This window comes from Pseudonocardia sp. ICBG601, assembly GCF_020496245.1.
Genome location: NZ_JAHLJA010000027.1, coordinates 1 through 57,332 on the forward strand (window position 1 = coordinate 1; position 57,332 = coordinate 57,332).

Genomic DNA, 57,332 nt, shown 5'->3' on the forward strand with positions numbered 1-57,332 from the left:
TGGCAGTGGGGGGATGTGTCGTTGTGTCTCTACGACGTCACCACCCTCTACTTCGAGGCGGAGAAGGAGGACGACCTGCGCAAGTCGGTTCTCCAAGGAACGCCGGGTCGACCCGCAGGTCGTCGTCGGGCTGCTGGTCGATCGCGCAGCGGTTCCCCCTCGAGATCGGCTGTTTCGAGGGCAACAAGACCGAGACCGCGCGACGATCCTGCCGATCATCGAGGCCTTCCGGGCCCGACACCAGCTGCCGGTCGAGCCGGGCGGGATGGTCGTGGTCGCCGACGCAGGGATGCTCTCGGCCGCGAACCTGCGCGACCTCGACGAGGCCGGCCTGCGGTTCATCGTCGGTCCCGACTCACCAAGGCCCCGGTTGACCTGGAGTCGCACTTCCACTGGCACGGCGACGCCTTCGTCGACGGGCAGATCATCGACACCCTCACACCACGCGACCGCCGCACCGGGCGCAGCGAGAACAGCCCGAAGGTCAAGGCCGAGCCCGTCTGGAACCCAACCAGCATCCGGGATCCTGGCGGGCGGTCTGGGCCTACTCCACGAAGCGGGCCGTCCGGGACCGGCGCACGTTGACCCTGCAGGAGAACCGGGCCCGCGAGGTCATCGCCGGCGAGAAGCCCGCGCGCACACCGCGGTTCGTCAAGGTCACCAACGGCTCCCGCGCCCTGGACGAGGCCTCCTTGGCTCGGGCATACCGGTTGGTCGGGTTGAAGGGCTACGTGACCAACATCCCGGCCGGCGGCGCAGCGGCCGGGGAGATCATCGGCGACTACCACGACCTCTGGCACGTCGAGCAGTCCTTCCGGATGAGCAAAACCGACCTACGCGCCCGCCCGATGTTCCACCACCAACGCCAGTCCATCGAAGCGCACCTGACCATCGTGTTCACACGCCCTCGCAGTCGCCCGCGAGATCCAGAACCGCACCGGGCTCACCATCCGCAACGTCGTCCGCCAGCTCCGACCACTGCGCTCGGCCACCATCGCCATCAACGGCACCCAGCAGACCTTCCCGCCCGCCGTCCCCGCCGACAAAACAGGCCCTCCTCGACGCGCTCCGTCAGCCGCGGCGAAGCACTAAGACAAGTGACCGAAGTCAGGCCGGACGCCAGTCGACCGCTCACGTGGTCAAAGAACCGCGAAGGCTGGGTGACGCTCGGGGGTTGGCTGCGGCGCGTCGGCACATCGGCGGAGCTGAAAAACGGCGTCTTCTACTCGTTCGACGGTCGCGGCCAACGTGCACGACCGGTGCTGCCGCCGGAAATCCGGCCGACCGGCATCCGCGACGTGTGTGGGCTCAGCAGCAACGGCGACTACCACGTCGCGATTTAGACATCCGGCGCCATCTGGTGGCGGTTCCTCTGGGACACGACACTCCGCGCGGACGAGTATCCGAGCTGGTTCAGCTTTGACGGCATCTGCTATCGCGCGAAAGCCTACTGATGTCGTCGGCAGCCCAGTGGACGTTTGCGGTGGGTCCGTGGAATCCGGCAGCGATCGTCTGCGACGTCAACGCGGCCCACTCGCGCACGGTGACGTTCAATCTGACGGACAACTCGGAGGCCTCGTTCACGATAGACGGCCGGGACCCGTCGTGTCGCGACATCGTGGAACTGAGCACCGATCTCTACGTGTACTGGCGCCAGCGAGCGGACCTGCGCGGCTCGCTGCTGTATCGGGGCCGCATCGGCAAGAGTTCCGATGTACTCGACGCCGACGGACACAGCGTCACGGTGCCTTCGGTGGACTACCGGTGTCTACTTCGTCGACGGCTGCTGATGCACGGCGCACGACAGCGCTGGGACAACACCGATCAGGCACACATCGCGTGGGACCTGATACAGCAGGCCCAACAGCGCACCGGCGGCGACATGGGCATCCGCGCCGGTCACGTGGCGACCGGTGTCCGACGTGACCGCAGCTACGAGCTCGGCTCGTCGATCGGCGAAAAGATTCAGGAACTCTCCGAGGTCATCAACGGGTTCGACTGGGATATCACCGCGACCGACACCGACAGCCTCGGGCTACAGCTCGACGTCTGGCATCCGTAGCGCGGCGCCACGAAGGTCGAGACCGTGTTGCTGTACACCGACACGGCCGCCACGGTGCAGAGCATATCGCGTCAAGTCGACTCGGCGGACTACGCGAACGCGGTACGGCTCACGGGTCGCGACCCAGAAGCCACCGGCGACAGCGCGAACGTCGTGGAACGTATGGCAACCGTCGCCGCAGAAGGACGCTGGGACAGATCATACTCCGAAGACATCGTGCAGCTCGACGCGCTGGAACAACGCGCGGACTGGACACTCGCACAGAGCACCGTGGTCCGGCCGTCGTACACCGTGGAGCTAGCGCCGGGCTTCTGGTCGGGTCCACAGCATTTCTGGCTCGGCGACACCGTGACCCTCGTGGTCAAGTCCGGTCGGCTCGACGTGCAGTCACAGTTACGCGTGCAACAGCTCAAGGTCGACATCGACGAGAACGACGACGAGAAGATCAGCGTCACGTTGGGTTATCCACGGAAGGACTTCCGGGAACGTCTTGCGTCGATCGACCGTCGGCTGGAGCGGCTGGAGCGCAGATGATCGCACCGGAGCTCGTAGGCGGCCTGATGCTGGCCGCGACCGGTGTACTGACAGGGCTCACGACGCTGTTGTCGCGACGTACGGCCCACATCGAGGCCGACCGTGACCGGTACGCCGAAGAACACGTGGCGTTGCGCCGTGAGTTGATCGCGGCCGACCGGAAGCTGTTTGAACTCTAGCGGCTCTGCGCACAACGCGGTGTCGACACGGAAGGACCCGAACGTGATCCGTGAGCCGTGGCCGACACGATCATAGCGCACCGGCGACAGCGACCGTCGGCGCGATCCGGTGCCCACGATCGTCACCGGCACCCTTGCGGCCATCGCGACACTGGGGCTCGTATTGACGAGCAGCGCGAGCGCCGACAGAGCTGACCTCGACGCGACGCTCGATGACGCGGTCGCCGTGGCACATCTCATCGAGACCGCGTGCAACCGGGTGATCTCGACGGAGATTCGACCATGTGCCTGCATGCGGACATGATCCGGGCCGAATTGGAGAAACTCGTCGCGGACCTCGGCTGACAAATGTACAAAATGTACAGACACAAGGGAACCCCGCTCACAGGGCATGTGAGCGGGGTTCCTTTTATGCTATATCAGTTTCAGATGAGCTGTGACCAGCAGGACTTTGACGCCGACCACGGCTTATAGCCCTGATCGGCAAACAGTCGATACGCGGCTGCGTGCTGCTCGCGCACCGACGCGTACGCAGCCCGAGACGCCGTGGAATCACCACGGTAGGCCCGCCACGTCGAGTCGATGAACTGATACAGGCCGCTGGCGGACGAGTACTTGTTCTGGGCCCGTGGATCGCCGCCGGACTCGCACGCAATGATCGCACGGGCGGCAAACGGCTTCGCGGTCGCAGCCGGTGTCACGACGAGCGACGGCGCCGCGACCAGGGCAAATAAGGCAGCAATTACGGCCGCTTTCTTGAGATAACTCACAATACACCTCGTATTAATCAGCATTAGCGGTGAAGCACTGCAGCGATTTCTGCCGCGTGCACTCCGAGGGCTTCCAGCGAGTCGTACACTTCGGCACTAAGTGTAGCAGCACTGGCATTATTCATAGTACGGGCGAAAATTAGCGAATACGCATCCAATATGTGTCTGATCGCGACATCACGCGACATCATCGCGTGCCATCGCATACGCGATGCAAGCATACACCGCGCGGTCCAGGTACGAATCGATCACCGACTCGTTCGCGGGCTCGCGGTCGTTGGACTTGAGCGCCCGCAGCCGCGAGGACTTCTGCTCCATGTTCATATTCACCACGTCGAGCGGTTCCACACCGATAGCGGTCGCGACCTCGGTGAAGTTACTCCACAGATTGGAATCGAGCGCGTAGTCCGCACGCTTACGGCGATTCATGGCCGCCATCGTCAACAGCGCGGACTCAAACGGATCATCCGGGTCCAACACGTACTGGTCGGACTCCACGGGCTCACAGTGGTCCTCGAACCGGTCCACGGCGAGCTCCAGGCGTGTCCCATCGTCGGCGTCCAGAGCCACGAAGCGGCTTGAGAGACCTGCCACCGTCACCGTGCGGAGAGACACGCGGTCCCACCAGCGCGTGTGCAGCTGCGGCAGCCACACGAGGTCCCGCGCGTGCCGGAGCACGAAGCGATCGAGGTCAAAGTTGACCGTGAACAGTTCGTCGTCGGTGTCGGATCGGTCGGTGATCTCACCGACGTGACCGGCGTCTTCGGACACCGTGGACGCCACCAGGTCGCCCACGTTGAAAACACTCATCGCGTACACAACTCCGTTTCGATACTCGTAGTAAGACCACACGCGGCGGCAACCGACAGCGCGTGTGTGTGCCGCACGTACAGCGTGTGCCGCAGTTGACCGTTGTGGTGCCGTCGGACGTCGTACTGAGGCTTGAGTTCGAACCAGGCCGCTGTGCGACCCGCGTAGGCTCGGTACTCGTACTCGGTGACCCGCTGAGCACGTGATGTCGACCACCGGGAACCCACCGGTAGCCGGTAGATCAACGAGCGGTCGAGCAACAGCTGCCGGGCCTTCGGAGCCGAGAGCCCGAAATGCGAGCCCCAGACGCCCACGGTGACCACATCATCGGTGTTGACGTATTCTCGGTGGAACTCGATCGCCGGTAGGGCCTCGCCGAGTTGCGCCGACAGCTCCGCATTACGGTCGAGCTGCCGGATGATCTCGGCCAGCGCGTCCCGGTACGTAGACGGCACCTGAGACGCCGACGGCGACCGGTCGCCGAGCTCTGCCTCACGGGTCTTGACCGCGAAGTACGTCTGTGCGGCCGCGATCTCGGGCTTACGCGGATCGCCGTTCATGGCCACGAGATAGCAGCCATGCCGTGAGAGCCGGTAATCCGAGCGCTGCTGAGCACCAAGGTTACCGGCGTCGACGGTCGCGGTGAACGCCGCGATGTGGGGGCTCTCGGAGGCCAGCTTCCCGGGTCCGGGGAGCTGGGCGACCTGCGGAAACTCCGAGTCCAAGGTCAACTTCGCACGCTCGATTGCGTCCTCAAACCTCTCCCACTTGTTGTAACCCAGCAGTGGCATCAGGTCCCGCGCGGACCACCACTCGGTCGCGTCGTCATCGACACGTCGTAGCGCATCGAACACCGTGACCGGTGTCGACAGTTCAGAAGACATGATCAACAGGCTCCTTGCTCAGGGTCGGATCGGTACACCGTGCACGTGCACACGGTGGTCCACGAGCTCTCGATGAGACGTTCACGCGGTCACCAGTCGAAGACCGCTGGACGGCGGCACGCACACGTCGAGCCGTCGCGATAGCCACGTGAGCCCTGACGGTGTCAGCTTCGTGACCTTGAACACGCGGTGGTTCTTCGTCTCCGGCACCAGCACGAAATGCTGCATGTACCGCTGGTACGGCTCCGTGGAGTCCGGCTGGATGATCTTGAGCTCCCGTAGCCGCCGATACAGCCGGTTACGTCCGAAGCCGAGAATCTTCGCCACTTCCGACATCGGATAGAAGCCGTCGGAGTCAATGAACCGGTCGTAGAAGTCGACCTTGGGCTCGTTGCGCTCGATCTGACCGCGCAACTGGTCGTTGTCGTCGAGCGAATCGGCGAGTGCTCTGAGCGCTTCAGCGTGCGTCCGGGGCAACTGGAACCGTGCGTGGAGCTCTGCTTCACGGGTCTTGACCGCGAAGTACGACTGTGCGGCCGCGATCTCGGCCTTACGCGGATCGCCGTTCATGGCCACGAGATAGCAGCCATGCCGTGAGAGCCGGTAATCCGAGCGCTGCTGAGCACCAAGGTTACCGGCGTCGACGGTCGCGGTGAACGCCGTGATGCAGGGGCTCTCGGCCTCAAGCTTACCGGGTCCAGTAAGCTTGGCGACCTGCGGAAACTCCGCGTTCAAGGTCAACTTCGCACGCTCGATTGCGTCCTCAAACTTCTGCCACTTGACATAGCCCAGCAGTGGCATCAGGTCCCGCGCGGACCACCACTCGGTCGCGTCGTCATCGACACGTCGTAGCGCATCGAACACCGTGACCGGTGTCGACAGTTCAGAAGACATGATCAACAGGCTCCTTGTTCAGGTGAGGACGGCTCAGGTCACACGCGGCGGCAACCGACAGCGCGTGGGCCTGCCGCACGTACAGCGTGTGCCGCAGCTGACCGTTGTGATACCGGGGCGCTGTGTGCTGCGGCTTGAGTTCGAACCAGCCGAACGATCGACTGTTCGCATACGGTCGGTACTCGTACTCGGTGACCGGTCGCGCTTGTGAACGCGACCACCGAGTACCGATCTGGAACTTGTAAATCAGTCCATGCGTCATTAACAGCTTGCGGGCCGCCGGACCCGTGAGACCAAAACCGGCGCCCCAGCTCTTCACCGTGACCACGTCGTCTGAGGCCAGGTACCGGTCGCAGTAGTCCACGGACGATTGAGCGTCGTCGAGCTGCGCGGAGAGCTGCTTGTTGTGCTCGGCCTGATGCAGCAGAGCCCGAAGCGCCTCGCAGTAATCACGGGGCAGCGACGGCGACCGGGCGCCGAGTTCTGCCTCACGGGTCTTGGACACGAAGTACGACTGTGCGGCCGCGATCTCGGGCTTACGCGGGTCGCCGTTCATCGCGACGAAGTAGCACGCACGTCGCGTGAGCCGGTAGTCGACGCCAGGTCGACCGCCCTCGGACTTTTTGCCGGTGCCGTCAAAAAGCCTGGTCACAGGCTCACCAGCGTTCTCAGCGGACAGCTTCGCGCGCTCGATGGCCTGCTCGAAGCGTCGCCAGCTGTCGTAGCCCAGCAGTGGCATCAGGTCCCGCGCGGACCACCACTCGGTCGCGTCGTCATCGACACGTCGTAGCGCATCGAACACCGTGACCGGTGTCGACAGTTCAGAAGACATGATCAACAGGCTCCTTGTTCAGGGTGAGGTCAGGTCAGCCGTGCACGTGTGCGGCGGCCCACGAGCTCTCGACAGGTCGTTCACGCGGTCACCAGTCGAAGACCGCTGGACGGCGGCACGCACACGTCGAGCCGTCGCGACAGCCACGTGAGCCCTGACGGTGTCAGCTTCGTGACCTTGAACACGCGGTGGTTCTTCGTCTCCGGCACCAGCACGAAATACTGCATGTACCGCTGGTACGGCTCCGTGGAGTCCGGCTGGATGATCTTGAGCTCCCGTAGCCGCCGATACAGCCGGTTACGTCCGAAGCCGAGCATCTTCGCCACTTCCGACATCGGATAGAAGCCGTCGGAGTCGATGAACCGGTCGTAGAAGTCGACCTTGGGCTCGTTGACGACGGCGGCGGCTTCCAGCTGCTCGCAACGCTCGGAGGTCGCGGCAAGCTCTAGCATGCGCCCTGCGAACTCGGTGTACGCCGTTGCCAGCGAGGACACGGCCTCGGTGTACGTACGCGGCGCTGGGATCGAGAACTGCGTGCCGAGCTCCGCCTCACGGGTCTTGGACACGAAGTACGACTGTGCGGCCGCGATCTCGGGCTTACGCGGGTCACCGTTCATCGCGACGAAGTAGCACGCACGTCGCGTGAGCCGGTAGTCGACGCTAGGTCGACCACCCTCGGACTTTTTCGGGGCGCCCCGAAAAAGCCTGGTCACAGGCTCGCCAGCGTTCTCAGCGGACAGCTTTGCGCGGTCGATCGCGTGGGAGAAGTCCTCCCACCTGTTGTAACCCAGCAGTGGCATCAGGTCCCGCGCGGACCACCACTCGGTCGCGTCGTCATCGACACGTCGTAGCGCATCGAACACCGTGACCGGTGTCGACAGTTCAGAAGACATGATCAACAGGCTCCTTGTTCAGGGTGAGGTCAGGTCAGCCGTGCACGTGTGCGGCGGCCCACGAGCTCTCGACAGGTCGTTCACGCGGTCACCAGTCGAAGACCGCTGGACGGCGGCACGCACACGTCGAGCCGTCGCGACAGCCACGTGAGCCCTGACGGTGTCAGCTTCGTGACCTTGAACACGCGGTGGTTCTTCGTCTCCGGCACCAGCACGAAATGCTGCATGTACCGCTGGTACGGCTCCGTGGAGTCCGGCTGGATGATCTTGAGCTCCCGTAGCCGCCGATACAGCCGGTTACGTCCGAAGCCGAGCATCTTCGCCACTTCCGACATCGGATAGAAGCCGTCGGAGTCGATGAACCGGTCGTAGAAGTCGACCTTGGGTCGTGCGACTTCAAGCCGCTCCTCAGCGCCCACGAGTGCCCGGAGTGCATCCAGGTACGTGCGTGGTAGCTGGAACTGCTCGTCGGACTCGTAGCGTCCCGTGCGACGTAGCTCAGCGAGGACCTGCTTGACTCGTTTCTTGAGCTGGAGAGCTTCGGGCTTCGTCGACCGGAAGATCAACTCCCAGATGCCGTCCTCATAGATCACGGTCATATGGCGTCTGACCTGGGAAGTACCCACGAGCTGGGCACCTAGCTCGGCACGATCGAGCAGTCGGGTCGCGTGCTCTGCGTCCCGATAACCCATGAGCTTCGCGAAGTCTGACGCGACCACGAACGGAGTGCCATCCGACGTGGTCCCGAAGCGAAGCTCCGAGCTGAGCACGTTGAACAGGCTCACCGCTGAGGGCGCATCGGACAGTTCAGAAGACACGATCAATAAGCTCCTTGTCCAGGGTCGGATGGCGTAACCGGGCACGTGCACACGGCGTCTAGCTTCGGGGCGCCCGTAAGCTTGGCGACCTGCGGAAACTCCGCGTTCAAGATCACTTCGCGCGGGCCCGTGGCATCAACACGCCGTGGACCTGATACCGGCGGGTATCATCGGTTCATGGCGATGACACTACGACTGAGCGAGGCCGACGCGCGCCGACTCCGGGTCCGAGCCGAACGTGACGGGTGCTCGCAGCACGAACTTGTCGTGGCGGCGGTCCACGAAATGCTCGACAACGATGTGGACTTCGCCGAGATTCTCGCGGATATGACGGCGCGCTACTCGGAAGCCTTTGCGGAGCTCGCCGAGCTGTGACCCGGTACTTGACACGCGATGAGTTACTGAGGCTCGCGGAGTGCGCGACCGGTCGAGCCCCAGAGTTCTGCGTTCGGCGCCGACGCGTACCCGGACCTCTGGCAGAAGACCGCAGCGTTGCTGCAGTCGCTCGCCACCAACCATGCGCTCATGGACGGGAACAAGCGGACCGCGCTCGGGGCGGCCTTCGGGATGCTCGCGCTCAACGGCTACAGACTCGACATGCCGGTCGCCACTGCGGTCGAGCTCACGGTCGCAGTGGCAACCCGACACATCGTTGACGTTTCCGAGCTCGCCGAGCTATTGAAACAGGCAAGCCGCCCGTGTAGTTAAGCCGCGTGGACCGCAGTGTCGTCGTAGCACGACATCACGTCGGCCTCAAACCAGATCGCGAACTGGTGCGACAGCGGCATCCGCTTGCCGACGAGCTCCCGGACTCCGTCGGCGTGCACGAGCGAACGGGCCCCCGTGAAGCCCGAATGGTGCCACAACCTCGTGTGCGGCGACCGGTGCAGCGCCGTGCGCGAGAAGCCGAGCACCCGTGTGACATCGGCGGTCAGGAACCACGGTGCGCCGTCGAGCTGCACCGAGCGCAGCGGAAAATGCTGGTACCGATGCGTGGTGACGTCGACGCTCGCACGCTGACGGCCGCGCGATGTCTGCGAGCGCATCAGTGTCACGAGCCGCTGGTGCAGCAGACTGTTCGGTGCGAACAGCTGATCAAGGCCGGATTCGAGCAGCACCGAGACCACGCGGCCTCCGACGACACAGTAGCGCTTGTGCTGCGGCTCGATGCGCGCGAACGAAGCACTCGTGAGCGGCGCCAGATCACGGGTCACCGCGAACGGTGTGCCCACGGACCGGACGCCGAACCTCACCGGTGTGCCCGCGACGAGCTCCGTGCGAATCTTCACGGGCTCCACGGGCGCGGAAACAACAGTAGCCATGCGAAAAATACTCCCTCAGGTAAGAAGTTTAAGACTTATCGAGCGTAGAGCGCTTGCAAATCTTGGAGCGTCCGTACACACTGCTGATCAACGCGGAACCTGTCGCGGCCATGGCTTGTGCTGATCTCGATACCAGAGCCATCCAGGAAATCGATAACAGTGTCAGGCTCCAGGCCTAACCACTTGCACAATTGGGGTCCGTGGCACCACAATGTTGTGCCGTCCCAAAGCATTGTAACCGGCGGTAAATCGTCGACACTGATGGTTCGCGCCATTGTCACCTCTTTCGTCGGTTGAAAAATGATCTCAGCAACGATTCACGTTGCGCGTCGACCGTTGGATTTATCGGCGTATAGGTGCGGTCCATGACCGGCACATACGTGTCGGGCACCCACAATTCGACGCCGTCGTCGGTCTCGACGTGTGTGTGTCCCCGCGTGGCGTCCTCGATTGTTGCCGGTCGCGCGGTCTCACCGGCGTCCGGATCAAACGGGATCGTGTCGGGCGACTCGATGTCGGTGTTGAAATCCGGTTCCGGTTCCGGTTCCACGATCGGGATCAGCAGTTCGACGCCGTCGACCATGACGCTGTCGGCGTCCACGTAGTCCGACGCGGTCATGATCACCGTGTCAGTGCCAGTGTCGCGGCGCGCGTGCACGACGGTGTCGCCGTCGAACATGTCACCGCAGCCGTCGATCGTGTCGTCGACCGCCCGTGCACCGGCACCCGGTACATGGGTCACACAGTCGTCGACGTGCTGAGGCACCGTGTGCGCGGGCGGCTCCGTGCGCATGCGATCAGGCACCAGTCGCGCGAGACCCAGAAGCCACGCACGCAGGGACTTCGGTCGACGCGTCACACGACGCAAGTACACCGCATCCGACTCAAGACAACCTTGCAGCACCCACGAGATGTACACGTCGCGGGTCCACACGGTCGACGTGCGCGGACACTCCACGGCGCCGTCGGCCACGTGCTCCAGCAGATGACCCGTGTCGAGGCACCGGGGGCACAACGCGTTGCGGCGCGGCATCACATCGGCGGTGCCGCAGAGCACCTGCGCACGGTGGATCAGCTGTCGCAGCCGCAGGAGCCAGTGCTCCGACTGCCGAGACGCCGCGATAGACAGCGGCACACGTGAACCACCGGTAGCGGACTGCACATGGTCCTTGAGCTGCTCGTGGAGCTCAAGGGCCCTCAGGTTCAGCGGAGTCTCGAAACCTCGGTTGCCACGGCGACCGTTGCGGTAGTTCGGCGCACGACCCATAGCGGACAGGTCAGCGAAGACTTGACGCGTCAGTTCGTCAAGGGCCCGCCAGTCAATATCGGTGTTGCGATCGTTTTCAGCATAAGTCGTGGACATCAGGACGTCAGCTCCGGATACGCGCCGTGATGAAATCGGTCAAGATACGCGGCAATCACCGCAGGTGTCAGTTCAGAATCGGTGCCGTTAATAGTCGTGGCGTCAATGGACCAAAAGTCGGCGTGCACGCGGATCGCACCGGTTTCATACGTGAGCCAGTCATCCAGTGGCGTGGCACCCTTAAAACCTGTTGAACACAGTAACTCGCAGATAGCGCCGTCCCGGTAAGAGCTCAGAGAAACAAGCTTGCTAATCGCGCTACACAGCGAGGTCTTCACTGCTCTGATCCCTTCAATGCTCGCTTGTGAACAGTATCACTGTAACCGGACCCAGGGGGGGGGTTTGCAACCTTAAGGGCATCGCACGTTTGGGTTACTGCAGGTCACTCAGTGTGCACTGTGGACACTCTCTGTCCATGTCGGACTGTGGAGAGCCACGCGAGTGCCAACGCGTCGGCTCGATCGTCGTCGCGTGATGGCTACACATCGTCACCGAATTGCTTACGCACCGCGTTGATGACGTCGCTTTTCGACGCGGTACCTCGACCCGTGGCAAAACGTTTCAGCTCGGACGGTGTCGCGGTCTCCACGCGGAGACCGCGAACAGTGAGCCTGTCGATGAGCGCGTAGAACAAGTGGGCCCGTTCCACGTATTTACCTGTCTTGCGAGCAAAAGGCAGTGACTCGATACAGGCCCTCTCGCAGCCGTCGACGAGAGCATCGACGCGGTCCACGATGTCGCGGATTCGCGCGAGGTCCCGCAACGGTGGTTCCACCGAGAGCCACGCTGACGGGCTTGACTACACCGTTGTTGACACCGGTGTAGTCAAGCCCGAGATCACCGCGACACCGGTGCTCGTCAGCGATGGATCGATGCCCGCGACGCTCACGCGCTCACACGCTGTCGTGCGATGGCCGCAGCGTTCACTGGTGCGCCGACGGCGTCGCGTTCGGTGCGCAGCCACCGGTCGACGTCGACGAGTGCTGTGAAGCTGCGGCGTGTGTGCGCGTCGTAGCGCATCGGTCGCAGCGACCACGAACGCGGTCGCAGGTGCCACACATAGCACGCGTCGACGCGGGGCATCTCGCGTTCGGCGCCGTCGACGGTCAACACGTGCTCTGCGTCGGCGTACGCGGTGAGCTGGAGCGCCATGGATCCGTACACCGATTTGCCGGTCTTGAGATCGATGACCGCCGTGGACCACTCGCGTGCGCGTGTCGCACGGGGTCTTATACGTGCGACGAGGTCCGCTGAGCCCGCGTAACCGACCGTGCGGTTGACCAAGGTCGACTCGATCAACAGCGGCTCGACGTCGAACTCGTCGGTGAGTTCCTGGTACGCGCGGTCGACGTACGACAGCGACGGATCGTCGGGCACCGGGTCACCGCGCAGCAGCGATTCCACGCGCGTGTGGACCATGGTGCCGGTCGCAGCAGCGCCGCCGGTCGTCGTGTACTGGCTCGATCGTATGAGTTCGAACGCGTCGACTGCGGACTTCGTGGCCAGCATAGACCTGTTGTCGGCTGCGTACTGGGCGATCGTGCGGGTCTTCCACCGTTCGAGTGCCGGTTTCGCGGCGGCAGCGAGCACCGACGTCACCGATCGGAACCGCTCGCCGGTCGTGGGATGCACATAGATGCGGAGGCCATCACTGTCTGTGACCGTCATGGCACGTTGCGTGTCCATATCGATGGATACCTCAGTATGAATAAACAAAAGCCGGGACCATACGCGTGTATGGTCCCGGCTCGTATCGGAAGGATTCAGCTAGCGGTCGACGACCGGTGCCGCACCGTGTACATGCAGAACTTGTGCGCACCGTCGCGGGTCTTCTTGCGACCGTCGAACCGCACTGCGAGCCGGTCGCCGGTCAGCAGCGACAGCCGCGATAGCTCCGCGTTCAGATGCGAGTGATAGCCGCGAATCTGACGGAGTTCACCGTCGTCGGTCCGCACGGTCACCACGGGCACCGGCGTCGACGTGTAGTCGCTCGTCGTCGACGACACGGTGACGACGGTGCCTTCCACCGATTCGCCGGGCTGTTCGGGTCGAAACGACGTGAACTCCGGCTCATCCGGTCCGTCGTCCATGGCAGCAAGCAACGACATATCAGCGGCTCCATATAAGCGTTACACACACGGGAAAGCCCGTCGGCAAAGACACTGTCAGGGCTAGGCGCGCCCCGTAGCACGCGCCATGACGACGACTGTAACCAGGTGCCTGCGTCGTGTCTAGCCCCCTGTGGTAGCCGCGAATCTGTGGCACACTGGCCCGTAGACGAGAGCTGTATCTACGCAGCTCACGTGCAGCGGCGATGAATGCTGCCCACACGTGCGTCGAGACCCCGTGGACCACTTGAGGTCCCCGGGGTCTTCTGTTATCGAACACTATTATCATTAACGGAGTCGATACCGTGGACACCGACATGGGCTCGTACGCGTACGAGTACCTGAAGCGCGGCTGGTACCCGATGCCGCTGCCACCGCACAAGAAGTTCCCGCCACCGAAAGGCTTCACCGGATACCAGCGCAAGGCCGTCACTGAGGCCGACGTCGACGCGTGGTCCCGCGATGAGGCTTGGCACAACATCGCACTGGGACTCCCGTCGAACGTGGTCGGCATCGACGTCGACGACTACGGCGACAAGCGCGGCGCCGACGAACTGGAGAAGCTTCAAGCAGAGCTCGGCGAGCTGCCGCCCACGTGGATCAGTAGTTCTCGATCGGAGCCCACACGCAGTGGCATTCGCGTGTACCGCGTGCCCGACCAGTTCGACTGGTCCCACGTGTCCGGTGCGCTCTGCACGTCCATCGACGTGATCAGGCCCCAGCACCGGTACCTGGTCGCGGAGCCCAGCACCCATCCGAGCGGGTCCCAGTACCGCTGGTACGACGCGCACTCGAACGCGTGCGACATGGCGCCTGCGACGTGTGAGCTGCCGATGCTGCCGCCACGGTGGCTCCTGCGACTGGCCGGGGACCACACGTCGAAGGCTGACAAGGCCCTCGCGGACGCGATCAGCGAACAGCACAACACGAACGGACGTTCGCACTACGACGCCATGGTCTCGTCGGTGATGCGACTGTGCGCGCTCAACGCGTCGACGGACTCGTTGCGGAAGCTCAAGCGCACGTACGCGACGGTGATCGACCGCGACACTGGTTGCGACGAGTTCGACAGAGCACTCGCGGGCGCACGGGCGAAAATCAGCACCGAACGCGACAGCGACCACGTTCAGTTGCGCGCAACTGATCTGGAGCTTTGCGACGAAGTCATCCGTAGACACGGCGACCGGCTCCGGTACGCGATTGATCAGCAGCGCTGGTTCAGCTACGCCGACGGCCGATGGGACTCCGTGGGCGGACACGATATTGCCCAGAAGCTCACGCAACAGACGATCCGTGACGTGACCGCGTATCAACAGCGTGCCGACGGCACGAAGACCGATGCCACGTCATGGCTCCACGCGGCCTCGCGTGTGTCCAGCGCGCTGGATCACGTGCGGCGCACCGACGCAACGCAGGTCCACGGCGGCGAGTTCAACAGCGACAGCAACTTGTTCAACGTCGCCAACGGCACGATCGAGCTGACCACGGGTCAGCTACGCGCACACGATCCGGCGGACCTGATCACGCAACAGAGTCCCGTGGAGTATCGACCGGACGCCACGTGTCCGCAGTTCGACCGGTTCCTGCGTGAGGTACAACCCGATGCCGACATCAGGTCGTACTTGGCGCGGCTGTTCGGTTGCGCGCTGCTCGGCGACGTGCGCGAGCACAAGTTCGCGGTGCTCACCGGCACCGGACGCAACGGCAAATCGGTGCTCGTGAAGATCATCAGTGCGGTGTTCGGCGAGTACGCCACCGGCGTCAACAAGGAACTGCTGACCTTGAGCCGCCACGAGGGCCATCTCACGGCGGTCGCATCGCTGTACGGTCGTCGGCTCGCGGTGGCCCAGGAACTCGACCGAGACGCTCGATGGGACGTGTCGCGCGTCAAGGAGCTCACCGGCGGCGACCGGCTCACCGCGCGACGCATGCGAGAAGACGAGTGGAACTTCGAGCCGTCGCACACATTGGTGATGACGAGTAACCACGCGCCCAACGTGGGCTCCGGGGAGCACGCGTTCTGGTCTCGATGCGATCAGGTGCCGTTCGAACAGTCGTTTGAAGGTCGCGAGGACCCGCTGCTGGCTCAGCGGATCATCGACACGGAATCATCCGGAGTGCTCGCCTGGCTCGTGCGCGGGCTCCACGAGTACCTGCGAACGGGCCTTGGTACGCCGGACGCCGTGCGCGAGGCGACACGTGAGTCCCGCGAGGACTCGGAGCCGCTGCTGCGGTTCGCCGACGAGTCGCTGGAGATCACCGGCGACCCGAACGACGAGCTTCCGACGAAGCTCGTCTGGGACCGGTGGCAGCTCTGGTTGGCTACACAGAGTGACATTATCCGGTCCCCGAAGTACGCCAGATTCAGCCGGGAGCTCCGTGCGGCGACTGCAGCACGCGGAGGTTCAACCTCCGCACTTGAGCTTGCTCTGGGACGCCACGGCGCGCAGAGCAAGGTCTCGCTGCTCCGAGGCTGCCGATTCAAGCCGAGTGCGGAGGTTGGTGCGGAGGTTGGCGGGTCTCCCACGGAGTCAACCTCCGCAGACAAAACTGCTGGTCACCTAGCTATTGCGGAGGTTGCGGAAGTTGAGGAGGTTGAAAACGGCATCAGCAAGAACGTGGAGAGAGAGGAGTTGTATAGTACCGACGCTATACAGAACAGCTATAGCGCTGATAATGGCAGCGAACCTCCGCAACCACCGCAACCGCCCACGCAGCCAGCCGTGGAACCGATACGGTCGGTCGTCACACACAGCGACGTGAAGCCGAAACCTGGCACCATCGCGCACGCGATCACCGAGTTCGCCGCCGACACGCTGACGCGCGTCGACGACGACGACGTGTACGTGCACGCACGCGACGTGTGGTCCGCGTGGCTGACGTGGTGCCACGCGGACGGTCGACGGCAGCGCACGGGCGCCTACAAGTCGTTCGCACGCGCGATCGGCGCACGTGAGCACAAGCGGACCGGCACCCGGTACGTGTATGGGCGCCGGTGGCGCGCTCAGGTGCTCGCGGCCCATGCGCACGACGTCGACACCGACGACAGGACCGTGTCGATCGGTTTGCTCGCCGACGGTCGCGTGAACCCGGACTACCGCGTGACGCCACAGCACGACGAGCGCGGTACCGAACGCGTCACGTACAACGAGTACGAGCGACGCATGAGGCTCGCAGGTGCCTGGCGTGACCACTCGTTCACGCACACGGAGACCATCGAACTGTGAACACATGTGGCGGACCCGCGCGATGTCACGTGGGTCCGCCACACGTACGGTTCAGCGGCAGTTCGGTCTGCGTCGACACCCGTCATGACCTCCGCGAGGTCCCGGCTCATGGCCGCCACCATCCTGTGCCGAGTTGGTCCTGACATTGCTTCAGACTTCGTGTCGGCCGCCACGTGTGCTAAGGTTCACACGTGAGCGGAACCTGTTCGCCCGTGTTCGTGGACATCGAGAGTCACGACGCTCGCAGCCGGTTCACGATGTCGCCGGACGTGTTCTTTCGACTCGGCGGCCTCTCACGTGATCATCAGTACACGGTGTCGAACTCGTACGAGTCGTTCCGGCGTCTCGTGTCGACGTCGTCGCTGCTCGTTGGCCATAATGTGGTGTCGTTCGATGTGCCAGCGCTCGGCTTCGACGTGCTGTCATGGACCCGTGACCGGCGTGTTTTTGACACGATGATCGCGGCGTCCCTGGTGGACCCGTCCGATGCCGCTCACGCGTCACGTAGTCGCTATTCGCTGGCTGCGGCGACACGCGCGCACGGGCTCGCAGGTAAAACCGGTGACTTGCTGGAGCTGTCGCTTTTACACGGTGGTTTCGGCGGCATACCGGTCGATGATCCGGAGTATCTGGAGTACCTGCGCGGCGACGTGTTGGCCGTGGAGTCGTTGTATCGGAAACTCGTCCCGCTGGTGCCCGACGACGAGTATCTGTGGCGGGAGCACCGGGTGCATGCCGTGTGTTCGCAGGTGCAGTCCGTGGGTCTGCTCGTGGACCAGGACCGTTTGCGTCACCGTGTCGCAGAGGCCGCTCATCGTCGCACGCAACTGGTGAACTGGCTCATCCGTGAGCACGATGTGCCCACGGTGACGAGCACCGGCGAGCCTGCGGCGGCGCCCCACGCGACGGCGGCCGGTAAGCGCGCACTGGTCGCGGCGTTCGAGAATCTGGGCGTCCATGAGCAGTATTTACCGCTGACGCCGACCGGAGAGCCGTCGTTCTCAGCTGACGCGTTGGCCGACATCGCGTCGCAGTATCCGCAGTCTTCGGGCCTGTGTGAGGCGATCGGTGCGCTTGTCGGCGTGCGCAGTGTCTATGACACGGTGGACACGTACGTGCACGATGACGGTCGCGTGCATCCACGGATCACGTTGTTCCAGGCGTCCGGTCGTACGTCGGTGACGCGCCCAGGGCTCACGGTGCTCGGCAAACACGAGCGGGACGTGTTTGTTGCGTCACCGGGTCACGTGTTGGTGTCTGCGGACCTGTCGCAAGTAGATGCTCGATGTGTCGCAGCTCACGGTGGCGATCGTGAGTATGCGAAGCTGTTTGAACCCGGCGTCGACGCGCACGAGGTCGTGGCCCGCATGGCCTACGGCGACGCCACCTATGACACTGACCCCGCGCGGTATCGCAAGACCGCGAAGATCATCTCTCACGGCGTCAACTACTCGATGGGTGTTCTGAAGCTCGCCGACAGCGCGGGTGTTCGCAGAAACGAAGCCCAACGTGTCGTGGACACGATCGCGACTCAGTTCCCGAGACTTGCCCAATGGAAGCGCGAGGTGCGTGAAGAGGCCGAGTCCGGTAATCTACTCGACAACGGTTTCGGTCGTCGGATGCGACCGGTTGTCGACCGGTCGCATACACAGGCACCTGCGCTGTATGGCCAAGGCACCGCGCGGGACGTACTGTTCGAGGCCGCCGCGATCCGGATGCCGTTGGACATTCAACGGATGACACGAGCGCTCGTGCACGATGAAGCCGTCTGGGAAATACCGGAAGCCGACGTTGCCGACGTGTGTGCGGAGATCGAGCGGGCGTTCTGTTTCGAGTGGGCACCACCGGGCGACCGTGGCCAGCCGATTCGGTTTGAAGCCGCATGTTCCCGGCCAGCTCACCGGTGGTCGGAGTTATACTGACGAACCGGCTAAGTAGATCTGTCAGATCTACTTAGTAGCTTGAGTCCGGGGCTCGATCCTTGCGCCGCGCTGTGGTAGTCTTCACTTAAAGCCCGTCGTTACCTGAACTGCTGCCTGAACGCGGAACCCATCGTCATGTACTGGCGGGATATTGGCCACGACGAGTTCGGTGCGATACGTAAGACGGTGCGCCACGTGTGCCGCTTTGCGCCGATGGACGAGCCGGACGTGTTGTCGCGGACGTTGGAACGCATGTCGCGTTGGTACGATCCGGACGTGCACAATGTGTCTGTTGGCTAGGCCTCACGGCGGGCTGCGAAGCTGGCGTTGGCCGATGTGCGTGCACTCGTCGCCGATCGCGGTGAGCCGACAGAGCTCTCGGGCCACGATGACTGGCTGCCGATGTGGTCTCGGGTGGACCTCGTGTGTCCGGAGTCTGTCGTGACGCGTTCCGATCGTTGGCGTCAGCTTGTCGCGTCGGTGGCGGCCGATTGTGGCGAACCGTGTGCGGCTGTCGTGGACCTTTTATTCCGTGCACAATTGTCGGAACAAGCAATCGCAGACTTGTACGGTGTTAATCGGAATCGTATTCATACTTTGTGGCGCACGGCTCGGAAGTACTTGCGTGAGCTGCTTTCCGTGGAGCCCGGTGACTTCTCTTATTCAAGGAATACTTAAGTGAGGGGGTGATTCGACCATGTCGATTCGAGCCCCCTAAAATGAACTTACGTGGTGCGCGCTCGCGGCTCCGGGACCATGTTCAGGGCAATCAGTTTCCGGTCGAGCCTTCTTGCTCCCGACTGATTGATGGTCTCAATGACGGGCGCGCACCACGTTCTATGTCTCACACTTCGGCCCCTTTCAGCTTATGACCTGGCTCGACGCACGTCGCAGATACGGCGCTCCGCTTCCGTAGCGTGTGCGCGCGTAGATACTTCGTCGCGACGCGTACACGTGCTATGTGTGCGCGACGACACGCCGCGTGCGCTCCGTGGACCACATCGTCAACCGGCGTTCCGGCGGCACCGATGCGCCGTCGAACCTCGGCGCGATCTGTGATACGTGCCATACGGAGAAGACGCAACGTGAGGCTTTCGCGGGCCGTCAACGCCGCAAGTATCGCGATTCTGTTGCGCATCCGTCGCGTGCTCCATAGTAAATTACGCGCCCGCGCGCGTGTTTAGTTGTATTCCTATTTACTAGTGACTGGGGGGTTAACCCCTTTAAGTATAAACATAAAACGGTGTGCATAGGCTCTCATTTCGCACCCATGTGAAAAGTCGCTTACTGTTACCGATTATTACTGTGCGTAGTATACTGGTGGAGTGTTGAGTAACCGGCAGCTCCTCCGTCTCTAAAACGGATAGTCCAGGTTCGAATCCTGGCACTCCAGCCCACGATGAGGAGCTGATTGCTCGTGATCCGCTACGAGCGCTTCGTGCCCGATGACGTCGACGATCTCGACACTGCGCTTGAGGCGACCGAGGCCCACGTCCGCGAACACTTGCGCGACTGCGTCGGCGACGATGACGCGCACGTCCACATTCATCACGACGAGCACGACGACGGCGTCATGGTCATCGGCGCCGTCAGCGGTTCGCCGCGTGGGTACGACGCATGAGCGTCGACTTCGCCAACCGCGTCATAGCGGCCCTCCGTGCGCGAGCCGTCACGGTGCACGTGTAGCCGGGCTACGAGCACCGTGGCAACGGCCAGACGAGCGACTACCAGGGACTCATCTGGCACCACACGGCGACGCCAGCATCCGTGACACCGCCTCAGGTGCTCTGGAACGGCCGACCGGGACTCCCGGGGCCCTTGTGCAACACGTCCGGCAACGCTGACGGCTCCATCACCGTGATCGCGGCGCACCCGGCGAACCACGCAGGTGCCTCCGGCGGTAGAGCCATGGGCCCGCTGCCGGTGACGCGCGCGTTCAACAAGTTCGTGTGGGGCCACGAAATCGTGTACCCCGGCAACACGCCGATGTCCGACGCGCAATATAGGTCCGCGATTGAACTCGGCGCCGTCATCTCGCAACTGCTTCACCGGCCGAACGCCGAGTGGTGCCGGGGCCACCTGGAATCCAGTATCACCGGCAAATGGGACCCCGGTTGCGGACCCGGTAGAAGCTACGACATGGCCCGCATGCGCGCCGATGTGCTCGCACTGATGCGGGGCGCTGATGCCTCGGCAGCATCGACACCGACGTCAAAGAAGGTCAAACCCGTGATGATCGAACGAGAACTGACACACGGCAAGAATTATCTGCGGGTGCCTGCGATGGTCGGCTCCACGTCAGCGCTGTTCAAGCGAGCATTCGTGTCGATCACCGGTGAACTCGGTGGAACCATGCAGGTCGCGTTCCAAAAGAACGCACCCAACGACGGACCGCCGCCGGGCACAGGCCCTATCTGGGGTCCCACCGTGTTCCGCAATGCAAGCCGCGTGTGGCGTGAAATCCCCGACGGCACCGAGTTTCTTGACATCGACATCGATCTCAAGGGCCGCAACGGCTCAGTCGCGATCGAGTTCGAACCACGCTGACGAGAGGTCTTTACCATCATGGCTCCCGTGCCCAAGCGCACCGAACAGAAGCACGGCCATCACACCGCCGAAGACAAGCTCGTGCAGAAGGCTCCCGCCGGTGCTGAGCCCGTGTGGCACAAGCCGGACCCCGCGTGGCACCCGCGTGCGCGCGAACTGTATCGAGCCGCACGTGAATCCGGTCAGGCCCGATTCTACGAGCAGTCCGACATCGCGATCCTCTGCTACGTGTGCGACGCGTTGACGCGGTCTCTGCGAGATAACCGGTTCTCCGGTCAGTTGTTCCACTCGGTCATGTCCGCGATGAACGATCTCGCGATGTCCGAAGGCGCGCGCCGTCGCGTGAAGCTGGAACTCCAACGCGACGACGCTGACGACACGAGCGAAGTGGACGCAGCTATTGCTGAGTTGTCACATCAGCATGCGCAGGTCTCCGGCGGCTGAGATCACTGTGGGATCTGAATCTCAAGGATGACTCGGTCCTCCAGGGCTACTCGTCGGCCGCGACCTGTTGCGAGTACCTTCACAGACGCGGAGTCCTTGACGATTTGTCGCCGCTGATCAAGCGGGAGTTCGGACCACTCCGTGAAGAGTTCATCGAGTGTCGCGTTCCGTTCGGGAGTCTCCTGGATCATGGTCGCGGGTTCCTGCTCCAGGCGGCGGTCGAGCATCGCCAGTTCCACTGTGAGTTCATCGGCCGTGATGACGCTAGTCCTCCAAAGACTCTTAAGCTCTTCACGCTTGTTCTGGATTTCTGCGCGGCGCTCGGTGAGCGACTCCGCGTTGAACACAGCCCGAGGTTGCGGGAAACCCACGCCTGCTTCGTGGTACGCCCGAACAAGCTTGTCGGAGACGAACTCGTCGAGAGCTTCTGCTCGCGTGCTTGAATGGGGGCCCGGGGCCCTGTGACCGTCTGCCGGGTATTCGTGGGTGTATCGGCGGCACTCATACCGAGGGCAAGTTGTTTTGGACCTGTTGCAGCCGGAACCTTTGACTCTGAGTCGACCCCCACACGCGCAGTGCGCAATATTACTTAGAAGCCATCGGGGCGGTGCGCCCACGTTGGTTCTTCGGCTGGGCTCGTTAAGGATCGCGTGCATGGAGCTCCAGTCCTCGTAAGTGATGATTGGCTCCCATTGAGGCTTGACTGCGCTAATTGAGCCGTCGCGGGTCATGAGCCCTGCATTGCGGGGGTTCAGCAGCATCCCCCTAAGGGTGCCCGGCGTCCAGCTCCCAGGCGCGGCTCCAGCGGTTCTGAGACCGGCCTTGTTCCACTCGATCGTTATCGATCTCAGTGAGCTACCCGCGAGGACCTGTCGAGTCGCGCTCCGGATTGCGTCGGCTTCGACGGCGTCGTGGTGGATGTTCCCAGCTTGGAATCCGAAGCTGCGTGGGCCGCCGTGGGGTAGCCCTGCGTCTGCGCGGGCTGCGAGCCCCCGTTTGGTGCGTTCTCTAAGTTTTTCAATCTCGCGGGCGTTCATGGCTACGACCATGCGGGTCATGAGCCGGTCGTCGGGTGTCGCGATCTTGTATTTGCCGGACTGCAACGTATCGATGTGGACGTTGCGACCGTCGCAGGCGTCGATGAAGGTTTCACCGTCGTGTGGGTCGCGCATGATCCGGTCAGAGTCGTACGCGATGACGTGGGTGATGGCGCCGGAGGTGATGCCTGCGCACAGTTCGTCGAACTTGGCTCGGTGGACGCGCCCGGTCTTCTTGTCCTTCTTGGTGGCGCTCTTGACTTCGGCGAGCACCAGCACCTCGTCAGAGATGCCGAGCGCCTCGGCTCTCTCAAAGCACAGGGCCAGCTGTTGGTCTATAGAACCTTTGACGCCATCTTCTCTGACCTGCTGTTTTGCGCTGGACGCCCGGCAGTAGATCGCTGTGACCATAGAACCATCATAACCGGCGATCACCCTCGTCTTCGGCCCGCTGTTCTTCCCGAGCGAGAGCCCCACCGCCGGCGCGCTGGCCGCGTTCGCGACCTTCGGCATCGGGTTCCTGTTCCGCCCGCTCGGCGGGATCGTGTTCGGCCACCTCGGCGACCGGATCGGCCGCAAGCGCACCCTGGTCTGGACGATCGCGATCATGGGCATGACGACGGCGGCGATCGGCCTGCTGCCGACCTTCGACCAGGTGGGCTACCTGGCCCCGGTCCTGCTCGTCGCGCTGCGCTGCGTGCAGGGCCTCGCCGTCGGCGGGGAGTGGGCCAGCGCCGCGCTGCTCGCCGTCGAGCACGCCCCGAAGCGGTGGAAGGCGCTGTACTCCAGCGGAGTGCAGGTCGGCTACTCGGTCGCGCTGCTGATGGTGAACGGCTTCGTCGCGATCCTGGTCGCGGTCATGAGCGAGACCGCGTTCGAGACCTGGGGATGGCGCATCCCGTTCTTCTTCGGCCTGCTGCTGACGCTGGTCGGGCTGTGGATCCGGTCCGGCGTCGACGAGTCCGAGACGTTCAAGAAGGCTGCCGCCGCGCAGGCCGCCGAGCCCGTCGAGAAGCAGAAGCTGCCGGTGCTGGAGGCACTGCGCCGCCACCCCGGCGCCTTCGTCAAGATCGTCGCGCTGCGTCTGGCCGAGCTGCTGACCATGTACATCGTCGTGACGTTCGCGCTGGCCTACGCCACCGAGCAGTACGGCTTCACCCGCGGCTTCATGCTCGGCGTCGGGCTGCTCGTCGGCGGGCTCGGGATCATCACCATCCCGCTGTTCGGCTGGCTGTCCGACCGCTACGGCCGCCGCCCCGTCTACCTGGTCGGCGCGGTCGTCGCGGTGCTCGCGTCGGTGCCGTTCTTCGTCGCGATGGAGCAGGGCTCGGCGGTGCTGCTGGTGCTGTGCGCCGTGCTGCTGGTCAACATCGGCCACGACGCGATTGTCAGCGTGCAGCAGCCGCTGTTCACCGAGATGTTCGGCGCCCGGCACCGCAACAGCGGCGCGGGCCTGGGCTACCAGCTCGCCAGCGTGGTCGGCGGTGGGTTCACCCCGTTCATCGCGACGGCGCTGGTCGCGGTCGGCGGCGGCAGCTGGTACCTGGTCGCGGCCTACCTCTGCGGCGGCTGCCTGATCTCGCTGCTCGTCGCGTCCTTCATGAGCTACGCACCGCACGCCGAGAGCGAGGAGGCACCGGCCACCCCGGTGGCCTCGCGTTCCTGACCGCACCCGACGACCCGGGAGACCTCTCATGTCGACCACCTCCGCCGCCCCCGCCACCACCGTGGCCGTGCGGCTCACCGGCCTCGCCCGCACCGACACCGGCCGCGTCGACACCGGCCGTACCGATACCGGCTCCGGTGGCCTCGACACCGCTCCCGGCCGTCTCGACGTCGTTCCGGTCGCGGCGCCGGAGCCCGGGCCGGGCGAGGTCCTCGTGCGGGTCACGGCGGTCGGGCTGTGCGGCACCGACCTGGCCGTCCGCAGCGGCGCCCGGCCGGTCCCGGAGCTGCCGTGGACGGTCGGGCACGAGGGCGGCGGACGGGTGGTCGCCGTCGGCGCGGGCGTCGACCCGGGCCGGGTCGGCGAGGTCGTCGTGGTCGAGCCGAACCTCGCCTGCGGCCGCTGCCGGTTCTGCGTCGCGGGCCGCACGTCGGCCTGCCTGGACCGGCGCAGCCTCGGGGTGAACGCGCCGGGCCTGCTCGCCGGACTCGTCGCCGTCCCGGCCGGGTACGCCCACGCCCTGCTGGCCGGGCTCGACCCGGCGACGGCCGAACGGGTCGTCGCCTGCGTGGAGCCGTGGGTGGTGACCCGGGCCGCGCTCCGCCGGGCCGCCCCGGAACCGGGATCGCGCTGCCTGGTCGTCGGGGCGGGCAGCCAGGGCACCCTGCTGTGCCTGACCCTGCTCGCGGCCGGGCACGTCCCGGTCGTCGCCGAGCCGCACGACGGGCGCCGACGGCGCGCGGTGGATCTCGGCGCCGAGGAGCTCGTCCCCGGCGAGGTGTTCGGGACGGTGTTCGAGACCTCCGGCGCCCCCGCCGCCTGGCCGACGGCCGTCGCCGCGGTCGACCGGGCCGGGACGTTGCTGCTCATCGGGCAGCACGACGGCGAGTCACCGGTGAACACCCACGACCTGGTGCAGCGGCAGGTGACCGTCACCGGGTCGCTGATCTACGACCACCCCGGCGACTTCGCCGGTGCGCTCGCGGACCTGCCCGCCGTCGCCGACGCCCTGGTGGGGCTCATGGAGCCCGAGCCGTTCGCGCCGGACCGGGCCGCCGCCGCGTTCGACGCCGTCGCCACCGCCGACCGGAAGGTCTGGCTGGCGCCCTGAGCCACCGCCGGGACGTGTCCGCGCGCTGATCCGCGCCCCGCGCGCGTCCGGACGCGCGCGGGCGACGGATCACCGCGCGAGGTGCGGATCTCCGCGCGGGCGGCGGATCAGCGCGCGGGCGGCGGATCCCTGTGTCGGCGGACCTGTGCGGGCGCGGGGCGGAGGGGTCAGCGGCCGATGCCGAGGAGCCCGGTCGGCTGCTGGTCCTGCTCGTCGTCGGGCTGCGAGGTGAGGTCCACCAGCGGGGCCCCGGGCACGTTCCCCGAGGTCAGGGAGGACACCCGCTTCTCGTTCTGCAGCTCCTGCATGAGGAACGCGGTCATCAGCGCCCGGGTGATCTTCCGGGTCCGGTGCTGCGGGCGGTTCTGCAGCAGGAAGCTCGTCCAGTGCCTGCCCTCGCAGAACCCGAGGTGCCCGGCCTTCTCGATCTCGCGCAGCGTCACGTCGGTGCCGGCCTCGTGCTGGGCGGTGGCGATCCGCTGCGCGTGTCCCTCCATCGGGGCCAGCGAGTCGACCGCGGCGGCGAGGTGCAGCGTCGGGACGGTCACCGCGGCGGCCGCCTCGATCGCGGACGGCTTCACCTCCGACGCGGCGAGGGTCACCAGCGCGCCGAGGCGCTCGCGCCGGGCCGCGGCGAGGACGGCCGCGCCGCCCCCGGTGCCGTGCCCGACCAGGGCGGTCTTGCGGGCGTCGACGCTGACGTGGCCGTCGCCGAGCCGGACGCCGACGCACACGTCCAGGACGGTGTTCAGGTCCGAGGCGAACTGGGCGATGCTCGGGACCGGGCCGCGCTGGGTGTTCGGCGCGGCGGCGACGAAACCCCAGGTCGCGAGGTGTCGCAGCAGCTCGTGGTAGCGGTGCGCGGGCTGCAGCCACGCGTGCCCGACGACCACGGCGGGCAGCTGGTAGCCCTCCGCGGGGGTGTAGACGATGCCCGGCAGGCCGATGAGCCCCAGGTCGCCGTACTTCACCGGGTTCGGCCCCGGACGTGACAGCACACCGAGGGCGTCCTTGGCCCCCTTCGTCGACGGGGGGCGGGTCACGCTGGTCCGGGCCACGGACGGCACCGTACCGGTGCAGGTCACCGCGTGCCCGCCTCGCACGGGCGCCCGGCGTGGCGCCGGTCGCACCCGTCGCCCGAAGATCGGCAACCGGGCGTCGATACGCTCAGCCTTATGTGTGGCATCGTCGGTTACGTCGGTCATCGGTCCGCACTCGGCGTCGTCCTCGGCGGCCTGCGACGACTGGAGTACCGCGGTTACGACTCCGCCGGCGTCGCGCTGCCGGACGGCGGTGAGCTGCTGGTCGAGCGCAAGGCGGGCGCCCTGGCCAACCTGGAGGCACGCCTCGACGAGATCGGGCGGGACCGGTTCACCGGGACCTCGGGCATCGGGCACACGCGGTGGGCGACGCACGGCCCGCCCACCGACCGCAACGCCCACCCGCACCGCAGCAGCGACGGCCGGCTCGCGGTCGTCCACAACGGCATCATCGAGAACTTCCTGGAGCTGCGGGCCGAGCTGGAGGCGCAGGACATCTGGGCGGAGTCCGACACCGACACCGAGACCGCCGCGCACCTGGTCGCGCTCGCCTACGCCCACGGTGACACCGCCGGGGACCTCCCGGCCTCGGTGCGCGCCGTCGCCCGGCGGCTGGAGGGTGCGTTCACCCTCGTCGTGACCCACGCCGACGAGCCGGACCGGATCGTCGCCGCCCGCCGCAACTCCCCGCTGGTGCTCGGCATCGGCGACGGCGAGACGTTCCTGGCCTCCGACGTCGCGGCGTTCATCGAGTTCACCCGCTCCGCGGTCGAGCTCGGCCAGGACCAGGTCGTCACGATCACCCGGGACGGCTACGAGGTCACCGACTTCATCGGGGAGCCCGTGGCGGTCAACCCGTTCGAGGTGACCTGGGACCTCGCCGCCGCCGAGAAGGGCGGCCACGACTACTTCATGCTCAAGGAGATCGAGGAGCAGCCGACCGCGATCGCCGACACCCTGCGCGGCCACCTGGTCGACGGGCGCATCGTGCTCGACGAGCAGCGGCTCACCGACCAGGAGCTGCGCGACGTCGACAAGGTCTTCGTCGTCGCCTGCGGCACCGCCTACCACTCCGGTCTGCTCGCGAAGTACGCGATCGAGCACTGGACCCGGATCCCGGTCGAGATCGAGCTGGCCAGCGAGTTCCGCTACCGCGACCCGGTGCTGGACCGCTCGACGCTGGTCGTCGCGATCTCCCAGTCCGGTGAGACCGCGGACACCCTGGAGGCGCTGCGCCACGCCAAGGAGCAGAAGGCCAGGGTGCTGGCCATCTGCAACACCAACGGGGCACAGATCCCGCGCGAGTCCGACGCGGTGATCTACACCCACGCGGGCCCGGAGATCGGCGTCGCCGCGACGAAGACGTTCACCGCCCAGGTCGCGGCGAACTACCTGGTCGGCCTGGCCCTGGCGCAGGCGCGCGGCACCAAGTACCCGGACGAGGTGGTCCGCGAGTTCGAGGAGCTGGAGGCCATCCCGGCGGCCGTCGCCCAGGTGCTGGAGTCCCTCGGCGAGGCCCGTGCGCTCGGGCAGGAGCTGGCGCCGTCGAAGGCGGTGCTGTTCCTGGGTCGGCACGTCGGCTACCCGGTGGCGCTGGAGGGCGCGCTCAAGCTCAAGGAGCTCGCCTACATGCACGCCGAGGCGTTCGCCGCCGGCGAGCTCAAGCACGGTCCGATCGCGCTGATCGAGGACGGGCTGCCGGTGGTCGTGGTGATGCCGTCGCCGAAGGGGCGCGCGGTGCTGCACTCCAAGCTGCTGTCCAACATCCAGGAGATCAAGGCGCGCGGGGCGCGCACCGTCGTCCTCGCCGAGACCGGCGACGAGACGGTGCGCCCGTTCGCCGACCACCTCTTCGAGCTCCCCGCGGTGCCGACGCTGCTGCAGCCGCTGGTCGCGACGATCCCGCTGCAGGTGATCGCGGCCGAGATCGCCCGCGCCCGCGGCTACGACGTCGACAAGCCCCGCAACCTGGCGAAGTCGGTCACCGTCGAGTGAGCGGGCGCCCCGCTCCACGACCGCCGAACCCGGCCGCCCGGGCTAGCCTCGCGGCCATGCACGGGCTCCACACCGCGGACCAGGTACGGGCGGCCGAGGCGGCCATGATGCGCACCGTCGGCGACGGGGTGCTGATGCGCCGGGCCGCGGCGGGGCTCGCGCACCACGTGCGCGCGTTCCTCGGCGCGACCTACGGCCGCCGGGTGGTGCTGCTGGTCGGGGCGGGTGACAACGGCGGCGACGCGCTGTGGGCCGGCGCCGAGCTGCGCCGCCGGGGCGCGCACGTCACCGCGGTGCTGCTGGCGCCGGACCGCGCGCACCCGGCCGGGCTCGCCGCGCTGCGTGCCGCGCGCGGGCGGGTGCTGGCCCTGCACACCCCGCCGGTCTCCGATCCCGGCCCCGCCGCGGCCGGTGCCCTCGACCCGGCCCGGGCGCTGGTCGCGGGGGCGGACGTCGTCGTCGACGGGATCGTCGGGATCTCCGGGCGCGGTGCGCTGCGCGACCCGGCCCCGGACCTGGTCGCCGCCGCCGACGGGGCCGGCGTACCGATCGTGGCCTGCGACCTGCCCTCGGGGGTCGACTGCGACACCGGGGCGACCGACGGGCCGCACGTCCGTGCCGCGCTGACGGTCACCTTCGGCTGCCGCAAGCCGGTGCACGCCCTCGCCGCCCCGCTGTGCGGGCCGGTGCGGCTGGTGGACTTCGGGCTCGGGCCGTTCCTGGAGGGGACCGAGCCGCACGCGTGGGTGCTGTCCGACGGCGACGTCGGCGCCCGCTGGCCGGTGCCCGGCCCCGACGACGACAAGTACAGCCAGGGCGTCGTCGGGATCGCCGCCGGCTCGGCCACCTACCCCGGCGCCGCCGTCCTCGCCGCGGGCGCCGCGGCCCTGGCCACCTCCGGGATGGTGCGCTTCGCCGGGTCCGCCGCCGACGAGGTCCGCAGGCACTGGCCGGAGATCGTCGCCACCGGGGACATCACCGACGCCGGACGCACCCAGGCCTGGGCGGTCGGGCCGGGGCTCGGCACCGGCGGGCAGGGCCTGGCCGTGCTGGAGGAGGCACTCGGCCGCGAGGTGCCGCTCTGCCTCGACGCCGACGCGATCACCCTGCTCGCACAGCACGCGCACCTGCGGGAGCGGATCCACGGCGAGCCCGTCGTGCTCACCCCGCACGCGGGGGAGTTCGCCCGGATCGCGGGTGAGGTCGGGCCCGACCGGATTCGGCGCCGCCCGCCGCGCCGCCGCCGACCTCGGGGTGACGGTGCTGCTGAAGGGGAACGCGACCGTCGTCGCCGCACCGGACGGACGGGTGCTGGTCGACCCCGCCGCGGACTCTTGGGCCGCGACCGCGGGCTCCGGCGACGTGCTCACCGGCATGATCGGCGCGTTGCTCGCCGCCGGGCTCGACCCGTGGTGGGCGGCGGGCTGCGCGACGCTGGTGCACGCCCGCGCCGCGACGGCGGCCGCCCGCGAGCACGGCTGCCGCCGGTCCCGGCCTCCGGCGTCGGCGATGCAGGCGGCGATCCCGGTCGCGCTGCGGGCGGTGCGGGCGGCCGCAGGCCCGTACTGAAGCGGCACACCGGCGGACCTGCGCCGGGAGCGGGTTGTTAGCGTTCCGCGCGTGCCGAAGATCCTGACCAGCCTCCCCGTCGGCGAGCGCGTCGGCATCGCCTTCTCCGGTGGCCTCGACACCTCCGTCGCGGTCGCCTGGATGCGCGAGAACGGCGCGGTCCCCTACGCCTACACCGCCGACCTCGGACAGCCCGACGAGCCCGACCTCGTCGCCGTCCGCGAGCGCGCGCTGGAGTACGGCGCCGAGGCCGCCCGCGTCGTCGACTGCCGCCGTGCGCTGGTCGACGAGGGCATCGCCGCGATCGCCTGCGGTGCCTTCCACATCCGCGCCGGCGGGATGCCCTACTTCAACACCACCCCGATCGGCCGCGCCGTCACCGGCACGCTGCTGGTCCGCGCCATGGCCGACGACGGCGTCTCCATCTGGGGCGACGGCTCGACCTTCAAGGGCAACGACATCGAGCGGTTCTACCGCTACGGCCTGCTCGCCAACCCGGCCCTGCGGATCTACAAGCCGTGGCTGGACGAGGCGTTCGTCGACCAGCTCGGTGGCCGCGCGGAGATGAGCGCCTGGCTCGGCGAGCGCGAGCTGCCCTACCGGGACTCCGCGGAGAAGGCGTACTCGACCGACGCCAACATCTGGGGCGCCACCCACGAGGCCAAGAAGCTCGAGCACCTCGACACCTCGATCGAGATCGTCGAGCCGATCATGGGCGTCCGGTTCTGGGACCCGGCCGTCACGGTCGAGACCGAGGACGTCACCGTCGAGTGGGAGTCCGGGCGCCCCGTCGCGATCAACGGTGTCCGCTACGACGACCCGGTCGCGCTGGTCGCCGAGGCCAACCGGATCGGTGGCCGGCACGGCCTGGGCATGACCGACCAGATCGAGAACCGGATCATCGAGGCCAAGAGCCGGGGCATCTACGAGGCTCCGGCGATGGCGCTGCTGTTCGTCACCTACGAGCGCCTGGTCTCCGCGATCCACAACCACGACTCGCTGTCGGCCTACGAGGAGCAGGGCCGTCGCCTGGGCCGGCTGCTCTACGAGGGCCGCTGGCTGGAGCCGCAGTCGCTGATGCTGCGCGAGTCCCTGACCCGCTGGGTCGGCAACGCTGTGACCGGCTCGGTCACCCTGCGGCTGCGCCGCGGCAACGACTGGTCGGTGCTCGACACCCGCGGCCCCGCCCTGGCCTACGCCGAGGACCGGCTGTCGATGGAGCGTGTCGAGGACGCCCCGTTCACCCCGGGCGACCGTATCGGCCAGCTCACCCTGCGCAACCTGGACCTGGCCGACTCGCGCGCCAAGCTGGAGCAGTACTCGGCCACCGGGATGCTCGGCGGCGAGTTCGGCACCTTCGTCGGCGAGGTCGAGGCCGGGCGTGCGGCGGAGATCACCGCGACGCCGTCGGACCCCGACGCCGAGCAGGCGGAGGAGTCCCTCGACCGGGCGGCGATGGAGGCCGGGAAACGACTGAGCCGGGCGCAGGACCGGGCCCCGTCGGGCCGGGATGCGATGATCGGGGCCGTGTCACCCACGACCGACCACGCTCCCGGCCCGGGACCCGGACGCACGTACGGGCCCGGCCACGGTCGCGTCCCCGGCGCACCGGCGGCCGAGGCGGTGGTCGACCTCGACGCCGTCCGGCACAACACCCGGTACCTGTCCGGTCTCGCCTCGGGCGCCGAGACGATGGTCGTGGTCAAGGCCGACGGCTACGGCCACGGCGCCGCCGCCGTCGCCCGGGCGGCGCTCTCGGCAGGGGCGACCCGGCTCGGCGTCGCCACCCTGGACGAGGCGCTCGCGCTGCGTGCCGATGGCGTCGAGGCGCCGCTGCTGTCCTGGCTGCACCTGCCCGACGAGAACTTCGCCGCCGCCGTCGCCGCCGGGGTGGAGCTGTCGGTGTCCGGCCGTGAGCACCTCGCCGCGGTGCTGGCCGGTGCCCGCGCCGCGGGCCGCAGGGCCCGGCTGCACCTCAAGGCCGACACCGGGCTGTCGCGCAACGGCTGCCCGCCCGGCGAGTGGCCCGCCCTGCTCGACGCCGTCGCTGACGGGGTCGCCGACGGCACCTGCGAGGTCGCGGCCGTCTGGTCGCACCTCGCCGCCGCCGACGAGCCGGGCCAGCCCGCCGTCGACAGCCAGGCCGCGCGGCTGCACGCCGCCGCCGCGCTCGCCCGGGACCGCGGGTTCGCACCGCAGCTGCACCTGTGCAACTCCGCGGGCCTGATGACCCGCCCCGACCTGCACCTCGACGTCGTCCGGCCGGGGATCGCCGTCTACGGCCTCGACCCGATCGCCGACCCCGCCGACAGCCCGCTGCGCCCGGCGATGACGCTGCGCGGCCGGGTCGCGCTCACCAAGACCGTCGAGCCGGGCGAGGGCGTGTCCTACGGCCACGAGTGGGTCGCCCGCGAGCCCCGCACGCTGGCGCTGGTGCCGCTGGGCTACGCCGACGGCGTCCCGCGCCGCCTCAACGACGGCGGTCGGATGCGCGTGCGCATCGGCGGCACCGTCCGGCCGGTCGCCGGGCGGGTCTGCATGGACCAGTTCGTCGTCGACTGCGGCCGGCCGGGGGACGCTGCCGGTCGCGATCGGCGACCCGGTCGAGCTGTTCGGCACCGGCACCGCGGGCGGCCCGACCGCCCGCGAGTGGGCCGACGAGCTGGGCACCATCCACTACGAGATCGTCACGGGCGTCCGGGGGCGGGTCCGCCGCACGGTGACCGACGGGCGCGGGGGAGTCGCATGAGCCGCAGGGGATGGACCGTCGCCGGGATCGCGGGCGGTGTGGTCGGCGCGGCGGGCGCCGCGGCCGGGGTCGGTGTCGCCGCGCAGCGACGCAAGATCGCCGCCACCCGCCGCAGCCTGGCCACCGAGATGTCCGCGCACGCCGAGACGCCGCCGGGCACCGTCGGCGAGGAGATGTCGGTGATGGCCGACGACGGCATCCGCATCGCCTGCGAGGTGGTCGCGCCGGCCGACGGCTCGGAGCCCGCGCTGACCGTCGTGCTCGTGCACGGGTTCGCCCTCGACCGGCGCACCTGGCAGGAGCAGCGGCCGCACCTGGCCGGGCTGACCGCCCCGTCGGTGCGGATGGTGCTCTACGACCAGCGCAGCCACGGCCGCTCCGAGCGGGCGCCCGCGGACTCCTGCACGATCGACCAGCTCGGCCGCGACCTCGACGCCGTGATCCGCTCGCTGGCCCCCGAGGGGCCACTGGTGCTGGTGTCGCACTCGATGGGCGGCATGACCGTGATGGCGCTGGCCGAGCAGCACCCGGAGCTGTTCCACGAGCGCGTCGCCGGGGTGGCGCTGGTGTCGACCTCGGCGGGGGAGATGGCGTCCTCGGGGCTGCCGGGGACGTTCCTGTCCCGGCGCAACCCGATCATCCGGACCCTCGGTGGGCTCGCCGCGTGGCAGCCCGGCCTGGTCGAGACGGGCCGGCGCGCGCTGGGCGACATCATCTGGATGTTCACCAAGCGCTTCGCCTACGGCGACCGCCAGGTCGACCCGCGGATGGTCGACCTCGTCGACACGATGATCGACTCGAACGCCGTCGGCGCGCTCACCGACTTCGTCGACACCCTCGGCACCCACGACCGGCTCGCGGCGCTGCCCGGCCTGTCCGGCTGCGAGGTGCTCGTCCTGGCGGGCGACGGCGACCGGATCATCCCGTGGCGGCACAGCGAGGTCATCGCCGAGGCGATCCCGACCGCACGGCTGGTGCGGCTGCCCGGGGTCGGGCACATGCCGATGCTGGAGCAGCCCGAGGTCGTCGACGCCGAGCTGGACGGGCTGATCGCCCGCACCACCGAGCGCACCGCGGGCGGCGAACTGCGGGCCAAGCGGCCGCCGCAGGTCACCGACGCGAGCGAGGACGACCAGGCCGCGGCGGGCGGCGGCGCCCTGCAGGGGCTGCTGCGCAGCGCGGGCCGGGTCCGCCGGGGCAGCCGCGTCCCGGCCAGGGCCGGGCGGTCCCGGAAGAAGGACCGGCCGTGATCCCCGCTCCCGGGGCGGACGCCGTCGTCGCGGAGCTGCCGACCGTCGCCGACACCGAGTCCTTCGGCGAGACGGTCGGCCGCGAGCTGGTCGCCGGCGACGTGGTGCTCCTGGCCGGTCCACTCGGTGCGGGCAAGACCGCCCTGGTCCGCGGCCTGGCCCGCGGGCTCGGGGTGACCGGCACGGTGGCCTCGCCGACGTTCGTGATCGCTCGCGAGCACCCCTCCGCGGGCGACGGCCCGGCCCTGGTGCACGTCGACGCCTACCGGCTGGGCGGTCCCGACGGGGACGTGGACGTGGCGGCCGAGCTGGACGACCTCGACCTCGACACCGAGCTGGACCGCGCGGTCGTCGCCGTCGAGTGGGGCGTCGGGGTCGCGGAGCGGCTCGCCGGGTCCGCGGTGACGATCGCCCTGGAGCGCCGCGACGACGACACCCGGGTCGCGACGCTGCGCCGTACCGCGCGTCCGTAGGCTCGCGGACGTGCTGGTACTGGCCCTCGACACCGCGACGACCGTCGTCACCGCCGGTCTCGTCGACCTCCGCCCCGACGGCGCGCCGGTGACCGTCGCCGCCCGCGCGCACGACGGCCGCCGGCACGGCGAGCTGCTGATGCCCGCGGTCCGGGCGCTGTGCGCCGAGGCGGGCCGTGCGCTCGCCGAGGTCGGGGCCGTGGTCGTCGGCGTCGGCCCGGGCCCGTTCACCGGGCTGCGGGTCGGGATCGCCTCGGCCGCCGCGCTCGGCCACGCCCTCGACGTGCCCGTGCACGGCGTCGTCACCCACGACGCGCTCGCCTGGGGACTGCACACCGGCGGGAACCTCCTGGTCGTCACCGACGCCCGGCGCCGGGAGGTGTACTGGGCCGCCTACGACGGCTCCGACCCCGCCGACTCCCACTCGGTCCGCAGGCTGTCCGGTCCCGCGGTCGAGGCCCCGGAGGCGCTGGCCGCGCGCCTGGACGAGCTGGCGATCGGCACCGTGATCGGCGATCCGGCGTTCGCCGACCGGCTCGGCCGCGACATCGGCGGCCCCGGCGCCCCGACCGTCGACGGGCTGGTCGGCGTCGCCGCGGCGGACCTGCTCGCCGGCCGGGCCCCCGCCCCGGTCGAGCCCCTCTACCTGCGCCGCCCGGACGCCGTCGAACCGACCGGGCGCAAGCGCGTCACCGCATGAACGCCACCGTCGCGCTGGGCCCGCTGTACCGGTCCGACGCCCGCGCTGCGCGGAGCTGGAGCAGATCCTGTTCCCCGGGGACGACCCGTGGAGCGCGCAGGCCTTCCGCGACGCCGTGACCTCCGGGCAGCTCTACCTCGCCGCCCGGGCCGGGGACGAGCTGGTCGGCTACGCCGGGCTCGCCGTCGTCGCCGGGCCGCCGATGGCCGAGGCGGAGGTGCACACCATCGGCGTCGACCCGGCCTGGCAGGGCCACGGGATCGGCCGTGCCCTGCTGAACGGGCTGCTCGCCGTCGCCGACGAGCTGGCGGCCACGGTGTTCCTGGAGGTCCGCACCGACAACGAGCCAGCCCGGGCCCTCTACGAGAGCGCCGGGTTCACCGTCGTCGGGGTGCGCAAGCGCTACTACCGGCCGTCGATGGCCGACGCCTACACGATGCGCCGCGACCGCGTGCGCACGCCCGCTCAGGACGTCGCGGACAGGTAGGACAGCAGGCGCAGCTCGTCCTCGGTCAGCTCCAGGGTGAGCATCGGCAGCAGCTGCTCCAGCTGCTCGGGGTTCCGCGCGCTCGCGATCGGCGCGGTCACCGCGGGCTGTGCGGCCAGCCAGGTCAGCGCGATCGCCGGGACCGGCACGCCGTAGCCGGCGGAGATCTCGTCGAGCCCGGCCAGCACGGCGCGGCCGCGGGAGTCCAGGTACGCCGCCGCGCCCTCGGCCCGCGGGCCCTCCGGCGCGGGGGAGTCCGGCCGGTACTTGCCGGTGAGAAAGCCCTTGGCCAGCCCGAAGTAGGGGTGCACGGCCAGCTTCTCCGACTCGGCGAGCGGGGCCAGGCCCGCCTCGAAGTCGTCGCGCTCCATGAGGTTGTAGTGCGGCTGGATGGCGCTGAACGCGGTCAGCCCGTCGCGCGCGGAGATCTCCAGCGCCGACCGCAGCCGCTCCGGGCTGAAGTTCGACGCGCCGATCTCGCGGACCAGCCCCTCGCGGACCAGTGCGTCGAACGCGTCGAGGGTCTCCTCCTGCGCGGTCGCCTCGTCGTCGCGGTGGGCGTAGTACAGGTCGATCCGGTCGGTGCCCAGGCGGCGCAGCGAGTCCCGCGCCGCCGCCGCGATGTTCTCCGGCGACAGACCCTCCCGGCCGGGCAACGCGCCGACCTTCGTCGCGAGGTGCAGCGCGTCGCGGTTGCCGCGGGCCGCCATCCACTCGCCGAGGATCGTCTCGGACTCGCCGCCGGAGTTCCCCGGTGCGCGCCACATGTAGGAGTCCGCGGTGTCGATCATCCGTCCGCCGGCGTCGACGAAGGCGTCGAGGACGGCGAAGGAGGTCTCCCTGTCCGCCGTCCAGCCGAACACGTTCGCGCCGAGAACCAGGTCAGCCACGTCGCCGAACCTACTCCTCAGACGGGCCGCAGGCCGGGCCGCCGGTCCTCGGTCACGAACCGTCCGCGCGTCTGCACCGGGGCGCCCGGCTGCTTCACGAACGGCACCACCTTGAACTCGGCCTCCATCCGGTCCGCGGTGAACCGGGTGCTGACGTAGCCGCGGCGGTTGTTGTGGAACCGGATGTGCGGGTTCTCGGCGAGGACGGTGTCGGAACCGTTCTGCTTTTCCGAGCCGTCACCGCCCGAGGTGATCGAGCTGGACACCAGCTCGGTGCCGACCACCGGCGAGGCCAGGGCCCCGGCAAAGTCGCTAGATGATCTTGTGGTGGGCCGTGACACGCGGCACCGTTGCGGCGCCGCGCGGCGCTATAGCTGGTCACAGACAGGTGCAGTGCGGCAATCAGAAGGCCGCGGGGGACGGTTCCCACCGTCTATCACGACTTTGCCGGGGCCCTGCCGGCGAGGCGGGGTCGTCGAAGCGGCGCTTGACGTCGGCGCCCCAGTGCGCGTGCACGTCACCGGTGAGCACCACGAGGTTGCGGGCCCGCCCGCGCTGCGTGGCCGCGACCCAGGAGTCGACGACGCGGTCGCGCGAGCCGGGGTAGCCGTCCCACGCGTCGGGGTTGAAGCCGCGCCCGGCGCCCGGGGTGTAGTCGACCTGGGAGAAGAACACCTGCTGGCCGAGCACGTCCCAGCGGGCGCGGGAGCGGGCGAAGCCGTCGGCGATCCAGCGTTCCTGCGCCGAGCCGGGCAGCGAGCGGGCCGGATCGGTCCGCTCCGCGCAGTCGCTGCGGAACTCGTCGCCGCAGGGCTGGTCGCCGCGGTACTGACGGGTGTCGAGCATGTGGAAGGTGACCAGCCCGCCGTAGCCGACGCGCCGGTACAGCCGCATGGCCGCGCCGCGGGGGCGCTGGGCGGCGCGCAGCGGCATGTTCTCCCAGTACGCGCGGAACGCGGCGGCCTTGCGGGCGGTGAAGTCGCCGGGCGGGTCGATCGGCAGCTCCCGGACGTCGCCGGCCCAGTTGTTCTCGACCTCGTGGTCGTCGAACACGACCAGCCAGGGCGCGGCCGCGTGCGCGGCCTGCAGGTCGGCGTCGGCGTGGTACTGGGCCAGGCGCTGCCGGTAGCCGGCCAGCGTCGTCGTCTCCGGGCCGGCGTGGTCGCGCACGTTCCCGCCGGGCGCGACGTAGTCCTTCGCCGGGTACTCGTAGATGTAGTCGCCCAGGTGCAGCAGGACGTCCGGGCGCTCCTCGGCCATCCGCCGGTACGCGGTGAACCAGCCGTGCTCGAACTGGGAGCAGGAGGTGAAGGCCATGTGCACCGGCGTCATCGACGCCGGCGGTGGCGCGGTGCGGGTGCGGCCCGCGTCGGAGACGGTGCGGCCCACGCGGAAGCGGTAGTGGTAGTCGCGGCCCGGTCGCAGCCCCGGCACCTCGACGTGCACGCTGTGGCCCGCCTCCGGCCCGGTGCGGACCCGGCCGCGACGCACGACGCGGGTGAAGCGCTCGTCGTCGGCGACCTCCCACTCGACGTCGGTGGCGCGGTTCCCGACACCGCCCAGGCCGTCGTCGGCGAGGGGGTCGGTGGCGAGCCGGGTCCACAGCACGACCGAGGTCGCGTCGGGTTCCCCGGAGGCGACGCCGAGACCGAACGGGTCGCCGGGCGGCCGGGCCGGTGCGGGCCCGGGCGCCGCGGCGGCGGCGCCCGGCAGCAGGGGTGCGGCGGCGGTGACGGCGGCGGCGGTGAGTCCGGCGCGCAGCAGCGAACGGCGGGAGGTGACCACGATGTGCAGTGCAACGTTCCCGATCGAGTGACACCCGGCGGCCCGGCGACGAGGACGTGAACAACGGGCGACGACCGGGAACTCCGGACACTCCCGGACGGTGCGGTTGAGCCCCCGCTCGGCTTCTGGCACTCTCATGGATAGAGTGCCAATGCGCGCGGCGGACGACCTCCGCCCCGACACCCGCGACGGCGGGGCGGGAGTCGTCACGTGCGCGCTGCTGACACCGCTAGAGAACCCGTGACACCGGATTCACCCCAGGAAGGGGAGGTCATCGTCGTGGCGAACATCAAGCCGCTCGAGGACAAGCTCGTCGTCCAGGCCAGCGAGGCGGAGACCACCACCGCCTCCGGCATCGTCATCCCGGACACCGCCAAGGAGAAGCCCCAGGAGGGCAAGGTCCTGGCCGTCGGCCCGGGCCGGGTGGACGACAACGGCAACCGCGTCCCGCTCGACGTGGCCGTCGGCGACGTCGTCATCTACTCGAAGTACGGCGGCACCGAGGTCAAGTACAACGGCGAGGAGTACCTGATCCTCTCCGCGCGCGACGTGCTGGCCGTCGTCAACTGACGCGAGCCATCGCCTGACGTACCGCCCCGGGTGGTCCACCCCACGGTGGTCCGCACCGGGGCGGTCGCGTTTCTCCCCCGAGAACCAGAGCGAAACTCCGAGAGGTAGCGAGAACAAGACATGGCGAAGCAGATCAGCTTCGACGAGGACACCCGTCGCGCGCTCGAGCGTGGCGTGAACCAGCTCGCCGATGCCGTCAAGGTGACGCTCGGCCCGCGTGGCCGACACGTCGTCATCGACAAGAAGTTCGGCGGTCCGACCGTCACCAACGACGGCGTGACCATCGCCCGTGAGGTCGACCTCGAGGACCCGTTCGAGAACCTCGGCGCCCAGCTGGCGAAGACCGTCGCGACCAAGACCAACGACGTCGCCGGTGACGGCACCACCACCGCCACCGTGCTGGCCCAGGCCCTGGTGAAGGAGGGCCTGCGCAACGTGGCCGCCGGTGCCGCGCCGTTCGCCCTCGGCCAGGGCATCGCCGCCGCGTCGGCGAAGGTCTCCGAGGTGCTGCTGTCCAAGGCCACCCCGGTCGACGCCAAGAGCCACATCGCGCAGGTCGGCGCCATCGCCTCGCGCGAGCAGGAGATCGGCGACCTGATCGCCCAGGCGATCAACACCGTCGGCAAGGACGGCGTGATCACCGTCGAGGAGGGCTCCACGCTCTCCACCGAGCTGGAGATCACCGAGGGCCTGCAGTTCGACAAGGGCTACCTGTCGCCGTACTTCGTCACCGACTCCGAGTCCATGGAGGCGGCGCTCGACGACCCGTACATCCTGCTGCACCGCGACAAGATCAGCTCCATCCAGGACCTGCTCCCGCTGCTGGAGAAGGTGCTCGGCGAGGGCAAGCCGCTGCTGATCATCGCCGAGGACGTCGAGGGCGAGGCCCTGTCCACGCTGGTCGTCAACTCGATCCGCAAGACCGTCAAGGTCGCCGCGGTCAAGTCGCCGTTCTTCGGCGACCGCCGCAAGGCGTTCATGGACGACCTCGCGGTCGCCACCGGCGGTCAGGTCATCAACCCCGAGGTCGGCCTGAAGCTGAACGAGGCCGGGCTCGAGCTGCTGGGCCGCGCCCGCCGCGTCGTCGTCACCAAGGACGCCACCACGATCGTCGAGGGCGCCGGCGCCAAGGCCGACGTCGAGGGCCGTGTCGCGCAGCTCAAGCGCGAGATCGAGGAGTCCGACTCCGACTGGGACAAGGAGAAGCTCCAGGAGCGCCTGGCCAAGCTCTCCGGCGGTGTCGCGGTCATCAAGGCCGGTGCCGCCACCGAGACCGCGCTCAAGGAGCGCAAGCACCGCATCGAGGACGCCGTCGCGGCGACCCGTGCGGCGGTCGAGGAGGGCATCGTGCCCGGCGGCGGTTCGGCGCTGGTGCACGCCGCGGCCGAGCTCGACGGCGGCCTGGGCCTGACCGGGGACGCCGCGACCGGTGTCGCGATCGTCCGCAAGGCCCTGTCGGCCCCGCTGTTCTGGATCGCCGAGAACGGTGGCGACGAGGGCGCGATCGTGGTGTCGAAGGTGGCCGAGGGCGGCTGGGGGACCGGGTACAACTCGGCGTCCCGCACCTTCGGGGACCTGCTCGCCGACGGCGTCATCGACCCGGTCAAGGTGACCCGGTCGGCCGTGGAGAACGCCGCGTCCATCGCGCGCATGGTGCTGACCACCGAGAGCGCCGTGGTGGACAAGCCGGAGGAGGCCGATCCGGCCCCGGCCGGTGGCCACGGGCACGGTCACGGGCACTGAGCCCTGGCTCAGCTCCACCCCGAGCACGACGACGGCGGGCGACCCGAGGGTCGCCCGCCGTTGTGCGTTGCGGGGCAGGAAGTGGATGTGCCGTCCGTCGGGAGATGGGAGCCCCCGTCGGTCGGGGCTCTCAGGCGGTGTGGACGGGAACGTCCACCGGCTGGACGGCCGCCTCGGCGGCGACCTTGAGCGTGCGGCGCGGACCGCGGATGATCGCGTCCCGCTCGGACTCCGACAGGCCGCCCCAGATGCCGTAGGGCTCGTGCACCTTGAGTGCGTGCTCGCGGCACTGCTGCACCACGGGGCACTCGGAGCAGACCTGCTTCGCTCGGGTCTCGCGACGGGCCCTGGCGGGACCGCGCTCACCCTCGGGGTGGAAGAAGAACGCGCTGTCCATCCCCCGGCAGGCTCCCTCCATCTGCCAGTCGTAGATGTCGGCGACCGGGCCGGGAAGCCTCCGGATGTCCGCCATGTTCGTCACCTGCCTTCGCTATCGAACCTGACGACGCTCAGATTCCCTGGCCACGGCGGCCGCAAACCTGATTCGAGGTGAACGATGGTGCACGTCCGACAGGGTGGTGCAGACCGAGCGTCGTCGGCCGGGATCCGGGCCCTGCTCACCGGGGCGGCGACGGACCGGGAGGTGGCCGGGGCGGCGCGCCCGGACGGGGCACCGGAGCTGCGGTGGGCGGCCGCGGTCGCCCGGGGCGGCTCCGGGCACTACGCGGCCGCGGCCGCGCTGCTCGACGGGGTGCGCCGTGACCCGGCGGCCGGGGTGGTGCCGCGGGCACACGCGACCGTCACCCGGGCCTCCCACCTGCGGCAGCTCGGCGGGCACCGCGCCGCGGCCGCGCTCGACGGCGCCGCGCTGCGACTCGTGCTGCCGGACGCGGGGACCCCGCGTGACCCCGGGCCGTGGGGCCTCGACCGCGCCGCGGCCGTCGCCGACGCGCTGACCGGTCTCGCCGCCGACGCGCTCGGTCGCCTCGACGTCGCGACCGCCGCCGCGCTGCTGCGCCGGGCCGGACCGTGGTGCGGCCCGCAGGGTCACCGCACCCGGGTCCGGTACGGATGGGTGCGGGCGGAGACCGCGCTGGTCGCGGGGGACCCGGCCGCGGCGCTCGCCGCCGCCGACGAGGCACTGGCCGGGGCGCTGGCGCTCGGGTCCGCACGGCACGTGCTCAAGAGCCGTCTGGTCCGGGCGGTCGCCGCCGGGGTGGCGGGGCGGGACCGGGCGGGCGTCGTCGCGGCGCTGGACGCGGTGGCCGCGGACGCGCTCGCACACGGGCTGCTCCCGCTGCACCGCCCCGCGCTGCTCGCCCGGGCCGGCCTCGCGGGGCCAGGGCCGGACGGGGCATCGGAGCCGGCCGGGGGTGGCCCGGATGCCGTACCCGTCGGGCCGCACCGCGGGCGGGCGGGGGCCGATCGGGCGACGCCGGACCCGAGTTGCACAGGTTTAGTGCCCCGGGGCGTTGATGGCGGGTAGCCGGTTGAGGATGGCGCGGGCCTGGTCGGTGATCTGCGGCGCTGCAGTGATCGGGTGACCGCCGACGTCGACGCGGATGGTGCGTAGCGGACGCAGGGTCCTGATCAGTGTCTTGATGGTCACTCCGGTGGCGTCCTGCAGGTGCCGCGAGACCGCGAGGGCGGCGAAGACGACGGTGAGGTGGGCTTCGATGGTGTCGCGTTCGCGGTGGAAGACCGGCCGGGCGCGTAGGTCGGATTTGGTCATGCGGAAGCTGGCCTCGACCTGCCACAGGTCGTGGTAGGCGGCCACGATCGCGAGTCCACCCATGGTGGCCTCTGGCAGGTTGGTGACGTAGCCCTTCAAACCCGCGAGCTGGCGGGCGCGTTCGACCAGGGCCCAGTCGACCTCGGTTCCGCTGTTGGCGATGCGCACGAAGCGGTCCTTCTTCAACGGCCGGGTGCCGGCGGCGACCTTCTCGGCGCGGTCGACCATGGCGTTGATCGCCCGGTCGTCGTGTTTGTGCCGGGCGAACCGGTACTGGTAGACGGTCCGGCGCGAGCGTTTCGCCTTACCCGTCCCTATGTCGCGGCGTGACTCGAGGATCTGGCCATCGTCGAAGGCGTTGCCGTGGCGTTCGAAGTGCATGGCCAGGTCGTAGGGCGCCTTGCTGATCCTCGACCCAACGATGAACGAGAACTCGTTGTCCTCCAACGCGTTTAGGTTGCTCGCGGACAACATCCCGGCGTCCGCGACGACGACCATGTCCCTGACCTGGTGCCGCTTACGGAACTCGTCGAGCACCGGGAGCAGGGTGGTGGTCTCGGCCTTGTTCCCTTCGAAGCAGCGGACCTCGAGTGGAAACCCGGACGGGTCCACGAGCAGCCCGACCTGGATCTGCGGGTCGACCCGGCGTTCCTTGCTCATCCCGACCTTGCGCAGCTTGTCCTCGTTCTCGACCTCGAAGTGCAGCGTGGTCACGTCGTAGAGCACCAGCGACACCGGACCCGACCCAGGGCCCCGGCAAAGTCGCTAGATGATCTTGTAGGTGGTCAGTGGTCGATGGGGGTCGCGGGCGTGGTGGCGGAGTGCTGCGGCGATGTTGCTGACGCCGTGCAGGCGTAGCGCGGTGATCGCGAGGTTCCGCAACGCCGACATGACCTGCGGGGCGTGACCGGTGTGGGCGGTGGCGCGGTCTTCGTCGAAGCAGACATCACGGACCCAGTGCAGGCGATTCTCGATCGACCAGTGCCCACGGATCCAGCGGGCGAGCAGTCCTGGATCGGCGTCGGTGCTGGTCAGGCTGGTGATCGCGTAGGCGGTCTCGGTTCTCCACTTCCCGCCAGGCCGCAGTGGGCGACGCCGGCGCACCAGCTTGATCGCCTGGGATGCGTGGGGGAAGAACTCTGCGCCCAGGTCGGGACAGGGGTGCAGGCTGACCACGCTGATCGTGCGGGTCTCGACGCGGCCGTGCCCACGCCCGCGTTGACGATCAGCGACGCCGATCTGGGTCCAGGGCAGCGCCCGTACCCGTGCCAGCAGCGTGGGCTGGTTCGCTTTGATCGTCATCAGGTAGTGCCCGCCGCGGCGGTGTAGGTAGTCGGCGTGGGCTCGCTGGGTGTGCAGAGCGTCCGCGGTGACCAGTACATCGTCGAGGTCGAGGGGGTCGAGCAGCGCGGTGAACGCGGTGATCTCGCTGCCTTTCTCTGCGACCTGAACCTGGCCGAGCACGCCACCGCTGGTCTGGTCGAGCACCGACACCAGATGCGGGAGCCAGACCCTGCCGTCGGCGGCACGGACGCGGGCGCCGCGCAGGGTCTTGCCGTCCAAGGCCAGCACGCGGCGCTGTTCTCGCCGGGGTGTGCCCTCCGGGGCCGGCTGGGCGCTGAGCTGGGGCAACACCCAGGACTGCAACGCCGCCTCCAGCGCCGAGGCGTCGACCCGTTGCAGGACCCGGCGGATGGTCGACTCGTGCGGAGCGACCGCGCCCACCCCGAGCACGTCCAGCACGGCGCGGCCGACGTCATGGGCGTACTCGGCGATCGCGGTGAACGACCGGGCCCCCGCCAACACCGCGCACGCCCCCAGTAGCAACACCGCGAGGACACCGTGGCGGACACCGCGTGGTTTCCGCGGGTCCGGCACTCGCGACAGGGCCTCCACCAGCGACAACCCCGCCGCCTCACCGACCGGCGCGGCTCTCCCCGCGTCAGGACCGACCTCCAGGCCTTCCAGAGCAGCAACGATCGGAGACACTGACACTGCGGACACAGGCTTCCTGACGTGAGCAAGGATTCGACACCCTCATGATCACGCCAAGCCTGTGTCCGCACCCACCCCCACCCCCCACATCACCGCAGCTCAGGACCCACCCATCACGACTTTGCCGGGGCCCTGGGACCCGACCGGCGCGAGGCCGCAGCACAGGCGGCGGCGAGGGCGGCTCGGTAGTCCTTGTCCACGCAGCGGCGCAACGCCGCGGTGAAGGTGTTGCGGTGCGGCGCGGCCACGCCGAGCTCGTCGAGGACCCCTACTGCGGCGGACTTGCTGGTGGGCTCGACGATTCGCGCGAGCACGAGTGCCCGGAACGCCTCGTCTGCGAGCTGGTCGAAGCCGAGGCGACGGTAGGCCTCGATCAGGACGTTCCACAGGACCTCGCTCGACGACTCGGTCACGATCGCCCCACCTGCACCCCCAGCGGCCGGGCTCATCGACTGTTGACAAAGTATCCGGTACTAGCTCATACTGCTTTAGATGCGTATAGCGCGAGCTGCCGAGTACATGGGCATGTCGGTGGTGGGTGTTCGGAAGGCTGCCCGAGAGGGTCGGCTGCCGTGCCGAGTTTCAGCCTCTGGTCAGCGTTTGTTTGATCGTGCTGATCTTGATGTCTTCCTTGGGCGCGAACCGATTCAGCCGGAAGCGGCGGAGCGGGAGGCTTATTCATAAGCCGCAAAGAAGTAGAGGCCTACGATTGCCGCAACTGTGCTTTCGTATTTGCTGATGGGGTAGCGGTATCGGCCACCTTCTTCGCTGAGCATGCGCCATGTTTTGAGGTGCGCGATGGCGTGTTCGACGGCTGCGCGGATTCTGCCGAGGGCGGTGTTGAACTCGACTTGGCTGGGGTCGAGGTCGATACCGGGGGATCGCTTGTGCGGGACCGTGTTGATGCCCTCGACGCCGATGTAGCCGAGGTCGGCGACGGACGGGAGATCGCGCAGACGCTCCGCCAGCCCGGATGCGGCGTAGGCATGTGCGTCGTGGCGGGCGCCGTGAATCGGGACTTCGCCGACCGCGACGAGGACTCCGTCGAGGGTGGCGGCGATCTGCAGGTTCATGCCCGAGTAGCCGGCCTTGACCGAGAACAGGTCGGACACTGCGTTCCAGTCCCACGTCGGGCACACGGTGCCATCGACCAGCACTGTTCCGCCTCCGAGGACCTCCCGCGGGTCGGGCACGACGTCGGCGAGGACCTCGCCGATCACCGGGCGCAGCAGGTCCCAGCGGCGACTGACCGTGGACTGGCTGACCCCGAAGATCGCGCCCGCGAAGTCCTGGGTCACGTTCTTGCGCATCAGCGTCACCACCATGGCCACTGACCGGAACAAGCCCAACGCAACAGGCCTACCTGCAGAAACGAACTTGCCGCCGCATCGGGCGTGTACTCTCACCACCAGATCGGTGAGTTGTCTATCGTCCAACCCTGTCATAGCTTTGAATCGCAACAGCTCTTCGCCGATCCTCGTTCGATGCCTGGGAACACCGAACAAACCGGCAAGGGCTGTTGCACTTCAAGCGCGACACACCGCCGTGCCGGTATCGAGACAAAATCGCCGGTGACGGCTTCCGCAGATCAACAGAATTACTCCCTTGTGAATAAGCCCCCGGGTTGAGGCGTTGTATTGCCGTGTTTCTGGTTCGACGGGTCAGGAGTCGTCGTTGGCGAACCAGGAATCGGTGTTGCGGGAGACGTCCAGGGGGACAGTATTCCGAGTGTATCGTGATCGCGCGTCCGGTTTGCGAGAAAATCGGAAGGGGTTGACTCGGCTACTTGATGACGCCGCTGCTGGGCGGTTCACGGTAGTTCGCGTAGTGTGGCGTGACCGACTGGCTCGGTTTGGTGTCGCCTATATTGAGCGGTATCTGGCGCAGGTCGGAGTTGCAGTTGAGACTGTTCATGCTCATGCGGACAAGTCGCTGCTTGAAGAGCTGATGGATGACTTCATGGCGTTACTTGCGTCCTTTTCTGGTCGGGGCCTCCGACGTGACGGGTTGGCAGAAATCCAATGTATTGACGTCTTCAACGACATCTCGAGCTTCACGAGCAGTGTGTGAAGTGTCTGGTGCTGTCGTGTCGCGAGATGACTTGACGGAGCGGGTGCGTTGGCTGCTCGACATTGTGGAGGGCGCCGAACGCGATCTGCTCTCCGAGTTGTGGGTTCCGGAAACTTTTGACCGTATACATTCCGGTGTGGATGAGGGCGGCCGTCGATTGCCTGCGGCTGCAGCGGTAGTGGGGCAGCGTTGCGGATGGCGACCTCAGTTTCCGCAGGATATGTACGTTCCATCTCGTGTGATGCGGATCGTGACGGCACAGGTGATATCAACGTTGCGAACCTTGGCTTCTCGGGATGCCGCCATTGCAGCAGAGGTGTCTGGTGGTGCGTCAGACGGCACTGCGGGCCTCGGGGGTGCGTTCGCGAGGAATGTGCATAGGCAGATCGCTCGGTGGGTGCGCTTGCATCCCGGGGTCGATCCGGCAGGCTTGCGGATCACGACGCTCCAACCCGTTCCATCTGTCGCTCGCCGGGTCCGTCTCGGAGCCGTTGACGCCCAGCTGGCGACGCTTGTTACCAGTACGGCCACCGAGCTGACACTGCGGATCAAACTTCCTGTACGTCAACATCCAGATTCTCGGACCGATTGGCGTTGGGTTCAACTCGATATCCCGATTCCTCAACATTTACATCATCGGTCAATCACCGGATGGCATCTCCCCGAGGTGACCCTTGATCGGCGCGGGGCACTATTCCGTTTCGCTTTCGCTGAAACAGTGCCTCGGCCACCGACCGTTGCGGACGCAGCGTCTGCAGTCGGGGTTGATTGGTCACCTAAGGATATGGTCGTTGCGGCGACTGTAGTTCGTGACACTCAGAGCAACGCCATGTACAGCGATTTTCGCGGGCGCCGTTTCGATGACCATGGACTCTCCGTCAAGTTAGCTCGACTTCAGCGACAAGGACAGTTCCTCCGCCGTAAAATCGCTCGTCTTGAACAGCTTATTCCTCAAGCCTCGATACCCACGCGACAGCGCCTTGAGGGGAAGATGTCTGCGCTGCAGGCAGAAATGCTCTCCTGTGGGCAGAAACGGGCACGCATCAATCGAGATTTAGCTTATCTGGCCGCGCAGTATGTCACGGTAATCGCCCGAGCCTCCGGTGCATCGATCATTGCACTGGAAGATCTTGCCACTCTAGAGGCCCGAGGGTTGGGTAAAGATGTCAACAACACAGTAGCTCAATCAGCGCGTCGCGTCGCCGCAAACGCGATCGAACACATCGCGACCCGCGATGGTCTCACTGTCGTGGATGTCCCACCCCGAGGAACATCGGCAAATTGCCCAACATGTGATAACCTCGTCAGTCGACCAGGGGGATACCACAGCGCAGCATGCGCCACGTGCATGTTTACGGTCAATCGAGATGACGTCGGCGCGGTGAACACTGCGAAACGCGCATTAGCTGCCGAGCGGGTTACGCGGCGCCGAGGATCTCAGCGTCAACGGGTAACCCGGCAACAACACAGGCCAGTCATCCGGTGCCGGGGGGCTTATTCACAAGGGAGTAATTCTGTTGATCTGCGGAAGCCGTCACCGGCGATTTTGTCTCGATACCGGCACGGCGGTGTGTCGCGCTTGAAGTGCAACAGCCCTTGCCGGTTTGTTCGGTGTTCCCAGGCATCGAACGAGGATCGGCGAAGAGCTGTTGCGATTCAAAGCTATGACAGGGTTGGACGATAGACAACTCACCGATCTGGTGGTGAGAGTACACGCCCGATGCGGCGGCAAGTTCGTTTCTGCAGGTAGGCCTGTTGCGTTGGGCTTGTTCCGGTCAGTGGCCATGGTGGTGACGCTGATGCGCAAGAACGTGACCCAGGACTTCGCGGGCGCGATCTTCGGGGTCAGCCAGTCCACGGTCAGTCGCCGCTGGGACCTGCTGCGCCCGGTGATCGGCGAGGTCCTCGCCGACGTCGTGCCCGACCCGCGGGAGGTCCTCGGAGGCGGAACAGTGCTGGTCGATGGCACCGTGTGCCCGACGTGGGACTGGAACGCAGTGTCCGACCTGTTCTCGGTCAAGGCCGGCTACTCGGGCATGAACCTGCAGATCGCCGCCACCCTCGACGGAGTCCTCGTCGCGGTCGGCGAAGTCCCGATTCACGGCGCCCGCCACGACGCACATGCCTACGCCGCATCCGGGCTGGCGGAGCGTCTGCGCGATCTCCCGTCCGTCGCCGACCTCGGCTACATCGGCGTCGAGGGCATCAACACGGTCCCGCACAAGCGATCCCCCGGTATCGACCTCGACCCCAGCCAAGTCGAGTTCAACACCGCCCTCGGCAGAATCCGCGCAGCCGTCGAACACGCCATCGCGCACCTCAAAACATGGCGCATGCTCAGCGAAGAAGGTGGCCGATACCGCTACCCCATCAGCAAATACGAAAGCACAGAGGCTTATTCAGGGCCCGTGAAATAACGATCTAGCCCGGCGTGTCGGGTTGGGCGACAGCCCGTCCATCGCGAAGATTGGTTTGTCGAATCAATCCGAGATGAATGGGCTGTCGCAGTATGTACTATACCACTGGCTTTCGGCGTGATGAGATTCAGGATCTTGCCGCTCTGGTGCATGAGCAGGATCAGCGGAACGCGACTGGCCTGCGACGGCCTTGGCCGCCGATTCTGGGATTGTTCTGGTCGGTGGTGATCACGTTGGCGTATCTGCGCGGGAATCGTGTGCAGTGGGAGTTGGCGGAAACCTACGGGGTGTCGCAGTCGACGGTCAGTCGAGCGATCGCGGGGGTGACACCGTTGCTGGCGCAGGCGCTGCGGAGTGTAGTTCCGACTGCGGAGGAGCTTCGTGCCGATCGGCAGTACATCATCGACGGAACCCTGCTGCCCTGCTGGTCATGGACCGCCGTACCAGGTCTGTGGTCGGGCAAGCATCGCACCACCGGCGTCGTCGTCCAGGTCGCAGCCACCCTGGAAGGGCAGCTGTCGTGGATCTCCGACCCGACCCCAGGCTCCCGACACGACCTACATTGCCTCGACCAATCCGGCGCCCTCGACCACCTCGCCACATACCCACCGATCGGCGATAAAGGCTACATCGGGCGCGGCATGCTCACCCCGTTCAAAAAACAACCCGGCCGGGAACTTCTCGACTGGCAGAAAACATTCAACAAGAGCCTCAACCGCACACGCGCCACCATCGAGCGAGTCATCGCCCATATCAAGTCGTGGAAAGTTCTCCACACAGACTACCGCCGACCCTACGCCACATTTAAAACGACGATCTCGGCAGTCATCGGACTCATCTTCTACGCACTTACCTGACGGAGCCTGAATAAGCCTCACAGTTGCGGCAATCGTAGGCCTCTACTTCTTTGCGGCTTATGAATAAGCCTCCGGGATAAAACAACTCCCACTCCCAAGCGACGGCGACACCGCAGAGTTCGCCGCACTACACCAGCCACAACGCCGACGATCACCCGCGCTGAAGCGTCGCCGCGGGGCACGGACCAGAAGAAGCAAGTCACCCTGACCTGCCGAAACACCCGTGTGACTACCGATCACTCACACCGACAGACATCCACTCGGGTGTCCATAAGTGTCAGACCTGACTTTGGTCACCCGAGCCTGGTTTCGCAGCTTGTACTGCGCTGAGCTGCGGTGATGTGTTTGCGCGGGAGCGGTGTGAGGCACTAATTCGGTGCTCTACGCTCGGTCAGGTGGCGTGGGTGAGGCGGGTACGGACGGCCTCCGGGGCGACCGCGGTCCAGATCGCCGAGTCCGTGCAGGGCCATCGACGGATCGTGGCCCATGTCGGGTCAGCGCACACCGAGGCCGAGCTGGGCCTGCTGGTCGAGCAGGCCCGTGGGCTGATCGACGACGCTGCACAGCAGGCCCTGGATCTGGGCGTCGCGCCGTCACCCCGGCGGGCCGAGCTGATCGCGCCCACCGCGGCCGGCGGTGCCACGCAGGAGGGGCTGTTCGGCCAGATGCCGCGGCGCGCCCCGAGCACCACAACCCGGCGGGTGGGTGCGCCGCAGGTGATCACGACCGGGTCGCGGGTGCTGTTCGACATCCTCGCCGAGGTCTACGCGGGCCTCGGGTTCGCAGAGGTCGCTGATGACACGTTCCGCGACCTGGTGATCGCCCGGATCGTCGAGCCCACGTCCATCCTGGACACCGGTCGGGTGCTGGCCGGTCTGGGCGTCACCGCGGCGAGCGAAAAGACGATGCGCCGCACCCTGCTGCGCTGCACCGGGCGCAGCTACCGCGACGAGATCGCGAGGGCCTGCTTCACCCACGCCCGTGGCAGTGGGGATGTGTCGTTGTGTCTCTACGACGTCACCACCCTCTACTTCGAGGCGGAGAAGGAGGACGACCTGCGCAAGGTCGGGTTCTCCAAGGAACGCCGGGTCGACCCGCAGGTCGTCGTCGGGCTGCTGGTCGATCGCGCAGGGTTCCCCCTCGAGATCGGCTGTTTCGAGGGCAACAAGACCGAGACCGCGACGATCCTGCCGATCATCGAGGCCTTCCGGGCCCGACACCAGCTGCCGGTCGAGCCGGGCGGGATGGTCGTGGTCGCCGACGCAGGGATGCTCTCGGCCGCGAACCTGCGCGACCTCGACGAGGCCGGCCTGCGGTTCATCGTCGGCTCCCGACTCACCAAGGCCCCGGTTGACCTGGAGTCGCACTTCCACTGGCACGGCGACGCCTTCGTCGACGGGCAGATCATCGACACCCTCACACCACGCGACCGCCGCACCGGGCGCAGCGAGAACAGCCCGAAGGTCAAGGCCGAGCCCGTCTGGAACCCCAACCAGCATCCGGGATCCTGGCGGGCGGTCTGGGCCTACTCCACGAAGCGGGCCGTCCGGGACCGGCGCACGTTGACCCTGCAGGAGAACCGGGCCCGCGAGGTCATCGCCGGCGAGAAGCCCGCGCGCACACCGCGGTTCGTCAAGGTCACCAACGGCTCCCGCGCCCTGGACGAGGCCTCCTTGGCTCGGGCATACCGGTTGGTCGGGTTGAAGGGCTACGTGACCAACATCCCGGCCGGCGGCGCAGCGGCCGGGGAGATCATCGGCGACTACCACGACCTCTGGCACGTCGAGCAGTCCTTCCGGATGAGCAAAACCGACCTACGCGCCCGCCCGATGTTCCACCACCAACGCCAGTCCATCGAAGCGCACCTGACCATCGTGTTCACCGCCCTCGCAGTCGCCCGCGAGATCCAGAACCGCACCGGGCTCACCATCCGCAACGTCGTCCGCCAGCTCCGACCACTGCGCTCGGCCACCATCGCCATCAACGGCACCCAGCAGACCTTCCCGCCCGCCGTCCCCGCCGACAAACAGGCCCTCCTCGACGCGCTCCGTCAGCCCGCGGCGAAGCACTAAGACAAGTGACCGAAGTCAGGTCGGTGGTCGGGTCGCCCGCCACCGCGACCGTGCGGCCCCGCACCCGCAGCCCGGCGACGGCCGCGGCCCGTGCCGCCGGGTCCAGCCCCGGGCGGACGGCGTCGGGGTCGGCCGGGTCGAGACCGGTCGCCGCGGCGAGGGCGCGGGCGGCGCCGTCGTCGTCGGGGGTGAGCAGGACCGGCGTGACCCCGGCCGCCACCAGCTCCGACATCCCCGGGCGGGCCTCGGGGTGCGGCGCCCGGGGCAGCGCGAGCACGGCGCGGGCGCACCCGTCCCAGGCGACGACCAGGACCGCCCGGCCCTCGGCGACCGCCCGCTCCCGCTCCACCGACAACGGCGGTGGCACCCGGATCCCGTGCTCGGCCAGCCAGTCCGGGCTGCCGAGCAGCACCGCGTGCGCGACGACGGTCGCGGTCGTGCCGCCGCCGTCCGGGCCGGGGTCCCGCAGCTCGGCCACCAGGCCGGACACCCCGAGGCCGGGCTGCTCGTCGGCCTCGGCGACGTCGGGCACCGGGCCGTCGACGGCCGCGGCCAGCGCCCGCGCCGCGGTGCGCAGGTCCGACCCGGGCCGCGCACCCGCGGCGACCGACGCGGCCAGCCGCAGCACCAGCGCCGGATCCTCGCCGCGGCCCGCGTGCACGGTGACCGTCCCGGGGGCGGTGCCGGTCAGCACGTCCGGCCCGGCCAGCGCGACGGTGTCCACCCGGCCCGCGAGCCCCGGTCCGCCGGCGGACCCGGTCCAGCCCACCGGATCGCGACGGCCGGGCCACGGCACCGGCAGCCGCACCGCGTCGCCGCCCGCCCGGTCCGCGGCCCGCAGCGCCGCCGGCAGCGCGGCCAGCAGCGGCAGCGGGCAGGCCCCGACCAGGACCGCGATCCCGGCCGGGACCGCGGCGGGCCACGGGGTGCCGGTGCCCGCCGCGAACGCGGTCACCGCGACCGCGATCAGCGCCGCGGGCGGGGTGAGCAGGGCGCTCCACCGGTCGGCGACGGCGCGCAGGCCCGCGCGGACCTCGTCGGCGTCCGCCCGGGTGTCCCCGCCGTGCGGGCCGGGTGGGCGCCCGGTGCGCTGCACCGCCGCCGCGACGACGGTCAGCACCGCGGCGACCCCGGGCAGCAGGACGGGCCCGGCGAGCGGGTCGGTCGGGACCGGGACCGGACCCGCGGGCGAGACCGCCGCGACGGCCTGCACCGCCGCCGACCACCCCAGCGCGGCGAGCACGGCCGCCGCGACGCCGGTCTCGGCGGTCACCGTGCCCTCCCACAGGCCGCGGGCGGCGACGCGCAGGCCAGGGCCCCCCGTCGTCGCGACGACGGCGAGGGCGACCAGCAGGGCCACCGCCGCGCAGTGCGGGGCCCACGTCGCGCCGGCCAGGGCGGGACCGGCGAGCGGCAGCAGCAGGGCGAGCAGGGCCGCCACCGCCCGCGCGGCGTCCCGCAGGACCGGACGCAACCGCCGTCAGCTCCCCGGCGCGGTCGGGAGCGTGAACTCGCACGACCGCAGCACACCGCCGGAGCGGTAGTCGAGGAACAGCCGGTAGCTGCCCGGAGCGGGGACCGACACCGCGAACGCCACCCCGGGCCCGGAGCGGTCGGCGGCGGCCGCGCCGGTGATCTCGGGGCGGACGGGGAACCGGGCCAGGTCGCCCTGGCGGACCGCGGTCATCCGGCCGAACGCGCCGCCGTCGACGGGCTCGAGGTCGGTGACCGGGGTGCCGTCGCGCCCGACGGTCGCGAACAGCCGGGACTCCCCGCCGGGGACCAGGGCGCCGTCGAGGCGGACCTGCTGGTCGCTGCCCCCGCAGAGCCCCGCCCGGTTCTCGGCCGGGAAGGTGAAGGCGCCGTAGGTGCCGGGGACGTGCAGGTCGGCCCCGAGGTCGAGGTGCGGGCCGCCGGTCGGGGTGAACCCGGCGTAGAGCCGCCAGACGCCCTGGCCGGGGAACCGCACGGGTGCCCGCCACACGCCGTCGGGGCCCTGGGTGGCCCGCAGCCGCTGGTAGCCGGCGACGTCGCGGCGCAGCACGGCGACGTCCATGACCCCCGAGCCGTCGGAGGGGGTGTCGAACCGGGTCACCGGGGCGCCGTCGGAGCCGGTCACGGTGAAGGCGACCTCGGTCGGCTCGCGCCACGGGTAGACGATCCCGACCGGGGTCAGGGTGTAGCCGGCCGCGGTGGTGAGCACACCCCCCGCGCCGGTCGTCGCGTCCCCGGTGGCCAGACCGGCGGCGAGGACACCGCCGTCGCCGCGCACGTCACCGGGGTCGGCGTCGCCCGGTGCACCGGCGGTCGGGGTCTCCGGAGCGCCGCCCACCCCGCTGCCCACCGCACTGCTGCCCACCGCGCCGCCCGCCGTCCAGGCCGCGGTGAACACCAGCACCGACGCGGCGCCGAACCCGGCGAGCCGGGCCGCGGCCGATCCGCCGATCCGCCCCATGCCCACCTCCTCCGTCGCGTCGTCCACGGGGTACAACGTCCGGGGGGCCGTCACGTTGCGCTCCGTGGAGCGCCGGACGCGGACGGTGATCACAGCGAGACGGGCGTCACCCGGCACGGCGAGTGACGTGCGCGACACGTCATGCTGGTCGAATGGTCGCCGCCCCGTCGATGTCCGTTCACCCGCCCGTCACCGTGCCCGCCCCGGTGCCGACGCCGGGTGTCGAGACGTCCCCGGGTGCCTCGGCGGAACGCCCGCCGTGGCCGGGCCGCGCGGTCACCTCCGGCGGGGTCACCCTGCACGTGCGCGAGACCCCCGGCTCCGCCGACGCCGACGCCGTCTACGTCCACGGCCTCGCCGGGTCGGCCACGAACTGGACCGACCTCGCCGGGCTCCTCGCGCCGCGGGCCACCGGCCTGTCGGTCGACCTGCCCGGGTTCGGGCTGTCCGAGCCGACCGCCGTCGCCGACTTCGGGCCGGACGGCATGGCGGACGCGCTCCTGTGCTGGCTGGCCGGGCGCGACCGCCCGGTGCACCTGGTCGGCAACTCCCTCGGCGGCGTGATCGCGACGACGGTGGCGGCCCGCCGTCCCGAACTCGTCCGCAGCCTCACCCTGGTCTCGCCCGCGGTGCCGGACCGGCGCCCCGACCCGCGACGGCTGTCGGACCCGCGGATGGCGCTGGCCATGGTGCCGCTGCTCGGGCGCGGCGCGCGCCGTGCGCTGGCGCAGGAGCCGCTGCGTGCCAGGGCCGAGCGGATCGTGAAGGTCTGCTTCGCCGACCCGCAGCGCGGCTCCACCCGCCGGCTCGAGGAGCTGATCTCCGAGCACGAGCACCGCGCGACGCTGCCCTGGGCCGGCGCGGCGACCGACGGCGCCACCCGCGGCCTCCTCGGGCTGTGGGCCGGGCGCGAGATCTGGCGCCGGATGGCCCGGGTGCGGGTGCCGTCGCTGGTGGTGTGGGGGGAGCAGGACCGCATCGTGTCCCCGCGGCTGGCCGCGCGGACGGCCGCCACGCTGCCCGGGGCGCGGCTGCTGGTGCTGCCCCGCGCCGGGCACGTCGCGCAGATCGAGCGGCCCGCGGCGGTGGCCGACGCCGTCGCCGCGCTGTGGGACGCGGTGCCGGTCGGAGCGGGTGCGGGAAGATGACGCGCACGTGGCGCGTTGAGACGCCCTGAGACCCGCACGCAACCCGCGAGGAGTGGACGAGATGGCGCTACCGCCACTGGTGGAGCCGGCAGCCGAGCTCACCAAGGAGGAGGTGGAGCGGTACAGCCGCCACCTCATCATTCCCGACGTCGGGATGGACGGGCAGAAGCGCCTGAAGAACGCGAAGGTGCTGGTCGTCGGGGCGGGCGGCCTCGGCTCGCCCGCCCTGCTGTACCTGGCCGCCGCCGGTGTCGGGACCCTCGGCATCGTCGAGTTCGACGTCGTCGACGAGCCGAACCTGCAGCGTCAGGTCATCCACGGGCAGTCCGACGTGGGCCGCCCGAAGGCCGAGTCGGCCCGCGACTCGATCCGCGAGGTCAACCCCTTCGTCGACGTCCGCCTGCACAACGAGCGCCTCACCAGCGAGAACGTGCTGGACGTCTTCCGGGACTACGACCTGATCCTGGACGGCACCGACAACTTCGCCACCCGGTACCTGGTCAACGACGCCGCGGTACTGCTCGGCAAGCCCTACGTCTGGGGCTCGATCTTCCGTTTCGAGGGCCAGGCCTCGGTCTTCTGGGAGGACGCCCCGAACGGGCAGGGCCTGAACTACCGCGACCTCTACCCCGAGCCGCCGCCGCCCGGGATGGTCCCGTCCTGCGCCGAGGGCGGCGTGCTGGGCGTGCTCTGCGCCTCGATCGGCTCGATCATGGTCAACGAGGCGATCAAGCTGCTCACCGGCATCGGTGAGCCGCTGCTCGGCCGCCTGGTGATCTACGACGCGCTGGAGACCACCTGGCGTCAGGTGAAGATCCGCAAGGACCCGGAGACGCCGAAGATCACCGAGCTGATCGACTACGACGCGTTCTGCGGCACCGTGACGCAGGAGGCCCAGGACGCGGCCGCCGGCAGCACGATCACCGTCGGCGAGCTCAAGCAGATGATCGACGCGGGCAAGGACTTCCAGCTCATCGACGTCCGCGAGCCGCACGAGTACGAGATCGTGCGGATCCCGGGCTCGGTCCTGATCCCGAAGGACCGGTTCCTGTCCGGCGCCGCGCTCTCGGAGATCGCCCAGGACAAGCCGGTCGTGCTGCACTGCAAGTCCGGCGGCCGGTCCGCCGAGGCCCTCGCCGCGCTGCACAAGGCCGGGTTCCGCGACGCCGTCCACGTCGGCGGCGGGGTGCTGTCCTGGGTCAAGCAGATCGACCCGTCGCAGCCCACCTACTGACCACGGTCCGACCCGCTCCGCACTACACCGACGGCCGCCGTCACCGGTACACCCGGGACGGCGGCCGTCGCGGTTCCCGATGTGGCACAGGGTGACCGCTCATCGATCGCACGCGACCGTCCGAGTGAACATGGCCCGTTCGACCCTGCTGTTCGCCCGTTGGGCGAAACATTCCCGCCGATCGCCGCGACATGGGGATGCACGCGATCGCCAGGATCGGGAGGACGCTCGGTGGACCACTCGTTGCGCACATGCGCCCTACAGGGGTGCGACGCACCGTTGGAGCCCACCGGAGACGTGTCCGGAGACCGCCCACAGCGGCGCTACTGCTCGGCCGCCCACCGGCTGGCGGCCCGCCAGGCCCGCCGGGCCGCGGCGCAGGCGGCGGGGGACCAGCAGCTCGCCGAGACGCTGCCGTGGCTGCGCGAGCCCGAGGCCGTCGAGGTCGACGAGCCCGCGGTGCCCGCCCAGCGGACGGCGACCCGGCTCGTCGCGGCGCGCCCGGCCGCGTCGTCGGGCCCGGACCGCCCCGGACCGTTGCGGGTCCCGCGCAGCCCGCTGCGGCACCGGCGCACGCTGGCCCTGATCGGCGCGACGGCCGTGCTCCTCGGCGGATACGCGCTGGCGACCTCGCCGTCGGTGACCGGGACCCCGGCGCCGCAGGACCGCACCGCCGAC

Annotated in this window: 55 protein-coding genes and 6 pseudogenes (1 of these 61 running past the window's edge); 36 read left to right on the forward strand and 25 right to left on the reverse strand. The window is 68.6% G+C overall.

Annotated features, from left to right (window positions below; all coding sequences use genetic code 11):
- The 6 genes and pseudogenes from KPL57_RS09690 to KPL57_RS09715 all read left to right on the forward strand — a co-directional run.
- Positions 1-1,092: pseudogene (locus tag KPL57_RS09690) on the forward strand (IS1634 family transposase); the annotation flags it as partial.
- A gap of 5 nt (positions 1,093-1,097) precedes the next feature.
- Positions 1,098-1,343, forward strand: a complete 246-nt coding sequence (locus KPL57_RS09695; RefSeq protein WP_226351323.1) for a hypothetical protein — start codon at positions 1,098-1,100, stop codon at positions 1,341-1,343.
- Between the two features lie 110 nt (positions 1,344-1,453).
- A complete protein-coding gene (locus KPL57_RS09700; RefSeq protein ID WP_226351324.1) occupies positions 1,454-2,062 on the forward strand; it encodes a hypothetical protein in 609 nt (202 codons plus the stop codon).
- A gap of 24 nt (positions 2,063-2,086) precedes the next feature.
- Complete coding sequence (locus tag KPL57_RS09705; protein ID WP_226351325.1) at positions 2,087-2,596, forward strand: phage tail protein; 510 nt, start codon at positions 2,087-2,089, stop codon at positions 2,594-2,596.
- The gene (locus KPL57_RS09710; RefSeq protein ID WP_226351326.1) at positions 2,593-2,775 is read left to right on the forward strand and encodes a hypothetical protein; all 183 of its coding nucleotides are present in this window, start codon (positions 2,593-2,595) and stop codon (positions 2,773-2,775) included. Before KPL57_RS09705 ends, KPL57_RS09710 begins: the two co-directional genes overlap by 4 nt.
- Before the next feature lie 109 nt (positions 2,776-2,884).
- Positions 2,885-3,079 (forward strand): hypothetical protein, encoded by a 195-nt coding sequence (locus tag KPL57_RS09715; protein WP_226351327.1) that lies wholly within the window; start codon positions 2,885-2,887, stop codon positions 3,077-3,079.
- A gap of 121 nt (positions 3,080-3,200) precedes the next feature.
- Here the strand turns inward: KPL57_RS09715 and KPL57_RS09720 are convergent, their stop codons facing one another.
- The 7 genes from KPL57_RS09720 to KPL57_RS09750 form a co-directional block, all read right to left on the reverse strand.
- Positions 3,201-3,545, reverse strand: a complete 345-nt coding sequence (locus tag KPL57_RS09720; RefSeq protein WP_226351328.1) for a transglycosylase family protein — start codon at positions 3,543-3,545, stop codon at positions 3,201-3,203.
- Between the two features lie 177 nt (positions 3,546-3,722).
- The gene (locus KPL57_RS09725; protein WP_226351329.1) at positions 3,723-4,355 is read right to left on the reverse strand and encodes a hypothetical protein; all 633 of its coding nucleotides are present in this window, start codon (positions 4,353-4,355) and stop codon (positions 3,723-3,725) included.
- Positions 4,352-5,239 (reverse strand): BRO family protein, encoded by an 888-nt coding sequence (locus KPL57_RS09730; RefSeq protein ID WP_226351330.1) that lies wholly within the window; start codon positions 5,237-5,239, stop codon positions 4,352-4,354. Before KPL57_RS09730 ends, KPL57_RS09725 begins: the two co-directional genes overlap by 4 nt.
- 81 nt (positions 5,240-5,320) lie before the next feature.
- Positions 5,321-6,133: a phage antirepressor KilAC domain-containing protein gene (locus KPL57_RS09735; RefSeq protein ID WP_226351331.1), complete on the reverse strand. Its 813-nt coding sequence runs from the start codon at positions 6,131-6,133 to the stop codon at positions 5,321-5,323.
- Complete coding sequence (locus KPL57_RS09740; protein WP_226351332.1) at positions 6,123-6,965, reverse strand: phage antirepressor KilAC domain-containing protein; 843 nt, start codon at positions 6,963-6,965, stop codon at positions 6,123-6,125. The genes KPL57_RS09735 and KPL57_RS09740 overlap by 11 nt, the downstream gene beginning before the upstream one ends.
- 80 nt (positions 6,966-7,045) lie before the next feature.
- Positions 7,046-7,858, reverse strand: coding sequence for a phage antirepressor KilAC domain-containing protein (locus KPL57_RS09745; protein ID WP_226351333.1), 813 nt, complete (start codon positions 7,856-7,858; stop codon positions 7,046-7,048).
- An 80-nt stretch (positions 7,859-7,938) separates the two neighbouring features.
- On the reverse strand, positions 7,939-8,676 hold the full coding sequence (locus KPL57_RS09750) for a phage antirepressor KilAC domain-containing protein (protein ID WP_226351334.1): 738 nt from the start codon (positions 8,674-8,676) through the stop codon (positions 7,939-7,941).
- 177 nt (positions 8,677-8,853) lie between these two features.
- On the opposite strand from KPL57_RS09750, the gene KPL57_RS09755 reads away from it, so the two are divergent.
- Together KPL57_RS09755 and KPL57_RS71930 are read left to right on the forward strand one after the other, a co-directional pair.
- Complete coding sequence (locus tag KPL57_RS09755; RefSeq protein WP_226351335.1) at positions 8,854-9,051, forward strand: hypothetical protein; 198 nt, start codon at positions 8,854-8,856, stop codon at positions 9,049-9,051.
- A 57-nt stretch (positions 9,052-9,108) separates the two neighbouring features.
- Positions 9,109-9,384, forward strand: a pseudogene (locus KPL57_RS71930) (type II toxin-antitoxin system death-on-curing family toxin); the annotation flags it as partial.
- Here the strand turns inward: KPL57_RS71930 and KPL57_RS09765 are convergent.
- The 6 genes from KPL57_RS09765 to KPL57_RS09790 form a co-directional block, all read right to left on the reverse strand.
- On the reverse strand, positions 9,381-9,965 hold the full coding sequence (locus KPL57_RS09765; RefSeq protein WP_226351336.1) for a hypothetical protein: 585 nt from the start codon (positions 9,963-9,965) through the stop codon (positions 9,381-9,383). The pseudogene KPL57_RS71930 and the gene KPL57_RS09765 overlap by 4 nt on opposite strands.
- Positions 9,966-10,275: 310 nt before the next feature.
- Positions 10,276-11,361 carry a hypothetical protein gene (locus KPL57_RS09770; protein WP_226351337.1) on the reverse strand — a complete coding sequence of 362 codons (1,086 nt, stop codon included), beginning with the start codon at positions 11,359-11,361 and terminating at the stop codon, positions 10,276-10,278.
- Positions 11,361-11,639: a hypothetical protein gene (locus tag KPL57_RS09775; RefSeq protein WP_226351338.1), complete on the reverse strand. Its 279-nt coding sequence runs from the start codon at positions 11,637-11,639 to the stop codon at positions 11,361-11,363. Before KPL57_RS09775 ends, KPL57_RS09770 begins: the two co-directional genes overlap by 1 nt.
- 200 nt (positions 11,640-11,839) lie before the next feature.
- Positions 11,840-12,136 carry a hypothetical protein gene (locus tag KPL57_RS09780; protein ID WP_226351339.1) on the reverse strand — a complete coding sequence of 99 codons (297 nt, stop codon included), beginning with the start codon at positions 12,134-12,136 and terminating at the stop codon, positions 11,840-11,842.
- A 110-nt stretch (positions 12,137-12,246) separates the two neighbouring features.
- Positions 12,247-13,029: a hypothetical protein gene (locus tag KPL57_RS09785; protein ID WP_226351340.1), complete on the reverse strand. Its 783-nt coding sequence runs from the start codon at positions 13,027-13,029 to the stop codon at positions 12,247-12,249.
- 95 nt (positions 13,030-13,124) lie between these two features.
- Positions 13,125-13,451: a hypothetical protein gene (locus KPL57_RS09790; RefSeq protein WP_226351341.1), complete on the reverse strand. Its 327-nt coding sequence runs from the start codon at positions 13,449-13,451 to the stop codon at positions 13,125-13,127.
- Positions 13,452-13,774: 323 nt separating this feature from the next.
- Between KPL57_RS09790 and KPL57_RS09795 the strand changes: the two genes are divergently transcribed.
- The 6 genes and pseudogenes from KPL57_RS09795 (at position 13,775) to KPL57_RS09820 (ending at position 21,609) form a co-directional block, all read left to right on the forward strand.
- On the forward strand, positions 13,775-16,696 hold the full coding sequence (locus tag KPL57_RS09795; RefSeq protein WP_226351342.1) for a phage/plasmid primase, P4 family: 2,922 nt from the start codon (positions 13,775-13,777) through the stop codon (positions 16,694-16,696).
- A gap of 212 nt (positions 16,697-16,908) precedes the next feature.
- The gene (locus tag KPL57_RS09800) at positions 16,909-18,618 is read left to right on the forward strand and encodes a DNA polymerase (RefSeq protein WP_226351343.1); all 1,710 of its coding nucleotides are present in this window, start codon (positions 16,909-16,911) and stop codon (positions 18,616-18,618) included.
- A gap of 961 nt (positions 18,619-19,579) precedes the next feature.
- Entirely contained in the window at positions 19,580-19,774 is a 195-nt protein-coding gene (locus KPL57_RS71935; protein ID WP_226351344.1) for an HNH endonuclease, read from the forward strand.
- Between the two features lie 261 nt (positions 19,775-20,035).
- Complete coding sequence (locus KPL57_RS09810) at positions 20,036-20,239, forward strand: hypothetical protein (RefSeq protein ID WP_226351345.1); 204 nt, start codon at positions 20,036-20,038, stop codon at positions 20,237-20,239.
- A 113-nt stretch (positions 20,240-20,352) separates the two neighbouring features.
- A pseudogene (locus KPL57_RS09815) lies at positions 20,353-21,165 on the forward strand (N-acetylmuramoyl-L-alanine amidase); the annotation flags it as partial.
- A gap of 27 nt (positions 21,166-21,192) precedes the next feature.
- Positions 21,193-21,609, forward strand: a complete 417-nt coding sequence (locus KPL57_RS09820; protein WP_226351346.1) for a hypothetical protein — start codon at positions 21,193-21,195, stop codon at positions 21,607-21,609.
- Positions 21,610-21,611: 2 nt separating this feature from the next.
- Here KPL57_RS09820 and KPL57_RS09825 read toward each other — a convergent pair whose 3' ends face one another.
- Entirely contained in the window at positions 21,612-23,159 is a 1,548-nt protein-coding gene (locus KPL57_RS09825; protein ID WP_226351347.1) for a recombinase family protein, read from the reverse strand.
- Between KPL57_RS09825 and shiA the strand changes: the two genes are divergently transcribed.
- Positions 23,134-24,312 (forward strand): shikimate transporter, encoded by a 1,179-nt coding sequence (shiA, locus tag KPL57_RS09830; protein WP_255676888.1) that lies wholly within the window; start codon positions 23,134-23,136, stop codon positions 24,310-24,312. The genes KPL57_RS09825 and shiA overlap by 26 nt on opposite strands.
- Positions 24,313-24,340: 28 nt before the next feature.
- Positions 24,341-25,423, forward strand: a complete 1,083-nt coding sequence (locus KPL57_RS09835) for a zinc-binding dehydrogenase (protein WP_226351348.1) — start codon at positions 24,341-24,343, stop codon at positions 25,421-25,423.
- Between the two features lie 167 nt (positions 25,424-25,590).
- On the opposite strand, the gene KPL57_RS09840 is transcribed toward KPL57_RS09835, so the two are convergent.
- Positions 25,591-26,481: a dienelactone hydrolase family protein gene (locus tag KPL57_RS09840; RefSeq protein ID WP_226351349.1), complete on the reverse strand. Its 891-nt coding sequence runs from the start codon at positions 26,479-26,481 to the stop codon at positions 25,591-25,593.
- A 117-nt stretch (positions 26,482-26,598) separates the two neighbouring features.
- On the opposite strand from KPL57_RS09840, the gene glmS reads away from it, so the two are divergent.
- From glmS to rimI, 8 genes and pseudogenes are all read left to right on the forward strand, one after another.
- Positions 26,599-28,458, forward strand: a complete 1,860-nt coding sequence (gene glmS, locus KPL57_RS09845; protein ID WP_226351350.1) for a glutamine--fructose-6-phosphate transaminase (isomerizing) — start codon at positions 26,599-26,601, stop codon at positions 28,456-28,458.
- Between the two features lie 56 nt (positions 28,459-28,514).
- Positions 28,515-30,027, forward strand: a pseudogene (locus KPL57_RS09850) (NAD(P)H-hydrate dehydratase).
- 51 nt (positions 30,028-30,078) lie between these two features.
- Positions 30,079-31,351: pseudogene (argG, locus tag KPL57_RS09855) on the forward strand (argininosuccinate synthase); the annotation flags it as partial.
- Positions 31,352-31,650: 299 nt separating this feature from the next.
- Positions 31,651-32,776: pseudogene (gene alr, locus KPL57_RS09860) on the forward strand (alanine racemase).
- A gap of 182 nt (positions 32,777-32,958) precedes the next feature.
- Positions 32,959-34,026: an alpha/beta fold hydrolase gene (locus KPL57_RS09865; protein ID WP_226351392.1), complete on the forward strand. Its 1,068-nt coding sequence runs from the start codon at positions 32,959-32,961 to the stop codon at positions 34,024-34,026.
- Positions 34,023-34,499 (forward strand): tRNA (adenosine(37)-N6)-threonylcarbamoyltransferase complex ATPase subunit type 1 TsaE, encoded by a 477-nt coding sequence (tsaE, locus tag KPL57_RS09870; protein WP_075310190.1) that lies wholly within the window; start codon positions 34,023-34,025, stop codon positions 34,497-34,499. The genes KPL57_RS09865 and tsaE overlap by 4 nt, the downstream gene beginning before the upstream one ends.
- Positions 34,500-34,509: 10 nt before the next feature.
- Positions 34,510-35,199, forward strand: coding sequence for a tRNA (adenosine(37)-N6)-threonylcarbamoyltransferase complex dimerization subunit type 1 TsaB (gene tsaB / locus KPL57_RS09875; protein ID WP_226351351.1), 690 nt, complete (start codon positions 34,510-34,512; stop codon positions 35,197-35,199).
- Positions 35,200-35,266: 67 nt separating this feature from the next.
- A complete protein-coding gene (gene rimI, locus KPL57_RS09880) occupies positions 35,267-35,686 on the forward strand; it encodes a ribosomal protein S18-alanine N-acetyltransferase (RefSeq protein WP_374203685.1) in 420 nt (139 codons plus the stop codon).
- Here rimI and KPL57_RS09885 read toward each other — a convergent pair.
- From KPL57_RS09885 to KPL57_RS09895, 3 genes are all read right to left on the reverse strand, one after another.
- Entirely contained in the window at positions 35,665-36,576 is a 912-nt protein-coding gene (locus tag KPL57_RS09885; RefSeq protein ID WP_226351352.1) for an aldo/keto reductase, read from the reverse strand. The two genes, rimI and KPL57_RS09885, sit on opposite strands and share 22 nt — an antisense overlap.
- A 17-nt stretch (positions 36,577-36,593) precedes the next feature.
- Entirely contained in the window at positions 36,594-36,917 is a 324-nt protein-coding gene (locus KPL57_RS09890; RefSeq protein ID WP_226351353.1) for an alkaline phosphatase D family protein, read from the reverse strand.
- A 61-nt stretch (positions 36,918-36,978) separates the two neighbouring features.
- Positions 36,979-38,361, reverse strand: coding sequence for an alkaline phosphatase (locus KPL57_RS09895; protein WP_226351354.1), 1,383 nt, complete (start codon positions 38,359-38,361; stop codon positions 36,979-36,981).
- A 279-nt stretch (positions 38,362-38,640) separates the two neighbouring features.
- Here KPL57_RS09895 and groES point away from each other — a divergent pair, with 279 nt between their 5' ends.
- Positions 38,641-38,931 (forward strand): co-chaperone GroES, encoded by a 291-nt coding sequence (gene groES, locus KPL57_RS09900; protein WP_020623960.1) that lies wholly within the window; start codon positions 38,641-38,643, stop codon positions 38,929-38,931.
- A 120-nt stretch (positions 38,932-39,051) separates the two neighbouring features.
- The gene (gene groL / locus KPL57_RS09905; RefSeq protein ID WP_020623961.1) at positions 39,052-40,674 is read left to right on the forward strand and encodes a chaperonin GroEL; all 1,623 of its coding nucleotides are present in this window, start codon (positions 39,052-39,054) and stop codon (positions 40,672-40,674) included.
- Between the two features lie 130 nt (positions 40,675-40,804).
- On the opposite strand, the gene KPL57_RS09910 is transcribed toward groL, so the two are convergent.
- Complete coding sequence (locus KPL57_RS09910; RefSeq protein ID WP_226351355.1) at positions 40,805-41,146, reverse strand: WhiB family transcriptional regulator; 342 nt, start codon at positions 41,144-41,146, stop codon at positions 40,805-40,807.
- An 84-nt stretch (positions 41,147-41,230) separates the two neighbouring features.
- Between KPL57_RS09910 and KPL57_RS09915 the strand changes: the two genes are divergently transcribed.
- Positions 41,231-42,160 carry a hypothetical protein gene (locus tag KPL57_RS09915; protein WP_226351356.1) on the forward strand — a complete coding sequence of 310 codons (930 nt, stop codon included), beginning with the start codon at positions 41,231-41,233 and terminating at the stop codon, positions 42,158-42,160.
- On the opposite strand, the gene KPL57_RS09920 is transcribed toward KPL57_RS09915, so the two are convergent.
- The 3 genes from KPL57_RS09920 to KPL57_RS09930 form a co-directional block, all read right to left on the reverse strand.
- A complete protein-coding gene (locus tag KPL57_RS09920) occupies positions 42,131-43,132 on the reverse strand; it encodes an IS1634 family transposase (protein WP_308252838.1) in 1,002 nt (333 codons plus the stop codon). The genes KPL57_RS09915 and KPL57_RS09920 overlap by 30 nt on opposite strands.
- 39 nt (positions 43,133-43,171) lie before the next feature.
- Entirely contained in the window at positions 43,172-44,395 is a 1,224-nt protein-coding gene (locus KPL57_RS09925) for an ISAs1 family transposase (protein WP_226350739.1), read from the reverse strand.
- Positions 44,396-44,514: 119 nt separating this feature from the next.
- Positions 44,515-44,814 carry a hypothetical protein gene (locus KPL57_RS09930; RefSeq protein WP_226351358.1) on the reverse strand — a complete coding sequence of 100 codons (300 nt, stop codon included), beginning with the start codon at positions 44,812-44,814 and terminating at the stop codon, positions 44,515-44,517.
- Between the two features lie 79 nt (positions 44,815-44,893).
- Between KPL57_RS09930 and KPL57_RS71940 the strand changes: the two genes are divergently transcribed.
- Entirely contained in the window at positions 44,894-45,085 is a 192-nt protein-coding gene (locus KPL57_RS71940) for a helix-turn-helix domain-containing protein (RefSeq protein WP_226351359.1), read from the forward strand.
- Here KPL57_RS71940 and KPL57_RS09940 read toward each other — a convergent pair.
- Positions 45,076-45,726: a transposase gene (locus KPL57_RS09940; protein WP_226351147.1), complete on the reverse strand. Its 651-nt coding sequence runs from the start codon at positions 45,724-45,726 to the stop codon at positions 45,076-45,078. The two genes, KPL57_RS71940 and KPL57_RS09940, sit on opposite strands and share 10 nt — an antisense overlap.
- A gap of 307 nt (positions 45,727-46,033) precedes the next feature.
- Here KPL57_RS09940 and KPL57_RS09945 point away from each other — a divergent pair, with 307 nt between their 5' ends.
- From KPL57_RS09945 to KPL57_RS09965, 5 genes are all read left to right on the forward strand, one after another.
- The gene (locus tag KPL57_RS09945; RefSeq protein WP_226351360.1) at positions 46,034-46,471 is read left to right on the forward strand and encodes a recombinase family protein; all 438 of its coding nucleotides are present in this window, start codon (positions 46,034-46,036) and stop codon (positions 46,469-46,471) included.
- Positions 46,472-47,483: 1,012 nt separating this feature from the next.
- The gene (locus KPL57_RS71945) at positions 47,484-48,155 is read left to right on the forward strand and encodes a zinc ribbon domain-containing protein (RefSeq protein ID WP_226351394.1); all 672 of its coding nucleotides are present in this window, start codon (positions 47,484-47,486) and stop codon (positions 48,153-48,155) included.
- 100 nt (positions 48,156-48,255) lie between these two features.
- Positions 48,256-48,888 (forward strand): transposase, encoded by a 633-nt coding sequence (locus tag KPL57_RS09955; RefSeq protein WP_226351361.1) that lies wholly within the window; start codon positions 48,256-48,258, stop codon positions 48,886-48,888.
- Positions 48,889-48,980: 92 nt separating this feature from the next.
- Positions 48,981-49,745 carry a transposase family protein gene (locus tag KPL57_RS09960; RefSeq protein WP_226350834.1) on the forward strand — a complete coding sequence of 255 codons (765 nt, stop codon included), beginning with the start codon at positions 48,981-48,983 and terminating at the stop codon, positions 49,743-49,745.
- Between the two features lie 395 nt (positions 49,746-50,140).
- Positions 50,141-51,817, forward strand: coding sequence for an IS1634 family transposase (locus tag KPL57_RS09965; RefSeq protein WP_226350710.1), 1,677 nt, complete (start codon positions 50,141-50,143; stop codon positions 51,815-51,817).
- Here the strand turns inward: KPL57_RS09965 and KPL57_RS09970 are convergent.
- Positions 51,726-53,291 carry an HAD family hydrolase gene (locus tag KPL57_RS09970; RefSeq protein ID WP_226351362.1) on the reverse strand — a complete coding sequence of 522 codons (1,566 nt, stop codon included), beginning with the start codon at positions 53,289-53,291 and terminating at the stop codon, positions 51,726-51,728. The two genes, KPL57_RS09965 and KPL57_RS09970, sit on opposite strands and share 92 nt — an antisense overlap.
- A gap of 6 nt (positions 53,292-53,297) precedes the next feature.
- Positions 53,298-54,299 (reverse strand): hypothetical protein, encoded by a 1,002-nt coding sequence (locus KPL57_RS09975; RefSeq protein ID WP_226351363.1) that lies wholly within the window; start codon positions 54,297-54,299, stop codon positions 53,298-53,300.
- Positions 54,300-54,442: 143 nt separating this feature from the next.
- Between KPL57_RS09975 and KPL57_RS09980 the strand changes: the two genes are divergently transcribed.
- The 3 genes from KPL57_RS09980 to KPL57_RS09990 form a co-directional block, all read left to right on the forward strand.
- Positions 54,443-55,420: an alpha/beta fold hydrolase gene (locus KPL57_RS09980; RefSeq protein WP_226351364.1), complete on the forward strand. Its 978-nt coding sequence runs from the start codon at positions 54,443-54,445 to the stop codon at positions 55,418-55,420.
- 61 nt (positions 55,421-55,481) lie between these two features.
- On the forward strand, positions 55,482-56,654 hold the full coding sequence (moeZ, locus tag KPL57_RS09985; RefSeq protein ID WP_226351365.1) for an adenylyltransferase/sulfurtransferase MoeZ: 1,173 nt from the start codon (positions 55,482-55,484) through the stop codon (positions 56,652-56,654).
- 279 nt (positions 56,655-56,933) lie between these two features.
- Positions 56,934-57,332 carry the start of a hypothetical protein gene (locus KPL57_RS09990; RefSeq protein ID WP_226351366.1) on the forward strand. Its footprint extends 882 nt past the window's final position, so 399 of the gene's 1,281 nt are visible here — the first part of the coding sequence; its start codon is at positions 56,934-56,936; its stop codon lies beyond the right edge, outside the window.

What these genes read in the sequence shown, in the direction of transcription:
- KPL57_RS09785 (WP_226351340.1), bottom strand. Translation starts at nt 13,029, where the DNA reads ATGACGGTCACAGACAGTGATGGCCTCCGCATCTATGTGCATCCCACG.
- KPL57_RS09980 (WP_226351364.1), top strand. Translation starts at nt 54,443, where the DNA reads ATGTCCGTTCACCCGCCCGTCACCGTGCCCGCCCCGGTGCCGACGCCG.
- KPL57_RS09825 (WP_226351347.1), bottom strand. Translation starts at nt 23,159, where the DNA reads ATGCCGAAGGTCGCGAACGCGGCCAGCGCGCCGGCGGTGGGGCTCTCG.
- KPL57_RS09710 (WP_226351326.1), top strand. Translation starts at nt 2,593, where the DNA reads ATGATCGCACCGGAGCTCGTAGGCGGCCTGATGCTGGCCGCGACCGGT.
- KPL57_RS09940 (WP_226351147.1), bottom strand. Translation starts at nt 45,726, where the DNA reads ATGGTGGTGACGCTGATGCGCAAGAACGTGACCCAGGACTTCGCGGGC.
- KPL57_RS09915 (WP_226351356.1), top strand. Translation starts at nt 41,231, where the DNA reads ATGGTGCACGTCCGACAGGGTGGTGCAGACCGAGCGTCGTCGGCCGGG.
- KPL57_RS09730 (WP_226351330.1), bottom strand. Translation starts at nt 5,239, where the DNA reads ATGTCTTCTGAACTGTCGACACCGGTCACGGTGTTCGATGCGCTACGA.
- KPL57_RS09770 (WP_226351337.1), bottom strand. Translation starts at nt 11,361, where the DNA reads ATGTCCACGACTTATGCTGAAAACGATCGCAACACCGATATTGACTGG.
- KPL57_RS09835 (WP_226351348.1), top strand. Translation starts at nt 24,341, where the DNA reads ATGTCGACCACCTCCGCCGCCCCCGCCACCACCGTGGCCGTGCGGCTC.
- KPL57_RS09955 (WP_226351361.1), top strand. Translation starts at nt 48,256, where the DNA reads ATGGTGGTGACGCTGATGCGCAAGAACGTGACCCAGGACTTCGCGGGC.
- KPL57_RS09910 (WP_226351355.1), bottom strand. Translation starts at nt 41,146, where the DNA reads ATGGCGGACATCCGGAGGCTTCCCGGCCCGGTCGCCGACATCTACGAC.
- KPL57_RS09790 (WP_226351341.1), bottom strand. Translation starts at nt 13,451, where the DNA reads ATGGACGACGGACCGGATGAGCCGGAGTTCACGTCGTTTCGACCCGAA.
- KPL57_RS09745 (WP_226351333.1), bottom strand. Translation starts at nt 7,858, where the DNA reads ATGTCTTCTGAACTGTCGACACCGGTCACGGTGTTCGATGCGCTACGA.
- KPL57_RS71945 (WP_226351394.1), top strand. Translation starts at nt 47,484, where the DNA reads ATGCTCTCCTGTGGGCAGAAACGGGCACGCATCAATCGAGATTTAGCT.
- KPL57_RS09735 (WP_226351331.1), bottom strand. Translation starts at nt 6,133, where the DNA reads ATGTCTTCTGAACTGTCGACACCGGTCACGGTGTTCGATGCGCTACGA.
- moeZ (WP_226351365.1), top strand. Translation starts at nt 55,482, where the DNA reads ATGGCGCTACCGCCACTGGTGGAGCCGGCAGCCGAGCTCACCAAGGAG.
- KPL57_RS09755 (WP_226351335.1), top strand. Translation starts at nt 8,854, where the DNA reads ATGGCGATGACACTACGACTGAGCGAGGCCGACGCGCGCCGACTCCGG.
- KPL57_RS09960 (WP_226350834.1), top strand. Translation starts at nt 48,981, where the DNA reads ATGTACTATACCACTGGCTTTCGGCGTGATGAGATTCAGGATCTTGCC.
- KPL57_RS09740 (WP_226351332.1), bottom strand. Translation starts at nt 6,965, where the DNA reads ATGTCTTCTGAACTGTCGACACCGGTCACGGTGTTCGATGCGCTACGA.
- KPL57_RS71940 (WP_226351359.1), top strand. Translation starts at nt 44,894, where the DNA reads ATGCGTATAGCGCGAGCTGCCGAGTACATGGGCATGTCGGTGGTGGGT.
- glmS (WP_226351350.1), top strand. Translation starts at nt 26,599, where the DNA reads ATGTGTGGCATCGTCGGTTACGTCGGTCATCGGTCCGCACTCGGCGTC.
- KPL57_RS09700 (WP_226351324.1), top strand. Translation starts at nt 1,454, where the DNA reads ATGTCGTCGGCAGCCCAGTGGACGTTTGCGGTGGGTCCGTGGAATCCG.
- KPL57_RS09725 (WP_226351329.1), bottom strand. Translation starts at nt 4,355, where the DNA reads ATGAGTGTTTTCAACGTGGGCGACCTGGTGGCGTCCACGGTGTCCGAA.
- KPL57_RS09865 (WP_226351392.1), top strand. Translation starts at nt 32,959, where the DNA reads ATGGCCGACGACGGCATCCGCATCGCCTGCGAGGTGGTCGCGCCGGCC.
- groL (WP_020623961.1), top strand. Translation starts at nt 39,052, where the DNA reads ATGGCGAAGCAGATCAGCTTCGACGAGGACACCCGTCGCGCGCTCGAG.